Source organism: Chryseobacterium gossypii, assembly GCF_041361455.1.
GTDB classification, from domain to species: Bacteria; Bacteroidota; Bacteroidia; order Flavobacteriales; family Weeksellaceae; genus Chryseobacterium; species Chryseobacterium gossypii.
Genome location: NZ_JBGCUR010000021.1, coordinates 1 through 57,671, shown reverse-complemented (window position 1 = coordinate 57,671; position 57,671 = coordinate 1). Strand labels below are relative to the sequence as shown.

Annotated in this window: 54 protein-coding genes and 3 pseudogenes (1 of these 57 running past the window's edge); 29 read left to right on the top strand and 28 right to left on the bottom strand. The window is 38.1% G+C overall.

The window, feature by feature from the left end; all coding sequences use genetic code 11:
- The 11 genes from nrfD to ypfJ all read left to right on the top strand — a co-directional run.
- A protein-coding gene (gene nrfD / locus ABMQ40_RS12100) for an NrfD/PsrC family molybdoenzyme membrane anchor subunit (RefSeq protein ID WP_370899924.1) crosses the window boundary here: on the top strand, window positions 1-891 show its 3' portion. 507 nt of this gene lie to the left of the window's left edge; only the last 891 of its 1,398 coding nucleotides appear in the window; its start codon lies beyond the left edge, outside the window; the stop codon is at window positions 889-891.
- The gene (locus ABMQ40_RS12095) at window positions 878-1,399 is read left to right on the top strand and encodes a DUF3341 domain-containing protein (protein ID WP_050021928.1); all 522 of its coding nucleotides are present in this window, start codon (window positions 878-880) and stop codon (window positions 1,397-1,399) included. The genes nrfD and ABMQ40_RS12095 overlap by 14 nt, the downstream gene beginning before the upstream one ends.
- The gene (locus ABMQ40_RS12090; RefSeq protein WP_370899922.1) at window positions 1,392-2,078 is read left to right on the top strand and encodes a c-type cytochrome; all 687 of its coding nucleotides are present in this window, start codon (window positions 1,392-1,394) and stop codon (window positions 2,076-2,078) included. Before ABMQ40_RS12095 ends, ABMQ40_RS12090 begins: the two co-directional genes overlap by 8 nt.
- Window positions 2,079-2,086: 8 nt before the next feature.
- Window positions 2,087-3,418, top strand: a complete 1,332-nt coding sequence (locus ABMQ40_RS12085; protein ID WP_370899920.1) for a quinol:cytochrome C oxidoreductase — start codon at window positions 2,087-2,089, stop codon at window positions 3,416-3,418.
- 121 nt (window positions 3,419-3,539) lie between these two features.
- Complete coding sequence (locus tag ABMQ40_RS12080; RefSeq protein WP_370899918.1) at window positions 3,540-4,559, top strand: hypothetical protein; 1,020 nt, start codon at window positions 3,540-3,542, stop codon at window positions 4,557-4,559.
- A gap of 51 nt (window positions 4,560-4,610) precedes the next feature.
- Window positions 4,611-5,807 (top strand): hypothetical protein, encoded by a 1,197-nt coding sequence (locus tag ABMQ40_RS12075; protein WP_370899916.1) that lies wholly within the window; start codon window positions 4,611-4,613, stop codon window positions 5,805-5,807.
- Window positions 5,808-6,344 carry an adenine phosphoribosyltransferase gene (locus ABMQ40_RS12070; RefSeq protein WP_370899914.1) on the top strand — a complete coding sequence of 179 codons (537 nt, stop codon included), beginning with the start codon at window positions 5,808-5,810 and terminating at the stop codon, window positions 6,342-6,344.
- A gap of 171 nt (window positions 6,345-6,515) precedes the next feature.
- Window positions 6,516-7,223, top strand: coding sequence for a YfgM family protein (locus ABMQ40_RS12065; RefSeq protein ID WP_370899912.1), 708 nt, complete (start codon window positions 6,516-6,518; stop codon window positions 7,221-7,223).
- 4 nt (window positions 7,224-7,227) lie between these two features.
- Window positions 7,228-7,743: a 6,7-dimethyl-8-ribityllumazine synthase gene (ribH, locus tag ABMQ40_RS12060; RefSeq protein WP_370899910.1), complete on the top strand. Its 516-nt coding sequence runs from the start codon at window positions 7,228-7,230 to the stop codon at window positions 7,741-7,743.
- A gap of 173 nt (window positions 7,744-7,916) precedes the next feature.
- Window positions 7,917-9,995 carry an LTA synthase family protein gene (locus ABMQ40_RS12055; RefSeq protein WP_370899908.1) on the top strand — a complete coding sequence of 693 codons (2,079 nt, stop codon included), beginning with the start codon at window positions 7,917-7,919 and terminating at the stop codon, window positions 9,993-9,995.
- Between the two features lie 92 nt (window positions 9,996-10,087).
- Window positions 10,088-10,942 carry a KPN_02809 family neutral zinc metallopeptidase gene (ypfJ, locus tag ABMQ40_RS12050; RefSeq protein ID WP_370899906.1) on the top strand — a complete coding sequence of 285 codons (855 nt, stop codon included), beginning with the start codon at window positions 10,088-10,090 and terminating at the stop codon, window positions 10,940-10,942.
- Window positions 10,943-10,990: 48 nt separating this feature from the next.
- Here the strand turns inward: ypfJ and ABMQ40_RS12045 are convergent, their stop codons facing one another.
- Window positions 10,991-11,797: a GLPGLI family protein gene (locus ABMQ40_RS12045; protein ID WP_370899904.1), complete on the bottom strand. Its 807-nt coding sequence runs from the start codon at window positions 11,795-11,797 to the stop codon at window positions 10,991-10,993.
- Window positions 11,798-11,941: 144 nt separating this feature from the next.
- Here ABMQ40_RS12045 and ABMQ40_RS12040 point away from each other — a divergent pair, with 144 nt between their 5' ends.
- The 4 genes from ABMQ40_RS12040 to sufD all read left to right on the top strand — a co-directional run bounded on the left by ABMQ40_RS12040 (window position 11,942) and on the right by sufD (window position 16,100).
- Window positions 11,942-12,271, top strand: a complete 330-nt coding sequence (locus ABMQ40_RS12040; RefSeq protein WP_370899902.1) for a HesB/IscA family protein — start codon at window positions 11,942-11,944, stop codon at window positions 12,269-12,271.
- A 72-nt stretch (window positions 12,272-12,343) separates the two neighbouring features.
- The gene (gene sufB / locus ABMQ40_RS12035) at window positions 12,344-13,792 is read left to right on the top strand and encodes a Fe-S cluster assembly protein SufB (RefSeq protein ID WP_370899900.1); all 1,449 of its coding nucleotides are present in this window, start codon (window positions 12,344-12,346) and stop codon (window positions 13,790-13,792) included.
- Between the two features lie 140 nt (window positions 13,793-13,932).
- On the top strand, window positions 13,933-14,676 hold the full coding sequence (sufC, locus tag ABMQ40_RS12030; RefSeq protein WP_370899898.1) for a Fe-S cluster assembly ATPase SufC: 744 nt from the start codon (window positions 13,933-13,935) through the stop codon (window positions 14,674-14,676).
- A gap of 116 nt (window positions 14,677-14,792) precedes the next feature.
- Complete coding sequence (gene sufD, locus ABMQ40_RS12025) at window positions 14,793-16,100, top strand: Fe-S cluster assembly protein SufD (protein ID WP_370899939.1); 1,308 nt, start codon at window positions 14,793-14,795, stop codon at window positions 16,098-16,100.
- Between the two features lie 118 nt (window positions 16,101-16,218).
- Here the strand turns inward: sufD and ABMQ40_RS12020 are convergent, their stop codons facing one another.
- Window positions 16,219-17,139, bottom strand: a complete 921-nt coding sequence (locus ABMQ40_RS12020; protein ID WP_370899896.1) for a DUF3078 domain-containing protein — start codon at window positions 17,137-17,139, stop codon at window positions 16,219-16,221.
- Between the two features lie 187 nt (window positions 17,140-17,326).
- Window positions 17,327-18,244 (bottom strand): DUF3078 domain-containing protein, encoded by a 918-nt coding sequence (locus ABMQ40_RS12015; RefSeq protein WP_370899894.1) that lies wholly within the window; start codon window positions 18,242-18,244, stop codon window positions 17,327-17,329.
- A 254-nt stretch (window positions 18,245-18,498) separates the two neighbouring features.
- On the opposite strand from ABMQ40_RS12015, the gene ABMQ40_RS12010 reads away from it, so the two are divergent.
- The 4 genes from ABMQ40_RS12010 to ABMQ40_RS11995 all read left to right on the top strand — a co-directional run bounded on the left by ABMQ40_RS12010 (window position 18,499) and on the right by ABMQ40_RS11995 (window position 24,745).
- Window positions 18,499-19,266 carry a rhomboid family intramembrane serine protease gene (locus tag ABMQ40_RS12010; protein ID WP_370899892.1) on the top strand — a complete coding sequence of 256 codons (768 nt, stop codon included), beginning with the start codon at window positions 18,499-18,501 and terminating at the stop codon, window positions 19,264-19,266.
- 32 nt (window positions 19,267-19,298) lie between these two features.
- Window positions 19,299-20,408: a DNA-processing protein DprA gene (dprA, locus tag ABMQ40_RS12005; protein WP_370899890.1), complete on the top strand. Its 1,110-nt coding sequence runs from the start codon at window positions 19,299-19,301 to the stop codon at window positions 20,406-20,408.
- Between the two features lie 189 nt (window positions 20,409-20,597).
- Window positions 20,598-21,956 carry an NADP-specific glutamate dehydrogenase gene (gene gdhA / locus ABMQ40_RS12000; RefSeq protein WP_370899888.1) on the top strand — a complete coding sequence of 453 codons (1,359 nt, stop codon included), beginning with the start codon at window positions 20,598-20,600 and terminating at the stop codon, window positions 21,954-21,956.
- 1,025 nt (window positions 21,957-22,981) lie between these two features.
- On the top strand, window positions 22,982-24,745 hold the full coding sequence (locus ABMQ40_RS11995; RefSeq protein ID WP_370899886.1) for an alkaline phosphatase D family protein: 1,764 nt from the start codon (window positions 22,982-22,984) through the stop codon (window positions 24,743-24,745).
- Window positions 24,746-25,299: 554 nt separating this feature from the next.
- On the opposite strand, the gene ABMQ40_RS11990 is transcribed toward ABMQ40_RS11995, so the two are convergent.
- Window positions 25,300-28,260, bottom strand: a complete 2,961-nt coding sequence (locus ABMQ40_RS11990) for a Tn3 family transposase (RefSeq protein WP_370899884.1) — start codon at window positions 28,258-28,260, stop codon at window positions 25,300-25,302.
- Between the two features lie 124 nt (window positions 28,261-28,384).
- Between ABMQ40_RS11990 and ABMQ40_RS11985 the strand changes: the two genes are divergently transcribed.
- Window positions 28,385-28,990, top strand: a complete 606-nt coding sequence (locus ABMQ40_RS11985; protein ID WP_370899882.1) for a recombinase family protein — start codon at window positions 28,385-28,387, stop codon at window positions 28,988-28,990.
- A 258-nt stretch (window positions 28,991-29,248) separates the two neighbouring features.
- Here the strand turns inward: ABMQ40_RS11985 and ABMQ40_RS11980 are convergent, their stop codons facing one another.
- The 3 genes from ABMQ40_RS11980 to ABMQ40_RS11970 all read right to left on the bottom strand — a co-directional run bounded on the left by ABMQ40_RS11980 (window position 29,249) and on the right by ABMQ40_RS11970 (window position 33,570).
- A complete protein-coding gene (locus ABMQ40_RS11980) occupies window positions 29,249-30,034 on the bottom strand; it encodes a T9SS type A sorting domain-containing protein (protein ID WP_370899880.1) in 786 nt (261 codons plus the stop codon).
- 286 nt (window positions 30,035-30,320) lie between these two features.
- Window positions 30,321-33,032: a reprolysin-like metallopeptidase gene (locus ABMQ40_RS11975; RefSeq protein WP_370899878.1), complete on the bottom strand. Its 2,712-nt coding sequence runs from the start codon at window positions 33,030-33,032 to the stop codon at window positions 30,321-30,323.
- A 412-nt stretch (window positions 33,033-33,444) separates the two neighbouring features.
- The gene (locus ABMQ40_RS11970) at window positions 33,445-33,570 is read right to left on the bottom strand and encodes a hypothetical protein (protein WP_370899876.1); all 126 of its coding nucleotides are present in this window, start codon (window positions 33,568-33,570) and stop codon (window positions 33,445-33,447) included.
- Between the two features lie 541 nt (window positions 33,571-34,111).
- On the opposite strand from ABMQ40_RS11970, the gene ABMQ40_RS11965 reads away from it, so the two are divergent.
- Window positions 34,112-35,101 carry an LLM class flavin-dependent oxidoreductase gene (locus ABMQ40_RS11965; RefSeq protein ID WP_370899874.1) on the top strand — a complete coding sequence of 330 codons (990 nt, stop codon included), beginning with the start codon at window positions 34,112-34,114 and terminating at the stop codon, window positions 35,099-35,101.
- A gap of 252 nt (window positions 35,102-35,353) precedes the next feature.
- On the opposite strand, the gene ABMQ40_RS11960 is transcribed toward ABMQ40_RS11965, so the two are convergent.
- The 4 genes from ABMQ40_RS11960 to ABMQ40_RS11945 all read right to left on the bottom strand — a co-directional run bounded on the left by ABMQ40_RS11960 (window position 35,354) and on the right by ABMQ40_RS11945 (window position 37,680).
- A complete protein-coding gene (locus ABMQ40_RS11960) occupies window positions 35,354-35,605 on the bottom strand; it encodes a hypothetical protein (protein ID WP_370899872.1) in 252 nt (83 codons plus the stop codon).
- Between the two features lie 201 nt (window positions 35,606-35,806).
- Window positions 35,807-36,109 (bottom strand): hypothetical protein, encoded by a 303-nt coding sequence (locus tag ABMQ40_RS11955; protein WP_370899870.1) that lies wholly within the window; start codon window positions 36,107-36,109, stop codon window positions 35,807-35,809.
- Between the two features lie 113 nt (window positions 36,110-36,222).
- Window positions 36,223-36,711 (bottom strand): YkgJ family cysteine cluster protein, encoded by a 489-nt coding sequence (locus ABMQ40_RS11950; protein ID WP_370899868.1) that lies wholly within the window; start codon window positions 36,709-36,711, stop codon window positions 36,223-36,225.
- Entirely contained in the window at window positions 36,712-37,680 is a 969-nt protein-coding gene (locus ABMQ40_RS11945; protein WP_370899866.1) for an ion channel, read from the bottom strand.
- Between the two features lie 122 nt (window positions 37,681-37,802).
- Here ABMQ40_RS11945 and ABMQ40_RS11940 point away from each other — a divergent pair, with 122 nt between their 5' ends.
- Window positions 37,803-38,183: a group III truncated hemoglobin gene (locus tag ABMQ40_RS11940; RefSeq protein ID WP_370899864.1), complete on the top strand. Its 381-nt coding sequence runs from the start codon at window positions 37,803-37,805 to the stop codon at window positions 38,181-38,183.
- Here the strand turns inward: ABMQ40_RS11940 and ABMQ40_RS11935 are convergent, their stop codons facing one another.
- Genes ABMQ40_RS11935 through hflX form a run of 6 tightly spaced genes read right to left on the bottom strand, consistent with a single transcriptional unit; the run spans window position 38,184 to window position 43,503 of the window.
- Complete coding sequence (locus ABMQ40_RS11935; protein ID WP_370899862.1) at window positions 38,184-39,254, bottom strand: calcium:cation antiporter; 1,071 nt, start codon at window positions 39,252-39,254, stop codon at window positions 38,184-38,186. It abuts the gene before it with no gap.
- A gap of 55 nt (window positions 39,255-39,309) precedes the next feature.
- Entirely contained in the window at window positions 39,310-39,642 is a 333-nt protein-coding gene (locus ABMQ40_RS11930; RefSeq protein ID WP_370899860.1) for a DUF6122 family protein, read from the bottom strand.
- On the bottom strand, window positions 39,639-40,358 hold the full coding sequence (locus tag ABMQ40_RS11925) for a DNA alkylation repair protein (RefSeq protein ID WP_370899858.1): 720 nt from the start codon (window positions 40,356-40,358) through the stop codon (window positions 39,639-39,641). Before ABMQ40_RS11925 ends, ABMQ40_RS11930 begins: the two co-directional genes overlap by 4 nt.
- A 6-nt stretch (window positions 40,359-40,364) precedes the next feature.
- Window positions 40,365-41,639 carry a cation:proton antiporter gene (locus tag ABMQ40_RS11920; protein ID WP_370899856.1) on the bottom strand — a complete coding sequence of 425 codons (1,275 nt, stop codon included), beginning with the start codon at window positions 41,637-41,639 and terminating at the stop codon, window positions 40,365-40,367.
- 11 nt (window positions 41,640-41,650) lie between these two features.
- Window positions 41,651-42,280, bottom strand: a complete 630-nt coding sequence (locus tag ABMQ40_RS11915; RefSeq protein ID WP_370899854.1) for a DUF4919 domain-containing protein — start codon at window positions 42,278-42,280, stop codon at window positions 41,651-41,653.
- On the bottom strand, window positions 42,280-43,503 hold the full coding sequence (hflX, locus tag ABMQ40_RS11910) for a GTPase HflX (RefSeq protein WP_370899852.1): 1,224 nt from the start codon (window positions 43,501-43,503) through the stop codon (window positions 42,280-42,282). Before hflX ends, ABMQ40_RS11915 begins: the two co-directional genes overlap by 1 nt.
- 211 nt (window positions 43,504-43,714) lie before the next feature.
- On the opposite strand from hflX, the gene ABMQ40_RS11905 reads away from it, so the two are divergent.
- The 4 genes from ABMQ40_RS11905 to ABMQ40_RS11890 all read left to right on the top strand — a co-directional run bounded on the left by ABMQ40_RS11905 (window position 43,715) and on the right by ABMQ40_RS11890 (window position 48,002).
- Window positions 43,715-44,401, top strand: coding sequence for a LytR/AlgR family response regulator transcription factor (locus ABMQ40_RS11905; protein WP_370899850.1), 687 nt, complete (start codon window positions 43,715-43,717; stop codon window positions 44,399-44,401).
- Window positions 44,402-44,560: 159 nt separating this feature from the next.
- Entirely contained in the window at window positions 44,561-45,046 is a 486-nt protein-coding gene (locus ABMQ40_RS11900) for a T9SS type A sorting domain-containing protein (protein ID WP_370899848.1), read from the top strand.
- A 5-nt stretch (window positions 45,047-45,051) separates the two neighbouring features.
- Window positions 45,052-47,574 carry a beta strand repeat-containing protein gene (locus tag ABMQ40_RS11895; protein ID WP_370899846.1) on the top strand — a complete coding sequence of 841 codons (2,523 nt, stop codon included), beginning with the start codon at window positions 45,052-45,054 and terminating at the stop codon, window positions 47,572-47,574.
- 8 nt (window positions 47,575-47,582) lie between these two features.
- Entirely contained in the window at window positions 47,583-48,002 is a 420-nt protein-coding gene (locus tag ABMQ40_RS11890) for a hypothetical protein (protein ID WP_370899844.1), read from the top strand.
- Between the two features lie 73 nt (window positions 48,003-48,075).
- On the opposite strand, the gene ABMQ40_RS11885 is transcribed toward ABMQ40_RS11890, so the two are convergent.
- Complete coding sequence (locus tag ABMQ40_RS11885; protein ID WP_370899842.1) at window positions 48,076-48,567, bottom strand: META domain-containing protein; 492 nt, start codon at window positions 48,565-48,567, stop codon at window positions 48,076-48,078.
- A 19-nt stretch (window positions 48,568-48,586) separates the two neighbouring features.
- Here ABMQ40_RS11885 and ABMQ40_RS11880 point away from each other — a divergent pair, with 19 nt between their 5' ends.
- Window positions 48,587-50,794 (top strand): S46 family peptidase, encoded by a 2,208-nt coding sequence (locus tag ABMQ40_RS11880; protein WP_370899840.1) that lies wholly within the window; start codon window positions 48,587-48,589, stop codon window positions 50,792-50,794.
- A gap of 72 nt (window positions 50,795-50,866) precedes the next feature.
- Window positions 50,867-51,343, top strand: coding sequence for a DUF1905 domain-containing protein (locus ABMQ40_RS11875; RefSeq protein ID WP_370899838.1), 477 nt, complete (start codon window positions 50,867-50,869; stop codon window positions 51,341-51,343).
- Between the two features lie 249 nt (window positions 51,344-51,592).
- Here ABMQ40_RS11875 and ABMQ40_RS11870 read toward each other — a convergent pair whose 3' ends face one another.
- Both ABMQ40_RS11870 and ABMQ40_RS11865 read right to left on the bottom strand, forming a co-directional pair.
- Window positions 51,593-51,931, bottom strand: a complete 339-nt coding sequence (locus tag ABMQ40_RS11870; protein WP_370899836.1) for a hypothetical protein — start codon at window positions 51,929-51,931, stop codon at window positions 51,593-51,595.
- An 85-nt stretch (window positions 51,932-52,016) separates the two neighbouring features.
- Entirely contained in the window at window positions 52,017-52,766 is a 750-nt protein-coding gene (locus tag ABMQ40_RS11865; protein WP_370899834.1) for a hypothetical protein, read from the bottom strand.
- Here ABMQ40_RS11865 and ABMQ40_RS11860 point away from each other — a divergent pair.
- Window positions 52,705-53,124, top strand: a complete 420-nt coding sequence (locus ABMQ40_RS11860) for a hypothetical protein (RefSeq protein WP_370899832.1) — start codon at window positions 52,705-52,707, stop codon at window positions 53,122-53,124. The genes ABMQ40_RS11865 and ABMQ40_RS11860 overlap by 62 nt on opposite strands.
- Window positions 53,125-53,161: 37 nt before the next feature.
- On the opposite strand, the gene ABMQ40_RS11855 is transcribed toward ABMQ40_RS11860, so the two are convergent.
- From ABMQ40_RS11855 to ABMQ40_RS11820, 8 genes and pseudogenes are all read right to left on the bottom strand, one after another.
- Window positions 53,162-53,491, bottom strand: coding sequence for a hypothetical protein (locus ABMQ40_RS11855; protein WP_370899830.1), 330 nt, complete (start codon window positions 53,489-53,491; stop codon window positions 53,162-53,164).
- 490 nt (window positions 53,492-53,981) lie between these two features.
- Window positions 53,982-54,515, bottom strand: a pseudogene (locus ABMQ40_RS11850) (hypothetical protein); the annotation flags it as partial.
- 623 nt (window positions 54,516-55,138) lie between these two features.
- Window positions 55,139-55,570, bottom strand: coding sequence for a hypothetical protein (locus ABMQ40_RS11845; RefSeq protein ID WP_370899828.1), 432 nt, complete (start codon window positions 55,568-55,570; stop codon window positions 55,139-55,141).
- 2 nt (window positions 55,571-55,572) lie between these two features.
- Window positions 55,573-56,073: pseudogene (locus tag ABMQ40_RS11840) on the bottom strand (hypothetical protein); the annotation flags it as partial.
- A 49-nt stretch (window positions 56,074-56,122) separates the two neighbouring features.
- Window positions 56,123-56,413 carry an RHS repeat-associated core domain-containing protein gene (locus tag ABMQ40_RS11835; RefSeq protein ID WP_370899824.1) on the bottom strand — a complete coding sequence of 97 codons (291 nt, stop codon included), beginning with the start codon at window positions 56,411-56,413 and terminating at the stop codon, window positions 56,123-56,125.
- A pseudogene (locus tag ABMQ40_RS11830) lies at window positions 56,404-56,457 on the bottom strand (hypothetical protein); the annotation flags it as partial. The pseudogene ABMQ40_RS11830 and the gene ABMQ40_RS11835, both read right to left, overlap by 10 nt.
- A 112-nt stretch (window positions 56,458-56,569) precedes the next feature.
- Complete coding sequence (locus ABMQ40_RS11825) at window positions 56,570-56,986, bottom strand: hypothetical protein (RefSeq protein ID WP_370899822.1); 417 nt, start codon at window positions 56,984-56,986, stop codon at window positions 56,570-56,572.
- Window positions 56,987-56,988: 2 nt separating this feature from the next.
- The coding region (locus tag ABMQ40_RS11820) for a hypothetical protein (protein WP_370899820.1) at window positions 56,989-57,671 on the bottom strand (683 nt) is incomplete at its 5' end.

Genomic DNA, 57,671 nt, shown 5'->3' with positions numbered 1-57,671 from the left:
ACGTATTTCTCCGTATCTACAGTATTCTGGTTCATGGGACTGATCCCTGACTTTGCGATGATCAGAGACAGAGCTAAGACTCCTTGGACAAGAAAAATTTATACATTCCTTGCATTCGGTTGGGGTGGTAAGGCAAAACACTGGCAGAGATTTGAAGAATTATCTTTGGTTTTGGCAGGTTTGGCTACTCCGCTTGTATTCTCAGTACACACTACCGTATCCTTCGACTTCGCCACTTCGGTAATTAAAGGATGGCACTCTACCATCTACCCTCCTTACTTCGTTGCCGGTGCGATCTTCTCAGGATTCGCAATGGTACAGACCCTATTATTGGTTGCAAGAAAGGTGTGCCACCTTGAAGAATATATTACCATGTACCATATCGAGATCATGAACATCGTAATCATTGTGACCGGTGGTATGGTAACCGTAGCTTATGCAACAGAATATTTTATCGGATGGTATTCAGGTTCAAGATTTGAAGACTTTACATATCTTTCCCCTGGAGCTGCAGTAGGACCTTACTGGTGGGCATTCTGGTCACTGATCATCTGTAACCTTGTTGTTCCTGCATCATTCTGGTTCAAAAAGCTAAGAACAAATATTATCTGGACATTCATCGTTGCATTGATCATCAACATCGGTATGTGGTTTGAACGTTTCGATATCATCGTTATCAACCTTTCAAGAGACTACCTGCCTGGATCATGGACCATGTTTAAGCCAACGATCATTGATGTGGGGGTATATTTAGGAACTATCGGATTCTTCTCTGTATTATTCTTATTATACGCAAGAACATTCCCTGTAATTGCACAGGCCGAATTAAAATCGATTTTGAAAATCTCAGGTGAAACTTATAAAGCAAAAGAAGGAGATGAGCACCACTAAAATTGTATACGGACTCTATGCTGATGACGACGACTTAATGAACGGCGTTAAAGCATTCAACGATAAAGGAATTAAAATCAACGAGGTTTATACTCCATTCCCGGTTCACGGGCTGGATAAAGCCCTTGGCCTGAAGAAAACAAGAATTTCCGATGCCGCTTTTATCTATGCCTGTTATGGTGTTACCATCGGTGCCACTTTAACCTGGTACGTAATGAATCATGACTGGCCTCAAAATATCGGTGGTAAGCCCGCCTTCGACTGGGGACACAACATGCCTGCATTCGTGGTGCCAATGTTTGAATTAATGGTATTCTGTGCAGCTCACATGATGTCATTAACCTTCCTGGTAAGAAATAAAATGTATCCCGGAGCTCCGGCTCAAAATCCGGACCCAAGGACTACAGACGATAAATTTATGATGGAATTTGTAACTGATGATGTAGAATCTGTAAAACAGTTGCTAATTGAAACCGGAGTTGAAGAAATAACTGTTAAAGATGCTTAAAATGAAAAGAAATGTATTAAAAATTACAGCAATTTTAGGTTTAACAACAGTTTTACTTAATTCTTGCGGACCAAAAGAAAATACACCATTAGTATATTTCCCGGATATGTATTTCCCGGTAGCTTATGATCCATTGATGAAAGCTGAGGATGCATATTCAGATCATGAAAATGAAATTCCGGCTTTCGTTAAAAATAACGGAGCTACAGGCCTTACTCCTGTAGAAGGAACCGTCCCTCAAAACAAAGACGGGATCTTTGAAGAAGGCAAGCTACCAAAAAATGTGGATGAATACAATGCAGGATATGATGCGTCAAAAACTGTAACCACCTCTCCGCTGAATCCGGCTAATGCAGCTAAGGATATCGAAAGAGGAAAAATACTGTTTGACCGTACTTGTGCTGCATGCCACGGAACTGCCGGGGATGGACAAGGACCAATCGTACAAAGCGGAGCTTTCTCAGGTGTACCTAACTATGCCGATAGAGAAATCACTGTAGGATCTGTTCATTATGTATTAACAAACGGTAGAAACGCAATGGGTTCTTATGCGGGACAATTGAACGCAGGAGACAGATGGAGAGTTGCCATGTATGTAATGAGTGCATTCAAGAAGAATGCAGCAGCACCTGCAGCAGCTTCAGCAGCAAAAACAGATTCTACCGCAACTAAAAAATAAGAAAAGAAATGTATAGTTTTTCACCAAAATTAAAGTCAACTTCTATAATACTCCTTGTTGTAGGTTTAGTTCTATTTGGTATTGGTTTCTTTATGAATAAAGGGATCACTACAGAACAAATTGAACACATGATGGAGGCTGTTCATTCTTCAGGGCACAATGCTCCTACTCATTCCAGTGAATTGGTAGGTCCTCAGGACCATGAAGCTCATTTAGAACATGCTGCAATGCAGATCCACAATCAGCCTTTGGCAGCAATACATTTTGTAGCTGTATTTTTCTTTGGCGTTAGCTGCTGCGTATTATTCTTTTATTCTATTCAGCACGCTGCTCATGCCGGCTGGCCTATCATCATTACAAGAGTAATGGAAGCCATCGCTTCTTATATTCCATACGGAGGTGCTATCCTGATTATTATCATGATATTGAATATTAGCCATATTGGTCACTTATTCCACTGGATGGATCCAGCTCTTACCGACCCTTCAAACCCGAATTTTGACGTAATCCTGTTTGAAAAGAAAAAGTTCTTAAATATTCCTTTTTATGCATTCAGAACCATTCTTTATGTAGTGGGAGCTTCTTTCTTCGCATGGAAATTAAAATCGATGTCTAAGAAAGTGGATGAGACAAAATCGAGAGTAGATTATCAGATGCTTTACAGATGGTCGGTAGGATATATTGTATTCTTCGGATTCTGCTCTGCTGCATGGGCCTGGGACTGGTTGATGTCTATTGACCCTCACTGGTATTCCACCATGTATATCTGGTATTCAATGGTTAGCTGCCTGGCAAGCTGCATCGCTGTGATCATTCTTTTGAGTGTGTATCTTAAGAAAAATGGATTCTTACCTCAGTTCAACGATAATCACTTACATGATTTGGGGGTATTCCTCTTTGCGACAAGTATGCTTTGGACGTATACCTGGTTCGCTCAGTTCATGCTTTACTGGTATGCGAACGTTCCGGAAGAGGTGAACTATTTCTTCGGAAGATTCCAGCACTATGCACCAACCTTCTTACCGATGCTTATCATTAACTTCCTGTTACCACTTTTAGTATTGGTAAGCAGCAGCATCAAGAGAAATTACAAGGTTGTTACAACAATGGCAGTAATTATTCTTTTCGGTCATATCGTAGATTATTTCAATATGGTTATGCCGGGAACAGTAGGTCCATACTGGAGGACTCCTGAAGTACTTCTTTTAGTAGTAGGAGCTATCCTTTTTGTAGCCGGATTATTCATCTTTACTGTGATGACTGCCTTATCTAAGCTGAAGCTTATCCCTACAGGAAACCCTTACTTACACGAATCTGAAATTTACGAGTATCCTTTCTAAGGATTTGTAACAAAATAAAACTCTAAAAGACTGATTATGAAAAAATCAGTCTTTTTTTATGCACTCGTCCCAGATCTGACGTTGCGTTCTGATTTAATAGCTCCGTTAAAAACAAAATATTATGAGAAAAACCCATTTGCTACAATTTCTCCTTATTTTAATATTGAATTTCACGAACGCACAAACCATTACCTTTATTTCCGAAAAGAATAACAGGCCCTTACCAAAGGTCTCGGTGTTCGGAAAAGATGGGGACATTCTTGCCTATTCGGATATTGATGGTAAAATTGATAAAAGATTATTACCGCCATCTCAGGAGAAATTCCAGCTGGTCTATGATAATTTCCCGGTAGCCAGCTTATCCTATTCAGACCTTGATAAAGATGTTATAAAGATCGACGATAAGATCAAAGATATTGAAGCCGTTGTTATTAAAAATAACAAACCCGCCAAATATGTTTTTATAAAAGGGGCTTTTAATTCCTATGTTACCGTAAACGGCAGGCTGAATTGCTATGTTGACGGGGTCGTCACCTATATTTTCGACAATGAGACCAAAAAATTAAAAAGCTCAAACATAGATCAGTACAGGGTTTACAGGCTTGTAGATCCACAGGAAAAAAGAAAGCTGACAGCGACATGGGATTATGATTCCTTCCTGGAAACACCCAAATTAAAAAATGTAGGGAACATTGAAGAATACAAAAAGAAAAAAAACACAAAATTCACAGAATTGAAAGGTGACCGGAAAGATGAGATAGAGGTTACGGGTGAATATCTTCAGCAAAAAGAATTAGCGTTGTTCGGATTCAGATTGTTCGATTTAAAAGGAGTTGTTAACATTTCCTATGAAAAAGATTCGGAGAAAACATTAAGGGACCTTCTGGAATATAACGAGATCCTATTCGCGAAACTGAAACATAAAACCGAACCGGACTATAATCAGATAATAGTTTACAACAATTTTTACCCTAAAGAATTAGACTTTAGTAATGATAGTCATATTGAAAGGGTAAAACTGAACACAGATTACAGCAATTATAAAACACCCTACTGGAAAGATCCTTCTTTCCCCAATATGCAGAATATTTTCAGCTCATTCTTCAAAGATGATCTGAAGGAACAGCAAAATAAAAAATAAAAAAGGTCTATTAATAAAGGTTTTATTAAATTTGTAACAAACTCAATAAAAATGAAAAAGTTTTCTTTTCTACTGGTTTTCAGTTTATTATTTTTTACGGCATGTAAAAAAGACCATGTAGATGCCACAAATACAAAAACCTTACAGTCAAGTATCAATGATATGACCTCCAGTCTTCCGACCATTAAACAGATCAAGTTTAATGAGGCCCTCTACATTCTCAAAACATTTGGAGTGGATGCGGAAGGTGATATAAATGAACTTAAGGCCCTTGGTCAGCTCATCAATGGTAAAAAGGTACCCGAAATTATGGCAATGGCAGATGAAGTTGCGCAAAAGAATGGTATTGAATGGGCCAGTACAGCTCCACCATCATTGGGAGAAATGAACATTTTCGGTGATGAAAAAGCAAAGGAGAGTGATCCTAATGACGTTAAGGCAAGCTCATTGAGCATTATAACAAGACCTACCGGCGACAATGGCTCCGGGCCCACAGCATTACAGATCATCCCGAGATTGGTGGACAATGCCGGAAACCCTATATCCTTTACCGGAGCCGGACTTGAAACTACACTAGAAGTATTCAGCAACGGGGTAAAGCTTTCAACAGCCAAAAACCTTATGCAGGACAATAATTTTAAAGGCTTTAATTTAAAATTCTCCTCCATTGCAGCCTCAAAGGTCATAGATAATAAAATTGACATTACCGTATCAGTAAAAACTACGGCCAAAACCTTTAAAATGTCAAAAATAGGCATAGATGTTAATCCTACGGCCCTGAAAGTGCCTGCTCCTCCAAAAGTTGACTCAACAGCAGTAGTACAGGATCCGGCCATGATGGATCCCAATAACCCGGGAACTGTAGCTGCAAATCCTACGGATCCTAATGCTCCCGCAACCTCAACTCCGGCTGCCTCAAAACAACCATCTGCAGATCCGAAAACTACAGTGAGCAGATTCCTAAACAATGTGAGCTCTCAAAACCTTAAAGCGGCATTCGACGCATCCAATAATCCAAGCTGGGGAAGCTATGAATCTTTCTCCAACCCGACCTCAGGATTCGGATCCGTAAAAAATGTAACCGTTAAAAATATTACAACAAATGGCGTAAATACCAATAACGCCAGTGTTAATGCCACCTATGACGTAACTGATAAAAACGGAAAGACGACTTCATTAAAGGTAACTTTCGGTCTTAAAAATGTAAACGGAGACTGGAAAATTTCCAGCTATAAAATAAACCCATAAATGGCTGCACAGGAACTCATTAAAAAGCTTGAAGAAACGATAGAAAATATTCCTGACTTTCCCATTCCGGGAATACAGTTCAAAGATATTTCACCTATATTCCTCAACCCAAAACTATACGAGGAAGTTATTGAGGATCTAGTAGCGTTCAGCAGGGGAAAAGTGGATGCCGTGTGCGGGATCGAAAGCAGGGGATATTTATTTGGTATTGCCGTAGCCGTGGCTTTGGAAGTTCCGTTCATCCTGATCAGGAAGAAGGGCAAGCTCCCGCCGCCTGTCATTTCAGAAAAATATGATCTCGAATATGGCAGTGCCGAAATTGAAACCCGGGAAGGACAATTAAAAAAAGGACAAAGAGTTCTCATCCACGACGATTTACTGGCAACAGGCGGAACTACCGAAGCTGCGGCCAGATTAGTGGAAAAACAAGGAGCAAAAGTTGTACAATTCAGCTTTCTGATCGGCCTGAAAGAACTGAAAGGTGATGAGAAGCTGAAAAAATTCGATGGCGAGATCTATCACATTTTAGAATATTAATGAAAATCAATACATGCTGCTGAAGGGGATTTCAGCAGCATTTTCATTCAATTCACAGATAATATAAAGATGCTTTTAAAAGCTTTACTGCACTTTTATTAATAATACGTCCAAAGTATTTTGTAAATCATTCAGAAACAATTAAATTTGCAATTCAATTTTTAAGAATTTATGGCAAAACTTACAAAGAATGCTCAGAACGAGCAAGAAGGTAAAGAAACGGTGGAGTTTTTTAAAGATCTTGACAGAGAAGCTTTAAATACAGAAAGGTTTATTGAGAAATATTCAAAACCCTTAAGTATTGTATTTGGAGTTTTGGTTTTAGCGGTTTTAGGATTCTTTGCCTATAAGCAGTTCGTTGTTGCTCCTAAAAATACCGAAGCAATAAAAAGTTTCCTTGCTGCCCAGAAAAACCTTACTGAAGGCAAGGACAAAGAAGCTTTAGGTGGAAAATCAGCAGCAAATCCGGGCTTTTTGGGTACCTATAATGAGTATTCCTCTACAAATATCGGTAAGCTTTCTGCTTATAACGCCGGCCTGCTTAAATTTAAAGAAGGAAAATTTCAGGAAGCATATGATCTTTTAGATAAACTTTCATCTGACAATAAAACCATAATGGCCATGAAATATGGCGCCATGGCAGATGCAAAATCGGGGCTGAATAGAAATGATGAGGCTTTGCAGCTTCTAGATAAAGCGGCTTCAACGTCTGACGACCCTTACACTTCTTACTATTTCACGAGAAAAGCCGGAATTTTAGCCCTGGGATTGAAGAAAAATGCAGAAGCAAAAAAATATTTTTCTACTATTGAGGAGAAATATCAGGACTACGATAACGGAATGTCTGATTCTTATATTGAAATGACTAAATATTATTAAAAAAATGGCAACAGTTAATCTTTCCGATTACAAGCCACTCCATATATCCAATGCCGAAGAATTTTCTATCGGCATTGTTTTTTCTGAGTGGAATGATTTTGTAACCTATAATCTTCGTGACGCCGCTTTGGAGATCCTTGAAAAAGAAGGAGTAAAACATGAAAACATCAAACTTTTCCCTGTCCCCGGTGCATTTGAATTAAGCTATGCAAGCATGCAGCTTTGTAAAGAACGTAAATATGACGCTATTATCGCCATAGGATGTGTAATCCGTGGTGAAACACCCCATTTCGATTACGTATGCTCCGCAGTAGCACAGGGAATTAAAGATTGTAATATCCTAACAGACACCCCAACCATTTTCTGTGTCCTTACCGATGATACAAAAGAACAATCCATAGCAAGAAGCGGTGGAAACCTGGGAAATAAAGGTGTGGAAGCAGCCGTTACTGCATTAAGAATGATTGATTTTAAAAAAAGCTTAACTGCTAAAAAAGGAAGCATTGGTTTTGGAAATTAAACAGGCTGTTCAATAAAATAAAAGCAGAGAGATTAATGGAGTTTCTCTGCTTTTTCATTTTAGATTATTATTCATAAACATTCCGGAACTCAATAAAAAAAGCAAATTATTGAATAATCTATTAAACAAATCTGTACAAAAACTATCTTTGTGAAATTATATTTCATACCGAGATGATTTCAAAAAAAATAAAACCATTCCTGTATTTGGGAATTTTTTACCTCATTATTTCACTGATAGTAAGGATCATTTTCTTTTTCCATCCCATTACTACTGCAAATTTCGGATTCTTCGAAATATTGAAGATCCTCCTGATCGGTACGGCAAACGATGTCTTTGTCTTTATCCTGGCCAGCTCAATACTCGCACTTTATTTTTTATTCCTGTCGGATTCTAAATATAAGAAGCCCTATGGATATATTATTTTCGGAGTTATGCTGCTGATATTTCTATATATTTATGCCGTTCCGAATAATATTTTCAAACAATACGGCGGCTCTGTAACCAAAATAGCCTTGATTTTCGTAGGATTAAAAACATTCTTCTTTGGCTTGATGCTCTTTTTACCCGATAAAAGAATCAGGATACGCAATACCCTGTATTTTACCACATTATTTCTATACATCTTGCTCATCATTTTCAATGCCGTGAGTGAATATTTCTTTTACAATGAGTTTGGGGTGAGATACAATTTTATCGCTGTGGATTATCTCATCTACACCAATGAAGTAATCGGGAATATAATGGAAAGCTACCCTGTAGTTCCTTTATTTGCCGTAATCTTCATTGTTACTTTCATTGTTACATGGTTCGTCTATAAAAAGACAAAAAATGAGCTTTTAGATCTGCCGGATTTTAAACAAAAGCTGACATTGCTGGCGACATTCATCTTGTTAGCGGGTATCAGCCTGGTCACAATTCCGTTAATGATGCAGATAAGGTCCGCCAATGTTTTTGCTGATGAGATCGGTGCAAACGGATTGCCTAAATTCTACTGGGCCTTTACTCATAATGAACTGGATTATTTTCAATTTTATCCTCAGATAGATGAAAAGCAGGCTGAAAAGAATTTCCTGAGCCAATATCCCGAACCTTCCCTAATCAGAAATATCCTATCGGGGAAACCGGAGCTAAAGAAAAACGTTGTCCTGATTTCCATTGAAAGTTTATCAGCAGATTTTATGGAGCATTACGGAAACACACAAAAGATCACCCCGTTTCTGGATAGCCTCGCTGACCGGTCATTGATGCTTACCAATCTCTATGCAACCGGTAACAGAACTGTAAGGGGCTTGGAAGCGTTAACGCTCTGTATTCCTCCGACAGCAGGAGAAAGCATCATTAAACGGGAAAATAATAAAAACAAGTTTACCACTGGAGCTGTTTTCAGGGCTAAAGGCTATGATGTGAAGTTCCTTTACGGTGGATACAGCTATTTCGACAATATGCAGGACTTTTTTGAAGGAAATGGCTATGATATTATCGACAGGAATAATTTTAAGCCGGAAGAAATCACCTTTGCCAACGTCTGGGGAGTCGCTGATGAAGATATGGCTAAAAAGGCAATTCAGATTATGAATGCGGAGTCTAAGTCAGGAAAACCTTTTTTCAATCATTGGATGACTGTTTCCAACCACAGGCCGTTTACATATCCTGACGGAAGGATTGATATTCCGGGGAATGCCAAATCCCGTGAAGGAGGCGTAAAATATACCGATTACGCTCTCCGGAAATTCTTTGAAATGGCTAAAAAACAAGACTGGTATAAGAACACCGTTTTTGTGATTATTGCAGATCATTGTGCATCCAGCGCCGGAGACACCGAATTGCCTATGGATAAGTACAGGATCCCTGCCATGATTTTTTCAGAAGGATTTATAGAACCTCAGAAGTTTGACAGGCTCATGTCTCAGATTGATGTGATGCCTACCGTGTTTGGGTTATTGAATTTTAATTATAAATCTAAATTTCTGGGACAGGATGTTTTCAAAAAAGAATTCCAGCCCAAAGCCTATATTGCCACCTATCAGGATCTTGGATTTGTAAAAGACGGGTACCTGACCATAATCTCTCCGGTGAGAAAAATAAAGCAGTATACCCTGTTACCGAAGCCGGCTCAATCAGCCCCCGGGTTTAATATTTATTATGATGAGCAATTAAGGAAAAAACCGGACCTCAAATTGGTTAATGAAACCATTTCTGCCTATCAGGCAACATCATATTGGATAAAAACCAATCAGATTAACCGATGATTGGTCCAGGGACATAAAAAACGCAATGAAAGCGGTCTTTTAATATTGACATTAGCTTTAAATTTTTAAATTTACCAACAAAATTATATACTATGAGATGGACTGACGACAGAAGCGGCAATGTAGAGGACAGGCGGGGCTTAGGCGGTGGCGGAGCCGTTGTAGGAGGCGGGCTTGGCACCCTCATTATTGCAGCAATCATATTCTTTTTGGGAGGAGATCCTTCTTCCATCCTTTCTTCGGGAGGTGCTTCCGGCCCGGCCCGGACTGAGCAGAGAACATTAAATGCCAATGAGCTTAAGGTCCGGGAATTTGTACAGATGGTTACAGCCGAAAATGAGCAGACATGGGCGAAGGTTTTTGAAGATAACGGAATGAAATACAGCCCTGCCAGAGTTGTACTTTTTGAAAATACCACCCAGTCAGGCTGTGGTACAGCACAATCTGCAATGGGCCCCTTTTACTGTCCTGCAGATCAGACGGTCTATATGGATATGAGCTTCTTTAACGAATTACAGCAACAGTTTGGCGCACAGGTGACGGAATTTACCATTGCCTACGTTATGGCCCATGAAATGGGGCACCACGTTCAAACCCTTCTGGGAACAACCCAGAAAGTAGATGAATTAAGAAGAAGCGGAAGATATTCAGAAGCCGAGATGAACAGAGTTTCCGTAGCCACAGAACTACAGGCCGACTTCTATGCCGGGGTCTGGGCCAAACAAACAGATAACAGGGAACATATCCTGGAGCCCGGGGATATAGATGCCGCAATCAGTGCGGCAGAAGCCGTGGGTGATGACAATATCCAGAGAAGATCACAGGGATATGTGAACCAGGAAAGCTTTACACACGGATCATCCGCGCAACGTAAGGAATGGTTTATGAAAGGTTATAATACCGGAGACATCAGACAGGGTGACACCTTCAACCAGCTTTTAAGATAAATACCTGCAATAAAAAAAGTACCCCCGGAAGTTCCGGGGGTACTTTTTTTATTGCAATTCGATCGGATTACTGTTTTTCTTTGTCTCTTCTTTTACCCTTTCCTCCATTCTCTTTCTCATATCAGCACTGTTCGGGTTACCACCACGGGTCCGACCCTGGCTCATGAAAGCCATAGGATCGCTAATAAACTTCTGTTGTTGCTTTACAAAATCTGTTCTCTTTACTTTTATGGTGTTGCCGAATTGGCTCAGCGTCGGGAAATCGGCAATTCTGTAATTTTTCATTAAGTCGAACGAATAATCCCCGTTATTATCCTCTACTTTTATAATCAATCCCGGAAGCCCGCCGAATTTATATGGCCCGTCCTGGTAAGGAAGATCAGTGGTAAACCATGCCGTCCATTTTCTGCCTGCAAAATCCGTTTCGGCCTTTTGTACCTTATACTCTCCTATTTTTGTCGTTTCAGAGAAAATCTTCCAGTTTAATGGTCTGTCTTCTTCATAAGAATAATTATCCCGTCCTATTCTGTCTTTAAAATAAACTTTCTGATTGGTTTTATCCTTTTCAACGGAATAGGTGATATTAGATCTCAGAGATTCCATCTGATCCCGGTTTATACTTCCTCTTCCTCCGCCACCCTGAAAAGCTTTCTGTAAAATAGAATCCCTTTTCAATCTGTTTTCAGAATAAAAAAATGATTTTTCCGGTGAGATATCCAAATATGCATTTTCTGTTTTTATATCATTCTTGTCAGAGGCATCCGGCCTCATAGTAACCTGATACACAAATCTGTTGACCTGTGCCGCAATCCCCTGCACAAACAGCAATAAAACAATAATGCCTAACTTTTTCATTTTAAATAATTTGTTATTTGGATTTCAAAACTTTACCAAAGTTAAAGCCATCAATAATAAAAATCGATAAAATAAAAATGCCGATTTTTATTTACTGATTTTTGTTCGTATTTTTGCATTATTAAATCATTCTAAATAAATACAATGATAAAAGTATCAGATCAAGCAAAGGAAAAAGCCATTATGCTGATGACAGAAGATGGTTTTAACCCTGCTGAAGATTATATAAGAGTAGGGGTGAAAAGTGGAGGATGCTCTGGTTTAGAATATGTTTTGAAGTTTGACAATCAAAAAACAGATACAGACCAGGTTTTTGAAGACAATGACATTAAAATTATTGTAGATAAAAAATCCATCCTCTATTTAGCGGGTACAACTCTGGAGTATTCCGGAGGTTTAAATGGGAAAGGGTTTGTTTTTAATAACCCGAATGCGGCCAGAACATGTGGTTGCGGAGAAAGTTTTTCTTTATAGAAAAGACATTGGATACTGGGATATCAGAGAAGCTAAATCTACATCTGATGTGCCATCTGAAACAAAAAAATAATGAGCAAATATACTGAAGACGATTTAAGAGTCGATCTAGAAAATAAAAAATATGAATTCGGTTGGGAAACGAAAATTGATTACGAAGATTTCCCTACCGGTTTAAATGAGGATATCATCCGGGCTATCTCTGCTAAAAAGGAGGAGCCTGAATGGATGACGGAATGGCGTCTGGAATCTTTCAGGATCTGGCAAAAAATGGAAGAGCCGTCCTGGGCCAATATAAAATACGAGAAGCCTGATTTCCAGGCTATCCGTTACTATGCCGCACCCAAGAAAAAGCCTGAGCTGGCCAGTCTGGATGAGGTAGATCCTGAATTATTGAAAACCTTTGAAAAGTTGGGGATCAATATCGAGGAACAGAAAAGGCTTTCAGGGGTAGCTGTGGACATCGTTATGGACTCAGTTTCCGTAAAGACCACTTTCCAGGAAACATTGGCCGAAAAAGGCATCATCTTCTGTTCCATTTCCGAAGCCATCAGAAACCATCCTGATCTCGTAAGAAAATATCTCGGAAAAGTGGTTCCGAGAGGAGATAACTTCTATTCGGCACTGAATTCCGCAGTTTTTTCTGACGGAAGTTTCTGCTATATCCCTAAAGGAGTAAAATGTCCGATGGAACTTTCCACCTATTTCCGTATCAATCAGGCAGGAACAGGGCAGTTTGAACGGACACTGGTAATTGCAGATGAGGGAAGCTATGTCTCTTACCTTGAAGGGTGTACGGCACCGTCAAGAGATGAAAACCAGCTGCACGCTGCGGTTGTTGAGCTTATTGCTCTTGATAATGCGGAAATCAAATATTCAACGGTACAAAACTGGTATCCCGGTAATGAGGAAGGAAAAGGTGGAGTTTTCAATTTTGTTACCAAAAGAGGACTTTGCGAAAAGAATGCAAAAATTTCATGGACCCAGGTAGAAACAGGTTCTGCCGTAACGTGGAAATATCCGTCCTGTATCCTGAAAGGTGACGGGGCAATCGGCGAGTTCTACTCCATTGCTGTTACCAACAACCATCAGTATGCTGATACAGGTACAAAAATGATTCATATTGGCAGGAATACCAGGTCAACCATTATTTCCAAAGGAATCTCTGCCGGAAAATCAAATAATTCGTACCGCGGTCTGGTAAAGGTAATGCCCTCTGCAAAAGGAGCAAGAAACTTTTCACAGTGTGATTCTCTGCTGATGGGTAACGAATGTGGAGCACATACGTTCCCTTATATTGAGATCAAAGATCCTTCTGCCCAGCTGGAGCATGAGGCAACCACTTCAAAAATCGGGGAAGACCAGATCTTCTATTGCAATCAGAGAGGTATTGACACCGAAAAGGCAATCGCCCTGATTGTAAACGGCTTCAGTAAAGAAGTGTTAAACAAACTTCCGATGGAGTTTGCCATTGAAGCCCAGAAACTATTGGAGATCTCATTAGAGGGATCCGTCGGATAAGGATAGTAACGTTTTGGAAGATCTACTCATTGCAGACAAAAAGAGAAAGAGTACCCGTTGTGGACTTTAAATAAACATTCAGAAAAGGCGGTAATAAGTGATCATCATATTATCCTATTACCAGATATCATATTAAAACTATGTTAGAAATAAAAAACCTACACGCCAGAATTGAAGACGGCGCAGAAATTTTAAAAGGTATAAATCTTGAAATAAAACCAGGTGAAGTTCATGCGATCATGGGCCCGAACGGAGCAGGAAAATCTACCCTTTCTTCCGTAATTGCAGGAAAGGAGGATTATGAGGTTACCGAAGGGGAAATCCTTTTCGACGGAGAGAATATCAATGAAGATGCTCCTGAAGAAAGAGCACACAAAGGAATCTTTCTTTCCTTTCAATATCCGGTGGAAATTCCAGGGGTATCCGTGACGAATTTTATCAAAGCTGCATTAAACGAGAACAGAAAAGCAAACGGGTTGGAAGAAATGCCGGCAAAAGAGATGCTTGCCCTGATCCGCGAAAAATCTGAAAAACTGGGTATTAAGAAAGACTTCCTTTCAAGATCTTTAAATGAAGGATTTTCCGGAGGAGAAAAGAAAAGGAATGAGATATTCCAGATGATGATGCTTAATCCAAAGCTGGCTATCCTTGACGAAACGGATTCAGGTCTTGATATTGATGCCTTAAGAATTGTTGCAGACGGAGTAAATTATTTCAAAAACGAAGGGAATGCAGTGCTTTTGATCACTCACTATCAAAGGCTGCTTAACTATATCCAGCCTGATTTTGTACATGTCCTCGCAGACGGAAAGATCATCAAGACAGGTGATAAATCTCTGGCACTGGAGCTGGAAGAAAAAGGTTACGACTGGTTATTAAACTAATAACCGGCGAAAGGTCATCTGGATTCCAGAAATGACAATAACGGTGAAAACCGTATAATATTGAACAATTTTATGTTAATATATATAAATAAGGTGTGATGGCCGAAATATCAGTAATGGCTTTATACGAACAAATTACAGAAAACCATGATCAGTTCCTGGAGAGCCTTCGTCACAGATTTCTGGACGAAGACAGAAAAGCAGCTCTTCAGCGATTCATCAATCTCGGTTTCCCGAAGAAAAAAGATGAAGAATATAAATATACCAACCTTAAGGAGATTACCGAAAAGGCATATAGCTTTTTCCCGAAAGAAAACCATAATATCACCAAAGAACAGCTGGATCAGCTGCATTTAGGAGAAGAAAATTTCGATTGGATAGTATTTATAAACGGTAAGCTTCATAAAGAGCTGTCAAAAGTTTCCATTGAAAATGTGGAGTTTCTGTCATTCAACTATGCCCTGAATGATGAGAAACATAAAGAAGTTTTTGATACCTATTTCAATACCATTGCGTCCGAGGATTCCGCTTTCACTAATCTAAACCTTGCGTATTGCAAATATGGTTTCTTTTTGAAGGTTCCTAAAAACGTAGTGATTGAAAAGCCGATCCACATTTTTTACCTTTCCCAGAACCAGGAAGAAAATACCTTCTATAACACCCGGAATTTACTTATTGTGGAAGAAGGTGCAAAAGTGGAGGTTATTGAAAGTCATCATAACTTTGACAGCACCTACGTGTTTACCAACTCTGTGACAGAGATCTTTACCTATCCGAATGCAAAGGCAGACTGGCACAAGCTTCAGAACGATAATGACACTTCTTATCTGATTGATAATACTTTTGCAAAACAGGAAAAAGACAGCCTGACAACGGTGAATACATTCTCTTTCGGAGGTAAATTGGTAAGAAACAACCTTGATTTCATTCATAACGGGCAAAATATTAATTCATTTATGAACGGAATCACCATCATTGGAAAAGATCAGCTGGTAGATCACCATACAGCGGTGCACCACAATTACCCGAACTGTGAAAGCTACCAGAACTACAAAGGTATTTTTGACGGTAATGCCCATGGCGTTTTCAACGGAAAGGTTTTTGTAGACAAAATAGCCCAGAAAACAAATGCTTACCAGCAGAATAATAATGTTTTGCTGAGCGAGGGCGCTACCATTGATACGAAACCTCAGCTGGAGATTTTTGCGGATGACGTGAAATGTTCCCATGGATGTACCGTAGGACAGCTAAATGAAGATGCTCTATTTTATCTGAGAGCCAGAGGAATCTCTAAAAAAGAAGCTCAGGCCTTACTTTTATATGCATTCGCGAATGATGCAATGCAAAATATCGATATCGAGCCCCTTAAAGAAAAAGTTTCAAAATTGTTGGCTGAGAAATTAGAGGTAGATATAGAATTTTAATAATAATAAACATTATACATCGATCCGGAGAAATTCTCCGGATTTTTTTGTGTCTAAAGGCTAAAACAGCAGGCTGGCTCAAGAGGCAGCCTGCTTTCTTTCAGAATTTATATTATTCCTATTTCAGCCAGGACTGATTGTCTTTTTTATCCGATCTTTTTACCCCGTTGTCAAAATTATACGCGAAACCCACTCCTAAAGTTTGCTTCAGCTGCGTTCTTTTAATCTGATTATGATCATATAGTAGATCCAGGGTAATGTTGGAGGAAATATACTTGTTGATTTTCATATTTAAAATTCCGCTGTATGAAAGCACCAGTCTCTCAGGATGATCCAAATAATTGGAAAATACAGAAGCTGTATTGGTCAGGTTAATATTCTCCATGATTTTCACTTTGTAGATAGCCGTTCCCAGAAAACCGAACTGAAATAATGACGAGTCTCCGTCATGTTTGAGGCCATACGTTCCTGCATACTGAAGATCTTTATCCAGCACAAAGGTCCACCTTGCATTGGCCGGACGCAATGTCATGGTAAAATTATCGTTGGGGCGGTAGGTAACACCGGCTCCTACATTTACGTATCCAGGAGCCATAAAATTGGAGATTTTAGCCGCTTCAGGATTATTGCCGTCTTCATAGCCGGCTGCGAACTGAGTCTGTAAGCTGGCACCCGCAGAAAGATACCAGTTCCTGGCAAACTCACGCCCATAATTCGTGGAAAGATTAATTACATCCTGGGTTTTTCTTGTTCCTATACCTTTTGTGTTATTTTGGCCATAGCCCAGGATAATGATGTTTTCCCAAAGGTCCTTACCTTTCTCATAAGTAAGGTTATAGTTAACCCCTGCAAGCCAGCCCACGTTATTGGCTCCTCCACCCACCCAGTTTGAGAAGGCAGCCTGGTTAAGCATTAAAGTATTTTGTCCCTGAATAGACCAAGCTCTTATAGTATCCGGTGCCGGTGCTTCTGTCCTGGCCTCCTGGGCAAATACGCCTACCCCGAACGAGAGGGAAAGGAATAATAAATGTTTTTTCATAATTGAGAATTTTGCGCAAACAAAATAAATATAATTCATGTAAAAAACAAATCACCTGTGCCAGAAACACCAAACACGAACTTAATTCTTTCAGAATCAAAGCATTACAAGAAAAGATAAATAATTATGTCCTCTTATAACAGCCGATCAAGAAGCAGCTCCCGGTATCCGTTTTCATTCAATAATCTTACTTATTCCACCATTGGCTGTCCTTCCGGTCAGACCGCTTTACTCCGTTGTCCAGGGTATAGGCAAAACCGATCCCCAGGGTTTGTTTCAACTGGGTTTTCTGAAGCTGATTATGATCATATAGTACATCCAAAGTAATATTGGAAGAGATAAACTTATTTACTTTAAAATTCAGGATGGCACCATAGGCCAGCACCAGTCTTTCGGGATGATCAAGATAATTTGAAAAAACAGAAGCCGAATTGGTTAAATTCACATTTTCCATAATCTTCACCTTATACAGGGCAGTTCCTAAGAAACCAAACTGCAGTAAGGATGAATCCCCATCTTCTTTCAAGCCGTAATTGCCGGCCAGCTGCAGATCCTTATCCAGTACGAAAGCCCATCTCGCGTTGACAGGCCGTAAGGTAACATTGATATTGTCATTGGGCCTGTAGGTAATACCCATCCCGACGTTCAGGTATCCCGGCGCCATAAAGTTTGAAATCTTTTTGGCCTGTGGATTATTTCCATCTTCATACCCTGCAGAGAACTGGGTTTGTAAACCTGCGCCAAGAGAGAAATACCAGCTTTTAGAAAACTGCCTTCCATAGTTGGTTGAAATATTGATGACATCCTGGGTTTTTCTTGTTCCCAATCCTTTTGTATTGTTTTGCCCGTAATCAAGGATGATAATATTCTCCCACAGATCCTTTCCTTTTTCGTAAGTAATATTATAATTGATGCCGGCAAGCCATCCGATGTTATTGCCACCCCCTCCTACCCAGTTGGAGAAAGCTGCCTGATTGAGCATTAATGAATTTTTGCCTAACACAGACCAGTGTCTTATGGTATCTGTTACAACAGTGTCTTTTTCTACTTGCGCACTTGTAAAAATTCCTATAGAAAAGGAAAGAATCAATAAAAACTTCTTCATTATTCAAGATTTTCAATACAAAAATATCCCATATTTTGGGTTAAAGCAAACCATTATCAGATGAATATCCCCATATTATACTCCAACATTTTACAGCAGGGAAATGACCTTATTGATTTGAGATCAAATAATTATATACGATGGAAATTATCATCAAATCATTACTTTTTGTCTTAAAAATAATAAACCTTAGAAAAACTATCGTCAAATTTTCCGAAATTTAATGTTGGCTTTTGTTTTGACATAAAATCCTCATGGTTAGAAATGTAATTTCCAAAAGAGCCATTATAAGCCCATTGCTGATGTTAGCGGCAATGTGGTTCGGCTATTTTTTACAGACACTTGGCTTTTTTGAAAGTTGCTTTGGGGCAATTATCCCGCTGTTGCCGGAAGGCTTGCCGGGCATAGTTCTTTCCCCGCTTCTTCATGGGAATCTGGATCATATCATAGGAAATTCCATTCCTATTGTTGTGCTGATGTTTCTCTTATACCAGTTCTATCCTTTGGTTGCCAATAAGGTTTTCATTTTAGGCTGGCTGGCTACCGGGCTTTTGGTTTGGCTTTTGCCTCCAATCGACATCCTTACGGGAGACTATATGTATACCTGCACCATAGGGGCAAGCGGAGTAGTATATGTCCTGGCCTTTTTCCTCTTTTTCAGCGGAGTATTTAAGTGGAATATGAAACTTCTTACCATATCGCTGCTTGTGGTTTTATATTATGGAAGCCTGGTATGGGGAATGTTTCCGGAAGAGCTCTTCTACAGTCTTCAGGAACCCAGTAAAATATCATGGCAGGCTCACCTTTCCGGAGCGGTGGTCGGCAGCATCATAGCCTTTGCCTTTAAGAACATCGGTGAAAAAAAGAAAAAATATATCTGGGAATTCCCTAATTATTATAGCGAAAAAGATGACAAGCTCTGGCAGCAATATAAAGAAAACCATCCTGAAGATTTTTTGGAATTGCCATACAAGAAAAAAGATGACATTTGGGACCGCCTGGACGAGTTAAGGAAAAAATAAAACTTATTCGTTATCTTTGGAAAAAAGCACACATGATCTCCGAAGAACATCTTTATGCAATCGCATTACGCGAATGCAGCCTTATTGGTGATATTAATTTCAGTAAACTTATACGAACATTCGGTTCGGCTAAGGACGTTTGGGAAAAGGCAGGTAAAGAATTCAGCAAAATAGGCGGCATAGGACGTAAGATTGCTTCTGATATCGGCAACCCGGCCCATCTGAAGTTTGCAGAACAAGAGCTTAAGTTTTGTGAGGAAAACAATATTCAGATCCAGTTGAGGCATTGCAATGAAATTCCCTTTTTACTTAACGAATGTGATGATGCTCCGGCCATCCTCTATCAAAAAGGCAGGTTTGACGGTTCTCTAAAAACAATAAGCATTGTCGGAACAAGGAATATGACACCTTACGGCAAACAATTTATCTCAGACTTTTTTGCAGAGACAAAAGCGTATAAGTATGTTTCTGTTAGTGGTTTGGCTTTGGGGGTTGATAAAGAGGTCCATGAGCAGTCCATTCATCACCGGATTCCTACAATTGCTGTTCTGGCTCACGGCTTTCATACCCTATACCCTTCCAGGAATAAAAAACTGGCGGAGAGGATTTTGCAGGAGGGGGGCGCTTTGCTTACGGAGTTCAATTCCTCCCAGAAGCCGGACAGAGAAAATTTTATACAGAGAAACCGGATCATTGCAGGGCTTTCCCCGGCAGTCATTGTAGTAGAGACAGCGTTTGGCGGAGGTTCTATAAGCACAGCAGGTTTTGCCAACAGCTATAACAGGGATGTTTTCGCTCTTCCCGGGAAAATTACGGATCAGTACAGCCAGGGTTGTAACCAGCTTATTGTTCAGCATAAGGCATCAGCCATTTCAACCATTAAGGGCCTTATTGATTTCCTCGGGCTCAGACAGCCTGAAGGAAAAATTGAGGAATTATTCCCATCTTGCGAGTCAGATATAAAATTATCTGATAATCAGTCGCTAATATATAAATGTATTGCCGATCATCCACAGATCTCATTGGATGATCTGGCTGAAAAAATTGAGCTTCCCTCCTACAAAATTTTACCGGTAATTCTGGATTTGGAGCTTTTAGGGAAAGTGAAATCATTTTCCGGGAGGCAATTCACTGCAATCTAGAAATTAACAATTTCTTAATATTGCATTATTTCAGACATAACATTTAATTTTTAATAAAATTTCAATAAAAATTATCAATTTAACAATATTAAGTCATTATATTGTTAAATTTTCAACAATTAATAATTGAGGTGTTGTGAATCTTGAAAAAAAAATTAAATTTGTTGGCAATAATATTCAACCTTAATTATGGAACAATATAATATTGAGCAGAAAATTCAGGAGTTTATTGCAAAAATTGAGGCAAAAAACCCTAACGAACCGGAATTCTTACAGGCTGTAAAAGAAGTTGCAGTAACTGTGATTCCGTTTATTGCTACCAAGAAAGAATATAACGGAATGAAGCTTCTGGAAAGAATGGCTGAAGCGGAAAGGATCATTATATTCAGAGTTCCATGGGTTGATGACAAGGGAGAGATACAGGTAAACAGAGGATACAGGATTCAAATGAATTCAGCAATCGGCCCATACAAAGGAGGTATCCGTTTCCATCCTACCGTAAACCTTTCTGTTTTGAAGTTTTTAGCTTTTGAACAGGTATTTAAGAACTCTTTGACCACTTTGCCAATGGGAGGTGGAAAAGGTGGTTCGGATTTTGACCCACAAGGGAAATCTGATATGGAAGTAATGCGTTTCTGCCAGGCTTTCATGACAGAAATGTGCAAGCATATTGGCCCTGAAACAGACGTTCCGGCAGGAGACATCGGAGTAGGAGCAAGAGAAATCGGATATCTATTCGGACAATATAAAAAGATCCGAAACGAATTTACCGGAGTACTTACCGGAAAAGGCCTTGCCTACGGAGGATCATTGATCCGTCCTGAAGCTACCGGATACGGGGTTGTTTATTTTGCTGAGCAGATGCTTAAAACCATCAACCAGGATTTTAAAGGCAAGATAGTAACGGTTTCAGGTTTTGGAAATGTAGCCTGGGGAGTTATAAAAAAAGCTACAGAACTGGGAGCTAAGGTAGTGACGATTTCCGGCCCGGATGGCTATATCTATGATAAAGACGGAATCAGCGGAGAAAAAATCGATTATTTATTAGAGCTCAGAGCTTCCGGCAATAACAGGGCTGAGGATTATGCGAAGAAGTATCCTTCTGCTGAGTTTCATGCAGGTAAGCGTCCTTGGGAAGTGAAATGTGATGTTGCCATCCCATCCGCAACTCAAAATGAACTTGATCTGGAAGACGCTAAAAAGCTGGTTGAAAACGGATGCGTTTGCGTTACAGAAGCAGCTAACATGCCTTCAACATTAGATGCGATCAACTATTTCCTAGACAATAAAGTGTTATTCTCACCTGGTAAGGCTTCTAATGCCGGTGGTGTAGCAACTTCAGGATTAGAAATGACCCAGAACTCTATTCGTTTGAACTGGACATCCGAAGAAGTTGATGCAAGATTAAAGGAGATCATGATCGGAATCCACAAAGCTTGCAGAGACTACGGAAAAGAAGAGGACGGATATGTAAATTACGTAAAAGGGGCAAATATCGCTGGCTTTGTAAAAGTTGCAGAAGCAATGTTAGCTCAGGGAGTAGTATAAAAATAAAAAAGGTTGGGAAAAATTCCCAACCTTTTTAAATATAGCCTGTTCCCGGGAAAATGGGATAAAAGTAAAAAGTGAAAGAAGAAAGGAGGTGTCTAAAAGGCATCTCCTTTTGTTTTTTCAGGCTTTGTACATTCTGATTTTTTAAGAGGCTATTTTTATGCCGTCATTCAGTCATTTTTTCCTGTTGGATTTCAATAGGCAGATTATTGTATTTAGTCTGTTCCTTTGGATATGGCTTGTTGGTATTAATCTTTTTTGGACCATTTTATGAGATTACACCCTTATAAGATCCTTTGTATCGTCAACAAGTGGTAAAACATCTGTTACACTAATGCCTGTCTTGCAAGGGTAAACACTTTAAACGGCTATCTATTAATATTCCCCTATCCCAGATATTTATCAAAAGCAATTAACTCCACTACCCTGAGCCGGAAGGCGGACACCGGGAAGAATATTTTGTAGTCGGTTCTGACAACCGACTTATTATTAGGCTCGGTAGTTAGTACAGCAAAATTTTTTTTATAGTGGTTCTACACAATTATTCACATTTTTAAACAGACAAGGAAGTCAAGCGCCTGTCATTTCAATATTAAGATAGTCAAAGCTTATTCCGGCGAATATAAAACCGTATCAGTAAGGTTAGATGCGTGTAGAATTTACGTAGAAGCAAAAAATAGCAATAGATACTGCCCTTAAAATCAGAACAATTTTATAGCCGACTAAGTTTTTAATCTGAATTGCAGAGAATTTGGGAAAGCAAATCATCTAATATTAATAATCCGTAACATAAGGAATTGTATGGTCTATGTCGCCTATACCAACTTCCTATCCATAGATATAATTATGATTTTTGCCGAAAAACATTCATATTAACTTTTGAACAAAGAGATCAATCAGAATGATCTGAAACTCTTTGTTCATTTTTAAAATTCAAATGATAAATAGACAGGCTTATATCTGAGTTCATTCTTTTTCTCATCATATACGGAAATTCTAAAAACATCATTATAAAAATCAACATGAAAGATTATCAACATTTTACCCGCCGAAGATTTATTAAAAATTCCCTGTTGGCTACAGGAGGAATGTTTATCGCTCCTTTATTTATAAGCTGTAACAATGACTGGATTGATGATGGATCAACTCCTCAGGGTCTGCAGAATAACGGTTTTAATTTAGGTGTAGCCAGTTTTGATCCCACAGAGTCCAGTATTATTATCTGGACAAGATATACCAAGGAAACAGAAGCTGAGATTACCTGGGAAATAAGTTTAAAAGCCGATTTTTCAGAAGTACTGAGAAGGGAAAAGGTGTATGCGTCAAGTATCAATGACTTTACTGTTTCTATTGACGTACAGAACATTCCTTCTAACAGCAAATTCTATTACAGGTTTTATAATAATGAAACAAAGGAAACAAGCATCACAGGCGAAACCATCACCCTACCCTCTAAAACCGACAATGTGCAGGAAGCCAAAATGGCAGTTGTTTCCTGCTCTAATTTTGCATCCGGTCTTTTTAACGTATATAATGCTGTTGCAAAATCAGAGGCCGATGTAGTCCTACATCTCGGAGATTATATATATGAACATGCTCCGGGTCAATATGGCACTAATTCATATACCAACCAATTAAACAGGGCCCATAAGCCTGCTAAGGAAATCATTACCCTAAGTGACTACCGCGAAAGATACCGGCAATATAGAAGCGATAAGGATCTTCAGCTTCTGCATCAAAAAAAGCCATTTATATGCGTATGGGATGACCACGAAATAGCTGATGATGCTTATAAATCAGGAGCATTAAACCATCAACCACAGGAAGGAAGCTTCGAGGCCAGAAAAATGGCCGCATTCCAGGCATACTGTGAGTATATCCCACTTAAAACAGGCAAAGACTTTAAGATTTACAGAAGCTTTGAATTTGGTAATATTCTTTCGCTTTATATGCTGGATACCCGTCTGATTGCAAGGGATAAGCAATTAGATTATTCTGATTATATAGCTGACAGCCTCTTTGATATGAGTTTTGATTTCGATAAGTTTAATAATGATCTTACGAATCCCGACAGAAAAATGATTGGCGACGAACAAATGGCCTGGCTCAGATCCGAGATCAATTCAACTTCCACAGCATGGAAAGTTATCGGCCAGCAGGTTCTGATGACTAAAATGATGCTTCCTTCTGAATGCATGATATTATTGAGTAAAATTATGAAAATAGTAAAGGATGGAATGTCTTATAAAAATGATCCGGCAAGTGCTGAAATGGTGGAAAGGCTCCAAAATAAAATCTCAGAGCTATCTGAAATTAAAAAAAGGTCTGAACAGAATTATTCCATCAATACCCATGAAAAACAGAGGCTTGCTTCAAAGCTGCCTTTTAATCTTGACGCATGGGACGGATATTTTGCTGAAAGAGAAAAGCTCTATTCAGTACTTTCAGGTAAAAAAGTTATCGTGTTGGCAGGGGATACCCATTCGGCATGGTGCGGGAAACTTACCGATGAACAAGGCAATTTTATCGGAACGGAACTGGCAACCAGCTCTGTAACATCACAGGGAGATTTTGATTATTTGGGGTTAGACTCGCAAATATTACATACTTTATCAGCATTTTTTCCATTACTGGTAGATGACTTAAAATACGCCAATCTCTCTCACAAGGGCTATCTGTATGTAAAGTTTACTCCGGCAAGTGTACAGCCCCAATGGAGATTTGTTGATAATATCATCTCTGAAACGTATACTGTTTTTACCGAAAATTCAATTGTTATACAATAGTTTGTTTTTTTCATAAGGATTATCTTTATCCTTAATTAGCATCTGTATTCCATAGAGCTTAAAACCGGCAAACCCGATTCTCAGCATTTTTGCTGGAATTTCAGGGTTTGCTTTTTTATTTATATACCTGTCACAATTTATGGGGCAACAAGTCTCCGGAAAATAATAAACAAGAAGAGTCCGGAATACCGGACTCTTCCACCACAAAAGGTACCATGAAAACTTTTACTATTACTCAAGACAGACCAATTCAACTGTCTTTTCCAGTAAGTTTCCCTTTTTTATTCTTTAATCAGCTTTTATTTTAGTTATTTAAAAATTTCCTTGATTCTTTTTTATCTGAGTAGTTGATAATGTACATTCCTTTTGGAAGCGGCTGATTGATCTGAACTTCATCGGATTTGGAATCTCCTTTTTGAAGAATTTTCCACTTGCATCATAGATCTCGTAATTTCCAAATGTGTTATTCTGGGGTCAGTCGACGAAAAGTAAAAAAAACCGGGTTAAGGATAAAATCTATTAATATTTAAAATTTAAATAGACGGACTAAATGATTACGCTTTTCTTAGTGATCTAAACTCTCCCTTTTTAAGTTTTATCCGATCTTCCCAAACATAGTCTCCGGTAAGGTGAATATGCTCCCATCCTAATGGAGAAAGATACTGAAGAAATTCTTCATTAATTTCTTCGCCCTGTTCTTTCAAATATTCCACTGCTTTTTCAATATAAACCGTATTCCATAAAACAATAGCAGCGGTTACCAAATTAAGCCCGCTTGCCTTATATCGTTGATTTTCAAAGCTCCGTTCTCTGACTTCTCCAAACCTGTTAAAATATACGGCTCTTGCCAAAGCGTTTCTGGCTTCCCCTTTATTAAGTCCTGCAGTAACTCTGCGCCTAAGTTCCGGACTCATGTACCAGTCGAGCATAAATAAGGTTCTTTCAATTTTACCCAATTCCCGTAGTGCTACTGCCAGTCCGTTTTGCCTTGGATAACTTCCTATCTTCTTTACAATCAGTGAAGCCGTAACAGTTCCATTTTTTATGGAAGCCGCCAATCTTAGGATTTCATCCCAATTTTGAATAATCTTTTTACTGTTGATGGTTCCTCCTATATGTTCTGAAAGCGCAGAATAGCCCGTAGATGCTTCAGGAATAAATAGCTTCTTATCATTCAAATCTCTGATTCTTGGAGCAAATTTAAATCCCAATAACTGCATCAAAGCAAACACATGATCGGTAAATCCTGCTGTATCCGTATAATGTTCTTCTATCTGTAAATCAGATTCATGATAGAGAAGCCCATCCAAAACATAGGTTGCATCCCTTACTCCTACATTGATAACCTTAGTATGAAAAGGTGCGTATTGATCAGAGATATGAGTATAAAACTGAATTCCGGGACTGCTTCCATATTTCGGATTAATATTTCCGGTTCTCTGCGCATAACTGCCTGTTGCAAACCTTTGACCGTCCGAAGAAGATGTTTTTCCTTCTCCCCAGTAAAAAGAAAATGGATGTGCAGATTGAACATTTATAATTTCCGCTAAAGCTGAAAAATACGTTTCATCCCGGATATGCCACGCCTGAAGCCATGAGAGTTTTGCATAGGAAGTTCCCGGAGAAGCTTCCGACATTTTTCTTAAACCCAAATTGATGGCATCTGACAGTATTACAGTAAGTAATAGGTTTTTGTCATCAGCTTTATTTCCGGATTTTAGATGAATAAACTGATCTGTAAAGCCCGTCCACTGATCTACTTCTCTCAAAAGATCTGTGATTTTAATAAGAGGAAGCAGACTGTATATTTTTTTTCCTAAAACTTCAGCTTCTTCAGGAACTGTATTTTCAAAAGGTTTAATTTTTATTCTGTCATTAATAATAGAAGAGTCTGGAAGTTCATTATTTTCAATAAGTTTACAAACGATTTGCATTTTATTTGAAAGAAGCTCTATCCGCTCCGAAAGAAACTCTTCTACATTCAACGCTACATCCAGAGGAACTTGATTCTGATCTTTCATTTCAGTAAATCTGTCTGAAGGAATAAGATAATCTTCAAAATCTTTGTACTGTCTTGAACCCTGTACCCAAAGATCTCCGGAACGGAGATGGTTTTTCAGTTCAGAAAAGATACACAGCTCATAAAATTTTCTATCAGTGCCATTCTCCGTAAATATCAGTTCTTCCCATCTTTTTCTTATAAAACTTGATGGAAGCTTTTCCGGCAGTCTTTTTATTTTTCCTTCATATAGATCTATCAGGATACCCACCGCCTTTAAAATATCTTCTGCTACAGGGGCAGAACGAAGCTCTAACTCTTTCAAAAATTCTCCACCATATTTTTTTATCGTAAAATATTTATCGGATATAAAATAAAGGGAATCAAAATTTTGTTTAGCGGTTAAGTTCTTGGCTTCCGAAATACTTTGAGCCAGAGCTTCCCATGAAATAACGGACTCTACGGCATCGAAAGGATCTTCTCCTGTTTCTCTGGCTTCAAGAAGGACACTGCCAATTTTATAAAATATACCCAGCTGTTCTCCCATAGATTTTCCTGATTCCTGAATTTTTTGGGTTTGTGTATTCTTGGCATATCTGAACAAAGAACCGATGATCTTATCATTCATTTCTATAATTTCATCGATAATAGAAGCTTTGGTTTCCAGAAGTATTGCTACCAATGTTGCGTATCTGCGGGATTCTTCAAAATCCCTTAGATGCTGTGGTGTCATCTGTCTGCCTTCTCTGGCTATTTTTAGTAATCGGTTTTGATGAATATCTTTGCCAATATCTTTAGGGAGATTAATATCTTTAATTGTTTTCAGTCTCTTGATCTGCATCAGTAAAAATTTGGAATTAATCGCCTGTGGGGATTGCTTTAACCAATTTAATTGACTGATGCTGCCTTTTTCCTGTAAGTTGAGAAGAGCATCTAATGACTGTTTTTGATGATTAGATAATGAAGAACTGAGGGTGTCATAAATTTGCTTTTCTGCATTAATAATGGCTTCTGAGCATATTTTCTGTACAACAGATATTTTAGGAATCAATATTTTGTAATCTCTCAAAAACTGTATTAACTGCTGTGCAATTAATATTCCTTTATCCGTTTGTAATGCAAATTTTTTTAAATAGAATAGAGAATTAGTATAGTAGGTTGAAGAAAAACTTTCATATCCATAATTTTTTCTCAAAATATTGATATGATCTTGTCGAGTTTCAGCTAGATCATCATAACCTTTCCAGTGGCTTTTATCTATTTCTAGCTGATTACATAATAGATCCAATATTCTTTCATCCGGAATAAATCCCGTAGGAATAATAATACCGGGAAATCTCATGTAGCTTAGCAATATTGATACTCTAATGTGATTGGTTTTTCCTCTGCATGATGCCTTAATGAAAATTATATCATCATCTGAAAGAGAATAGATTCTTATAAGTTCTTCTCCAGACTGAGGAATATTTATTAATGAAGTAAATTCTTGTTCTGTTATAGATTTTCTTAAAGCCATAAAATAGTATTGTAAAAATGACCGTTTTCAATAAAGTTACAATTAAATAAAAATACATATTTTTATTATACATTTTTATATAGAATAATAAAGTATTTATACCTTTACTTTTAAAATAGCTTTTATGTCAAAGAACGTAGCTTATCTAAGGGTATCAACAGCTGACCAGGATCTTGAAAAAAATAAAGCAGAAATTTTATTTTTAGCGAATGGCAAATCTTTAGGTAAAGTAGATTTTGTAGAAGAAAAAATCTCCGGAAAGATTCATTGGAGAAAACGAAAAATTGGGGATATTATTGAAAGCCTACAGAAAGGAGATACTATCCTTTTAAACGAATTTTCCAGATTGGGGCGCAGTATGCTTGAATGTATGGAAATAATTTCTATTGCTACAGATAAAGGCATTAATATTTACACTGTCAAAGGAAACTGGCAACTTGATAATACCATACAGAGCAAAGTGATGGCAATGGTATTTTCTATGGTATCAGAAATTGAAAGAGATTTGATTTCCAAAAGAACAAAAGAAGCGTTGCAGACAAAAAAAGCAAACGGAGTTAAATTAGGTAGACCAAAAGGACCAGGAAAAAGTAAACTTGATGCTCACAAATTGGAAATAGAGGCTTTACTTAAAAATGGTTCTACCAAAAAATTTATAGCAAAACGCTATAATTCCACTCCAGCAAACCTTCATAACTGGATCAAGAAAAATAAAATACAGGATTTGTAAATACTTTATAATTTATCTATCAAAATTTAATTTTTGATAGGTTTTATCCTTAACCTTGTTTTTTATTGTTCTTCGACCAATCCTAAGTGAATAATAATATTAATCATGAACTGGAAGAAAAGAACTATAGAAAGAAACAACTATCTATTAAAAAAAATGGTTTAATGGTCAAAAATAATTGGTAAAATTCTTTGCTTTGTATCACTGATTACTAAAAAAAATAAAAGCGGCTCGCCTGAACCGCTTTTGTTTTTAGATTTACTTTTTTATAATCTTATGACTCTTTTCTGAGTTCTCATCTTTTATCCTTACAATATAACTTCCGGTTCTCAGTTCGGTTAAATTAATTTTAGCATTTTCTGAATTTATTTTTTCCTGCTTTTGCAGTCTTCCTGACATGTCGTAGATATTAATTTCAGACATTTTATTTTTACTGTCAATATTTAATATATCAATAACTGGATTTGGATACATGGATACGGTTTTCTGTTTTGCCTCAGACACTCCAAGCATACTGCCTGATATTTCAAAGTCGTCTATTCCAATAAACCAAATATCTTCTGTTGAAGAATAAAAAGCAATGTATATAGTTTGTCCAACATATGGGGTCAGATCATAGGTATACTGAGTCCATGTGGTTGGAGGACTCACTGCACTGGCAAGTGTATTTGTTAAACCAGCGACAGTAGGTGTTGTTGTTGATATTTTAATATCAAACTCTTCTGCAAGCCCACTTCCTCCATTCTTACTCCAAAAGGTTAATTTATCAGATACCCCTGCGCTAACTACTATTGCTGGGCTTACTGCATAATCATCGTGAGCACTTGAACCATATTCCAATCCCAAATAATGAGATCCTGAATGAGGATCAATAGTAGTATATGCGTCATAAGTAGTCCATGTTTCCCATGTTCCCGGATCTCCTCCGTTAATTATGGTCCAATCTGCTGGCATTGTAGCCGAATCAAAACTTTGTGTGTATTGCCCAAAAATGGCTGCGGGCAATAACCCCAACATAATTACTAATCGATAAATTTGTTTCATATTTATTTTTTCTTAAAAATACAAAATTTAAAGATATAACACATCTTTCATAATCCCCCTGTGAGATGAAGATTTTTGTAATAATAAAGTAATGTTAAAACCAGAAGAGTTGAGACCATTAAGATTGAATAATTTATAATAACTATTAAAATCATATTCTCAATAGATTTTATCCTTAACCCTGTTTTTTTACTTTTCGTCGGCTGACCCCGCAATATAAATTAAATTTATATAAAAAAAGGGCCAGTTTTCACTAGCCCTTTTTATTGAGAAATTATTAATCCTGTTATTTAATGACAAGTTTAGTATTGTATACCCCTTTTGAAGAATTTATGCTGATAACATAAACTCCTTTAGGCACATTTACATTAAACTCTTTTGTACTGTCACTGTCACTTTCACTTTGATAAGCAGATGAAAATACTAATCTTCCGCTAGCATCAAACATTCCTACTTTTATTTCTCCTTTTAAGTTTCTTGATTTAATAAAGAAATTACCATCACTTGGATTAGGATAAATTTTGATATCATCTGCCAATGGAGAAGTGGTATCATGAGTTCCTAAATTTTGAGTTTCTCTTGTACATACCTCCAGAGACCATCCCGTAATAGTCCCTGCATTTCCAGCTATATTGTCTGAAGCAAATAATTTCCATAGTCCTTGTGCTGTGTGTCCTTTAAAGATACTCAGAGATTCATTTGATTTTGTTTCTCCTTGAATAGGTGACGCGCAAACTACAGCATTTCCAGCATCACTGAATGAAGCTGTAATACCTGAGGCATTATTACATGCACGATTCCATATAATAGCAGAGCTTCCCACAGGACTTTCTATTCCAATTGACAGATGCCTTACATTAGGATGTGTAATGGATGGAATAACTTTAATTTTAGTAATCGTACCAGTATTATTTACCACTAATGGTGCTATCACTTTTGGTGATGATATATTATCTACAGTTGGTCCGCCTCCTGGACCATCGGTAATTGCTACCGGGGCACCGCTGTAAGTATAAGTAGCACAAGTTTCTCCTGTAACATTATAATCGATCACAAAACTAGGACTCACGGCGTAATATACATTTCCAACAGCCTCTATCATAATGTAAGCATTGGATGAAGTAGAGCCAGCAGGAATATTCACCTGCTGACTACCGTCATTAGGTGTGTTGGCTGCTATAACGGTAAATGTCTGACCTCCATTTGTAGATAATTTAATATTCACATTGGCCGTATTTATAGGAGCCTGATTGGTACCTGCAACATCCCAAGTTACATTAATGGCGCTTCCAGAGGCTAATGACTGTCCAAATGCGGGTGCTGTCACTTGAAAAGGACCAGCTGCTGCATTAACAGTTAATTTTACATCATCTTTATTAGTCTGAGGTGCTAATGGATCATTATTTCTTACGGTAGCCGTAAAATTAAGTTCTCTTGCAATACTGGAAACCGACTCCCATCGTGTCGACAAAACACCTCCTAAGACTTTATTAAAGTCAGGAAAATACCTTGTTGGTGTAGTTACGGGAGATAAAGATCTAAATGTAGGGCCCGTCGGCTTTGTTGGATAAGCAGCTGAAATATTATTAGCTCCAAGTTGAGCCGCAGCAGCCTGGTCTGCTTGCTCCCATGTGTAGGTATACGAAGCAATATTGCCATCTGTTGTAGTTGCTGTTAATACAAATGGAGTAGATATGGGAATTGTATAATCTGCTCCTGCACTTATATTTGGAGCAGGATTTGCAAAAGGAGTATTGATACCACAGACAATACTGTTTATTTTATTTTTTATTTGGGTAATACTATTGGTATGATAGTAATCACCAACATTAAACTGAACATCGTTACTTCCTCCCGTTATTCCTGCATATGACATAATAGTAGAACCACTTCCAGGCTCAACTTTCTGGTCGGTTTGAGAAGCATACATCGTATAAGTATGACCAGCACCCATCTGATGCCCCATCTCATGGGCAACATAGTCTATATCAAATGTGCTTCCTTCTGGGAAATTGGATGCAGTATAGCCTGCTGCTTTTATATTTCCACATATTACACCTAAACTAGCTACTCCAGTACCATCTCTTCTGTCTACCAAATGACCCATGTCATAATCACCCAATTGGATTCGGTTTGCTATGCCATAGTATGCCCCTTCATTGTCGAAATCATTAGTAGTATCGGCATCTGTATCATCATAAGGATCCGTTGCAGGATCTAAGAAAATAACAACATCATTATTAGCAATCAGATTAAAATGTAATGATAAATCTTTTTCAAAAACACCATTCATTCTAGTTAAAGAAGTATTCATTGCAGCCAAAATTACTGCTTTTTTTTGAGTATCTGTGGCTGTAGCAGGAGTACCAGCAGCTGCTAAATGATATTGTGCATATTCTCCAGTACATGATAAAGCAAGCCTGAAAACATTAAAACCAGCTGCTTTCTTATTTACACTTTCGCTTTTTTTTTCTGCAGTTCTTTCTGCAATATCCTTAACAGAGCATTCAAAAGGTTCTTTATCCTGTCCTCTTTTTGCGTTGGAATCAAAAACAGCATATACACTGCTGTCTTCAGTATAAGGTTCAATAAACTCTGATATTCCAGATCGGGTAATCATTGACGAAAATCCTACTGGAGAAAGGCTAAATCTTAAATAAACAGAAGGGTCTTCCAATCCTCTTCCTACATAAGATTTAATATCTGGAAACTTAGCCTGTAGCTCCGGAGCCATATTTGAGTATTCCCAAACCTGAAATCTTTCCAATTTCCCATTAGCTGCAGGAAGTGAAATCACAACTCCCTTTTCGCTCGAAAAACGGGCAGGAGCTTTTTGTAAACTTTGTCTGAGCTGATCAGCATTTAATGAATATAGTCCAGTATATTCTAATTTTTCTTGAGATTTTTTTACTTTTTGAGATCTCAACTCTGTTCTTGTCCACTGTGAAAATCCAAAAAAAGGAATCATCAGGGCAAAAATAAAGATATTACGCTTCATATTTTTAATTTATTATATCAAATGTAAGATTATAAATCTAAATTAACTTAATGTATTTTATTATGTTAAGTTTTTGATTTTCATATATCTGAATATTTTTGTAACCAATATTTATTTAATATCCACTATAATAAAAAAAACAAAAATTCCCCAATCAATATAGAATGTAACTTATAAAATTAATACCCAAATATTAATGTAAGTGAAGATAATCGTACTAGTCAAGAATGAATAATTTAAGATAACAATCGAAATTATATAGTTTGATAGATTTTATCCTTAACCCGGTTTTTTTTACTTTTCGTGAGCTGACCCCTATTCTTACCACCAACCAATTTCAATTTATTTTCAGACTTTATATAAACCATTTTAGTTTCCGAGCTATTTTTCACCTCAGATGTTCCTAATACATCTAAAATCTTACTGCATAATCCTCCATCTGTCCGTACTGTAATTGAGAGCATGGTCCCAGATCAGGAAGAGTAGTTCCATTGTATATTGCCGCATCTACAGCATGCCTAGCCTGTGTAAAGCCCATTCCTTCTTTTTTCTAATCGGGATATTTAGCATTCATTTTCTCATAACAGCATCAAAACCACAATATGCTGCCGTGTCCTGAGAAAATGCATTAACAAAAGAGATTAATGCAAATCATAATTATTTTCTTCATATTCATTTTTTTAACAAAGCTATTATTATCGCGTTATAAATTAAAAAAAACACATCCTACTCCGACCCTTCATCAATTTAATTTACTGATAATCTGCCTATTAAAGACAAATGCATAATAATATCCAATTCATTATCAGTCCTCTGGCAGAAACATTTTCTATTCTTCCCATTCCTTTAACAGTATATCTTAAGGGAACATTCCAACATTAGTTCTTACCGTTATATGACTAAAAAGTCCCCTTGTAATGCCACGCAGCTAATTCTGATGTTTATTATAAAGGATCTTGATAAGCCTGTACATTTTAAGAAAGTTACATTAACGAAAAGGCCAAATTATTTTCTTTTGAATGGGCATATAACTAACAAATAATTAAAATTTATATCTTTAAAAAATTAATAATACACAAATGCATTATTCCATTTTTTCGGTACAAGATCATTATCCCACTTTACAAAGAAGCCTTCCTGAGTTTTACCATCAACTTATGGAGCAGGGTGTTTTAGCAGATCAATTAGGCTATGATGCTTTTTTTGTTGCTGAACATCATTTTCACGAATACGGAGTGATCCCTAATCCTGCCGTTTTTCTTTCTGCCTTATCCCAAAGAACAAAGAACATAAAGCTGGGCCCTGCCATCTCCATCCTTCCCTTTCATCATCCACTGAATATTGCTGAAAATTATACAATGCTTGATATAATTTCTTCAGGGCGGCTGATATTAGGAGTGGGCTCAGGGTATTTGAAACATGAATTTGAAGGCTATGATATTTCATTGGAAGAGAAAAGAGCACGTTTTGATGAAAATTTAGCAATATTAGATCGCGCCTTAAAAGGTGAAGCCTGTGATTCTAACAAATTTCATTCGATCCGTAACGTAAAGATCAATATTTTACCGGTACAAAGAGAGGTTCCTTTATATATTGCCGCTTTGCGGAAAGAGGCTGCCTATTTTATAGGAAAACAAGGCTATAATATGATCTGTATTCCTTATGCCTCTGTAGATCATTTTTCGGAAATACAATCTATTACTAATCAACATAAGCAGGGAGCATCAGATGGTGATAAAAAACCTCTCTCAGCAATATTTGCCTTTCATACCCATATTGCGGATACGGATGATCAGGCAAAAGAAAATGCTGAAGAAGCTTTTAATCTTTATGTAAAGACCCGGCTTTATGCGAAGCAACAAACCTATGATGATATTATCAAAACCGGGCTTTCTCTTTTTGGCTCACCCGAAACAGTATCTGACAAAATCGTTGAATTACATCAGATGGGTATTGATCATCTCATGTTGCTACATAACTTCGGTATGCTGTGTCCGGAATTGGTTCAGTCATCCATGAAAAAATTTATGACTGAAGTAAAACCTTTAGTAGATCAAAAAATATATTAAGGATTTATTAAAACTTATTGTTGTATAGGCCGTGTAAAGGATGAGGTTGTGCTTATATATTATTGGGCTCTTTTGTTGTTGCACCTTAGATTACAAAATATAAAAGACAATAAAAATCCCCGAATACATCATCCGGGGATCTTTTAAAAGCACTTTTATACTGATCTTCTTATTTGTAAACAGCAGTACCCTTTCGGCCATAAAAAAATCCCGGAATGAATCATTCCGGGACTCTCTTTTCTACTTCTTTATTTACTTCATTTTCTTCTTTGTCTTTTTATCTTCTTTTATTGCATCTCTTTTATTCCCGGTCCTGTTAGTATCCGCCATAGACCTGTCCTGATCAGCGTTCATATTATCTTTTTTCATTCTTGCATCATCATTTCTTTGTTGCTGTTGACTATCAGTCCGGGTGGTATCTGTTCTGTTTTGCGGAGTTACCTGAGCCGAAGCTGTGATCATACCTGCTAGTGCAAACGTTAATGTTAAAAATAACTTTTTCATAATGTAATATTTTGGTGGTTTGTTTTTTTAAAACATCAATTTTTATACTAAAACAGCACAAATTGTATTGTTTAACGTATTTTATAATTTTTTAAGATGTTTTATATTATAACCCTGGCTATCTGCACTTTATACCAAGCCACAAAGAAGAAGCCCTGAAATATCTGCTATTTCAGGACTTCGTTCGATTTTGACTAATACTTATTTAGACTTCCTCTTCTTTTCCTTTCTTTCTTCTTTTGTCGCTTCAGCAGTTTTAGTGTTTCCTGCTGCACTGGTATCAGCTGTCACCGTAGTATCAGCCGTAGCAGTAGTTGTTGTATTTTGATTTTGGGCAGCTGCTGTATTGGTATTCCAATCAGTTGTAGCCTGTGTATTCTGTTGTTGGGTTTGAGTAGTCGTTTGGTTATTAGAGTTTTCAACCGGTTTTTGGGTTTCCGTTTGAGCCGATACAGCGATTACTCCGACTAATGTAAACGCAGCAGTTAAAAATAACTTTTTCATAATATAATATTTGTTGGTTTGTTTACACTAAACGGCCTATTATATTTAAAATTATCTCTAAAGTGCTTATTTAACGTACTTTATAACTCTTTAAGACGATTTGGGATTATACATCATTTTCCTAAATTTCTCATAATTTTTTCCACAAACTCGTAAGCTGCGGGGCAAATCACCGTGTTTTTCATCATAATGCTGTTGATCTGATAGATCTTCTTACGGTCAGTATGCGGATATTCACGGCATGCTTTGGGCCTCACATCATAAATTGAGCAGGTATTGTCCTCATTCAGGAAGAAACAGGGAAGGCTCTGCAAAACTTTATCCTGATCCTCATCTATCCTAAGGAATCTGGATTCAAAATCAGCGGGTTTCATACGAAGGTGCTTGGCAATACGTTCAATGTCTTTTTCCGTGTATAATGGTCCGGTGGTTTTGCAACAGTTGGCACATTGCAGGCAATTGATATTCTCAAACACTTCATCATGGCTTTCCTGGACGACATAGTCAAGATTTTTGGGCGGCTTTTTCTTTAATCCGTCTAAAAATTTTTTATGATCTTTCTGCTTTTGCAGGGCTTGTTTTTTATATAATTCCAAATCCATTTATTCTTCAGGTACTAACGTGGAAATTTCGGCTGTCTTGTAATCATTGATCTTATCCAGGTCCAGAATCGTTGATGTATTATCCTTGGCAGGATAATACATTGGGGCGAACCTGGCCCCATAAATTATTTCTTCGGATACGTATGACGTACGCTGTACCACCGTATTGGAAAAAACCTCATCAAAAGCACGCACATGAACAATGATCTCTATATCCGTATTTTTGAAATCTTCTTTTGTAAAGCCGTAAAACGGCGAATCCTCATCTATTTTGTGTACAACCGTCCAATTTAAAGCTAAGGTATTGATATGACTCAGCTGGGTTTTTAAAGTATAAAAATTACTTTTGGTGTCACCGTTCTCATTTACCTCAATTGCGGCGGAAACCACTACTTCGGCACTCGTTAAAGCATTGTTTTTATAAGGTGCAAGCCTGAACATTAAAGCGGAGGCCTCATGAAATGGGGCGATCAATGCGATATCAGAAAATTTAAGGTATGCTCTGGGTCTTGAAAACCTTCCGTAAAACAAACCTGTTGCTATGGCAAAAGTAAGCAGTCCAAGAAAGGCCTCAAAAGTTGCCACCAGACTCGCCATGAATCCTACCGGAGCTATTCTTCCGTATCCCACTGTTGTAAAAGTCTGGGAACTGAAGAAAAAGACATCAATAAACTCATTCAGAGGATCGCTTTTATCAATCCCGGTGAGATGCTCGACTCCTATCAGATAATATATAAGGGCAAAAACCAGATTAACCAGAATATAAGCAATTACCAGATAGGAAAGGAACCGGAATGTAGACAGATTCAGCATGGTATGATACCAGCTGTAGCGATTGAAGATATTCACTCCTTTACGTTCAACATTCGGAAGGCCGTCCTTTTTAATGAACCTTCCTGAAGCATTATCTCCGAAACCGCTGTTCTCGGTATTCTTTTGAAGAATCTTTTTTCTAAACCCTGTTGCCATTCCTTTGGTCATTTTATGTATATCTTCCGCCAAAATAATGCACAAAGATAAAATATTGTTTTCATGAAATTTATCAAGTGAGTGATTGAATTTTTAAATTGATTTTAAACTAACTTTGATCTATGAAAAAACTGGAATCAAGAGAAGATATAGAGCTGCTTGTCAATTCGTTTTATGCAAAGGTAACCCGGGATGAGACGATTGGATTTTTCTTTAATGATATCGCCAAGGTAGACTGGGATAAGCATCTTCCGAAAATGTATTCTTTTTGGGAATCCATCCTTTTCGGGCAGATGACGTATAAGGGAAATCCTATGGGAGCCCATTTTCCTATCAATGAGATCCGGGCTATGGAGAAAAAGCATTTCGACAGGTGGCTGGAGCTATGGACAAGCACGGTAGAAGAAAATTTTGCCGGCGAAAATGCTGATATGGCAATTTATAAAGCTGAAAATATCGCCAGACTGATGGCGTTTAAAATGGAACTGGCCAGAAGGCTGTGATCAGGGTACAATAACGGTAAAGATATAAGCCGCCAGATTAACCAGCAGAACTGTTCCGTAAAGGATATTTGTCTTTCCCCGGCTCAGTGAAAGCATAACGATAAATACGGAAAGAGACAGCAGGATAATATCTTTCTTATCCAGGCCCAGAACCAAAGGTATGTCATACATAATGCAAACCATGGAGACTGCGGGAATGGTGAGGCCAATACTTGCCAAAGCTGATCCCAGAGCCAGATTCAGGCTTGATTGTATCTGATTGCTCCTCGCCGCCCTGATGGCTGCCATCCCTTCCGGAAGAAGAACCACCGCAGCAATGATAACTCCCACCAAAGATTTCGGAGCACCTAAACTCTGAACCATGTTTTCAATGGTTCCGGAAAGCCCTTTGGCCATCAGGACCACTATTCCTAAGCAGATGATCAGGAAAACGAAGCTTACCAGAGTTTTAGTCAGAGAAGGAATATAATGTTCTCCCGGGTGCTCTTCAGGAACAATAAAATAGCTCCTATGCCTTACAGTCTGCACCATCAGGAAGACCCCGTAAATGACCAGACATGCAATGGAGACAAAAGTCAGCTGGGCCTCATTATAAAAAGGCCCATTCACACTTGAGGTGAAATTAGGGAGCACAAGGGTTAAAACCAGAATGGAGACAATACTTACCAGGTAGGTTGTTGCCGAGGTCCTTGCAAAAAACTGCTCATAGTATTTCACCCCGCCTACCAGGATACAGATTCCTAAAATTCCGTTCAGAATAAGCATTACGGCTGCAAAAACCGTATCTCTGGCCAGTGTGATGGCCTGGTCTCCCCCTGCCACCATCAGGGAAATAATCAGTGCCACTTCAATGATTGTAATACAAAGCGCCAAAATAATAGTCCCGAAAGGTTCTCCCACTTTATGGGCGACAACTTCTGCATGGTGAACGGCAGATAATACGCTGCCGGTAAGCAACAGACCCGCAATTACATCACAGGCAATACCATTTCCTATCAGTCCGGAAAAGTAATATATTACCGCCAGGACAGGAAAAATAAAAGTATAATGTAAGAGTTCTCTTATTCTCATAAACCGTCTACAAAATACAAAAAATCTATGACTTTATAAATATTAAAAGAAAATATTAATGACACCAGAAATGAAAATCCTGAAAATCAGTTATCATATGAAATAAAAGCCCTATGCCGATAATCCTGATATTTCCTTTAAAGAAAAGCATCAAAAAATACACCGCAATGGCAAAATATGAATGTAAAATATGAAAGCCGACGCTATTCCTTGAAGGATCGAAAACCGGATCGGCAAACAGATGATCCGCATCCACAAGCATGGTGGCCAACAAGATCAGATATACTTTTTTCCAGTTTGCCCGATAAAAGATCAATGCAATGAAAACCGGAAAAACCAGATGCAAAAAATAATGGGCGAATGCTTTCCAGAAGAAACAATCCGTCATATCCTTCCTTTCAGATAATCCTGCCTCACCTCCTCATCCAGCTTTTCAATGGCATATCTCAGACAGGTTCTCGGCATTTCCTTATAGTATGTGTTCAGATACCGGATCAATTCTTCCTCATTTTTCTGCCCCATTTCTCTTAAAAGCCATCCATTGGCCTTATGCATCAAATCGTGGGTATGTTTCAGGTTTCTGGTAACCAATTCTTTAGTTAAGGCAAAGGAACCTTTTTTCACATAATGCATGGTCCCGACCACGGCAATCCTTTTGTGCCACATTTCTTCGGAATCCGAAAGCTTTCTCAATAAGCCTTCTTTCTGATTTTCAAAGGCATACCGGCCCAATATCTTATAGCAGCTGGAATCTACCAGGTCCCAATTGTTGATGTACGGCAGATGATCCAGGTAAAATGTTATAATGCTTTCCCTCGTCTCCGGGTCCTTGGCTTTCTCAAACTTACTGACCAGCATAAATATAGCGGTAAGCCTGTGTTCATGATATTTTGAGGAGAGCAGCCTGCTTAATTCTTCCAAAGATATTTTTGAATAATATTCCCTGGCCACAGATCTCTGGTCAGGAACTTTCACCCCTAAAAACAAATCCCCTTCTCCATACTCCCCTTTTCCTGTTTTAAAAAACTTCGGGAAAAACTCCGCTTTTTCGGGAATGGACAGCACTGCCAGCGCCTCCTGTATTTCTTTTACTATATCTGCCATAGCTCTTTACGAAATTGTTGTGCTCTGTTCCTGCTCTTCCTTAGCGATCTTCTTAGGATTGGCAACCTTTCCGATAGTAAGCCCCTGAACTATGATCGAAAAAACAACCACACAATATGTGATGCTCAGAATAATGGTGCTGTATTCACTTTTAGGGACAGACAGGGCCAGTGCGATGGAAACGCCTCCCCGGATCCCTCCCCATACAAGCACTTTTACCGTTTGCGGGTTGAATCTTGTCCTTAAAGACATAAATTTTGTAGGCCCCCAGATTGAAATGAACCGTGCCAGCAAAACCACCACAATGGCTACCAGTCCCGGGATCATAAAATGCCTCAGATCTTTTATCATCAGAAGTTCAAAGCCTATGAATAAGAAAAGTACGGCATTCAGAATCTCATCTATCAGTTCCCAGAATTTAATCAGATAGTCCTGGGTTACGGATTTCATTTTAAATTTCATATTGAAATTCCCCATAAACAATCCTGCCGCAACCATCGTTAAAGGCCCTGAAATATGCATCTGCCTTGCAATAAGATATCCTCCCATCACCACAGAAAGCGTTACCAGGACGGAGATAATATAATCATCCACTTCACGCATCAGCCTGGAGGTGATCCAGCCTAAAACCACTCCCAGCAACAGACCGCCTCCGGCTTCTTTCAGCAATAATAAAACGATACTCTCAAGCCCAAGATCCACTTCCTTGCCAATGGCCAGCTGCAAGACTACAGTGAAAACCACTACGGCCATACCATCATTAAAAAGAGATTCTCCGGCAACTTTCGTTTCCAGGGATTTAGACACTTTGGCCTGCTTTAGAATACTTAAAACAGCAACAGGGTCGGTAGGGGAAATTAGAGCTCCAAAGACCAGACAATAAATGAACGGAAGCTGGAGCCCTACCAATGGCAGTAAATAATAGGTCCCGAAACCGACTACAAATGTGGAGATCACAACACCGGCCGTTGAAAAGATGACCACTGGCCGGAACTGCTCTTTAAGATCATCTATATTAATGTGGATCCCTCCGGCAAAAAGAAGAAAGTTGAGCATAGCACCCATCAGAACTTCTGTGAAATCAATGCTGTTCATCAGATTGTTGAGATGGCCGAAAGTTCTTGGCAGCACGGTCTCACCGAACAAAACCAGGAATATGGAAACGGCAATGGCAATTACCATAATCCCGATGGTACTTGGCAACTTTAAAAATCTGTAATTAAGGTATGCGAATATCGATGCTAAAACAATCAATGCTGAAAATGAATAATATAACTCCACTATGCTGTTTTTTATAGGTCTAAATAAAGTATTTTGATATATATTTTGTCGTTACCTTTTTCCCAGATATCGATTATTCCGTCTTTAGCCGCTTTTGAGCCCCGGGTATACCCTTCGCCAATGTTCAGGACGTTCAGCAAAATATATTCATCCCCTACAGAGTTCACCATATAGGCGGTCTTTTCGGTTTTTCCGTCTCCGGAACTTTTTATCGCTTCGGCCAGGGTCCTGAACTGATTCAAATGATAAACGAAGTTGTCCTCATCCTTTTTTGAGTCATAAGCCCGAAGCATAATGAGCAAAATATCCAGATTGGTGGGATCTTTATCATACAGTACCTTTCCTTGCCTGATGCATTCATCAAAGTCTTTATTTTTAAAAGCTTCCGCAAGCTTTTTAAAACCTTCGTTTGATATTGAAACATTATCACTCCTGAAATTCCTGCCGTAATAAAGATACTGGCCTTCAATACTGTCCAGGGATTTCGAATAGCCTTTGTATTTAAATATCAGCTTGTCATAATTGTAGGGTGACTGAGGGTTATTAAGGTTCTTCTCAATGCTTTTAAAATCAACCTTTGGTTTCTGGCAGAACCCGAAAGCTGAGGCAAAAAGCAGCAGTAGGAAAAAAGGATATTTCATCAATTGTTATTTTCTTCGTCGTCATTGTCAAAATATTCGAAAAGAAAATCATTGTAAGGAAATCTTGAAATATGGATCTTCATTACCTCATCATAGATCAGTCTTTTCATCTCAGGGAAATTCTCTTTCGTCAGGGCAGAAATGAAAACAGTAGGATATTTCGATTTAGCCATCCAGGTTTTCTTCCATTCTTCCAAAGAAATATTTTTCCTGGTTGCCGGTGTAAGATCATCTTCATCTTTCTTCTCATAGCTAAAGTCATCGATCTTATTGAAAACCATGATCATCGGCTTTCTGTGTGCATCGATCTCCTGCAGGATCTGATTGACCGAAGCAATATGATCTTCAAAGCTCTCGTGGGAGATATCCACTACATGAATCAGCAGATCTGCTTCTCTCACCTCATCAAGGGTAGACTTGAAGGATTCAACAAGCTGTGTCGGCAATTTTCTGATAAAGCCTACCGTATCCGTCAATAAAAACGGAAGATTCCCGATCACTACCTTTCTTACAGTGGTATCAAGAGTAGCAAACAATTTATTCTCAGCGAAAACCTCGGATTTTGAAAGCGAGTTCATCAGGGTGGATTTTCCAACGTTGGTATATCCTACCAAAGCCACCCGCACCATTTTCCCCCTGTTGTTCCTTTGAGTGGCCATCTGTCTATCAATGGTTTTCAGCTTATCCTTTAGTAATGAGATCCTGTCACGGATGATACGGCGGTCTGTCTCAATTTCTGTTTCTCCGGGACCTCTCATCCCGATTCCCCCCCTCTGACGTTCCAGGTGGGTCCACATTCTTGTCAGCCTGGGTAAGAGATATTCGTATTGAGCCAGCTCCACCTGCGTTCTTGCATAGGATGTCTGTGCTCTTTGCGCAAAAATATCAAGAATAAGATTGGTCCTGTCCAGAATTTTCACTTCAAGCTCTTTTTCAAGATTTTTGAGCTGTGAAGGAGAGAGCTCATCATCAAAAATTACGGTTCCTATTTCGTTTTCCTTTACATAATCTTTTATTTCCTGTGCCTTGCCGCTCCCTACAAAAGTTCTTGAATCCGGTTGCGACAGCTTTTGAGTAAACCTCCTTTCAACCGTAGCTCCCGCCGTATAGGCGAGAAATTCCAACTCATCCATGTATTCCTGCAGCTTTTCCTCATCCTGGTCCTTGGTAATCAATCCTACCAAAACCGCTTTCTCATAATTATGTTCTTTCTTTTCTAGCATTAAATTCTGTCTATATTGTGAGATTTACAAGATAACATTTTCAGAAGAAAAAACAAAATCATTTTTCCAGATGTTACTTTTAAATGTTAAATAATCCATATCATACTGTTGATTTATAGAATTTTACTAACTTTATATTACTTTTTAAGTTGTATGCTTAAAATGTATAAAAACTAATATCCAGAGTATCATGATTCCCAATATAAGATGCATGATTATTGATAATGATGAGCTGGACAGGCTGGTTCTTCACCATTATCTGAGGCGATATGAAAATATAGAAATCGTTGCATCCTTTGATTCAGCTGAAAAGGCAATCCCCTATCTTGAACTTCCTGTTGATCTTTTATTCATCGAAACAAAGTTAAAGGGAATGGATGGCCTGGAATTCAGAAAACTGGCCCATAAGATCCCTGCATGCATCTTTATCAGCTCTCATGCTGAATTTGCCATTGACGCTTTCGAACTGGACTCTTTGGATTTTATCATAAAACCTTTAAAGCCGGAACGCTTTTGTATCTCGATGCAAAAACTCTTCGCTTTTTTTGAGATGAAGGAAAAATGTGATTGTTTTGATACCTTACTCGGTGAGAACAGTCTCAGGATAAAAGAAGGCAGTCATATTTTCCAGATTAAAATAACCGATATCCTGTACCTGGAAGCTTTAAAGGATTACACCAGGATTGTAACTCCTGAAAAAAAACATTGCATTTTAGATTCTCTCGGCAATCTGCTGCATAAAACCTTCTTTGATTCTTTCGTGAGGATACACCGCAGCTATGCCGTACCAAGACACCTCATCAGAAGTAAAACCAACCATGAGGTAGAGCTCATACATCAGATCAAACTTCCCATTGGAAGAGCTTATAAAGATAACCTGTCTTTTTTCAACCCTTAAACCAGGGTTTCTTCGGCTTTTAATTTTCCTGCTCATACCCCGCTTGCCATTCGTCGATTTTTTTTGTCGTTCATCTATTTTCCCCATACCGGTCTCTGATATATGGTAATTTAGTATTCCCAAATTATTCAACCCTTAGTAACCCAAAAAATATTTTATATGAAAAGAACATCTATTCACTGCTTCTTCCTTATACTTTTTACCATTTCCGTCAGTTTGCTGAAAGCGCAGTCTGCCGTTTTGGCCACAGGCGCAAATGCTACAGGAGGTAACGGTTCGGTCTCTTACAGCATAGGCCAGGCTGCCTATATGACCAAGGGGAGCAACAATAATATAATGGAAGGTGTACAACAGGCCTATGAAATCACTACACTCGCCACTGAAGAAACCTCATCATTATCTGAAAAAGGCATTTTACTTTATCCTAATCCGTTCAAAGATTATTTATATCTGGATTTTAAGGCTAACAGCTATAAAAATTCAGATTACGAATTGTTTGACGCTCAGGGAAAATTAATAAAAAAGGATAAGATCACCCGGTCAAAGTCTGAATTAGACTTTTCTTCCCTCCCGTCAGCAATGTATATGATCAGGATAAATCAGGAAGGTAAGAACATCAAAACATTTAAAATCATTAAAAAATAACTGCCATGAAAAAAATATTATTATTTATGGGGATCCTGTCCGGAATCTTTTTGGCTTCCGCGCAAGTGCCTGAAAAAATGAGCTATCAGGCTATTGTCAGGAACAATTCGGGACAAATCCTTACCAATCAAAGCATTGGAATCAGAGCAAGCATTCTGCAAGGCTCTCCGGCAGGAGCTGCCGTTTACTCCGAAAGGCTCACAGGAAATACCAACATAAACGGGCTTATCACTATGGAGCTGGGAACAGGAACAGTACTTTCGGGAAATTTTTCAACCATTGACTGGTCAACAGGGAATTATTACCTGAAAACAGAAACAGATCCCACGGGAGGAACAACCTATACCATCACAGGAACAAGCCAGCTGTTAAGCGTTCCGTATGCCATGTATGCGAAAACTGCGGGTGGAGGCGGCGGAGGCGGATTTGTCATTCCTTATTCCAACACGGTAAATAATGCCGGAAATCTGTTTTCTTTAACCAATGATGGCGACGGGACCTCCCTGGAAGGGGTAAATAACACTACAACTTCAAGTATTGCTGCCGTAAGGGGTATTGTAAACAGTACTTCACCCGGAGGTTTTGCTTCAGGAATCCGGGGAATAAATAACGGTACAGGAGGCCTTGGCGTCGGAGTCTGGGGAAGCCAGAACGGTAGCGGATGGGGCGTTTACGGCGTTACTCCGAACGGGCTGGGCGTTTACGGTAATTCCAGCGCCTCCGGATATGGAGTTTATGCGAACAGCAATTCAGGAACAGGCCTTAACGCAACAAGCGCCAATGGTATCCCCGCCACCATTGCTATTTTTAATAACGCAAATAATAATAACGTTCTTAACGCAAATACCGTAGGAAACGGAACAGTCATCAATGTTTCCACTACCGGGAACGGTGCAGGTGTGGAAAGCTCCACAGGAGCGGGTTTCGCATTGCACGGAGCGACCAACAGCCAGTCTTCTGCCGGTGTCGTAGGGGATAACAATGGCAACGGAGAAGCCGTAGTAGGCAGGAATACGAGTGATATTGCAGGTGCTGTGGTCGGCAGGAATGATGGCGGCGGATATGGAGTAAGAGGGTTCATAGCCACCAACACTTCAGGTACCGGTATCGGAGTTTACGGACAAATCGGCCTCAGTAACAGTACCGGGCGTGCAGGACGGTTTGAAAATACCAACCAGACCAATGATAAAAATGCTTTTGAAGTAGAGACCAACGGAAACGGGAATATTCCTGACAATACCCAGGGCAATGCCGCATCCTTCCTTGTGAATAACACCAATAGTGTAGCCGCTGCAGTAAGAGGGGAAGTTAAAACCATATTCGGGAACTTTGGTGCGGCGGGTATTTTTGGGGTCTCGTCAGGTACCGGAGGATATGCCGGATTATTCCATGCCTCCAACGTTTCAGGCAACGGTCCCGCATTAGTAGCCATTACAGATGGAAACGGAAATGCGATCACCGCTAATGCAAGTAAAGACGGGAATGGTGTTGAGGCCAATATTGACGGGGCCGGAAATGCCCTGTATGCCTGGGTTCCCTCATTCGCTACCGGACGGGCGGGACGGTTCAATATCTTCAATGAATCCAATACCAGCGATGTAATCACCGTAACTACCGTAGGAAACGGTATTGCAGGAAACTTCAAGGTAGACAAGGTTACCGGGACAAAAGCAGCCGTAAGAGGAGAGGTGAATTCTCAGTTTGCCAACTTCGGAACGGCAGGTATCTATGGAGTATCTTCAGGTACCGGAGGATACGCCGGATTATTCCACGCCAGTAACCCCGCAGGAAACGGCCCCGCACTGATCGCCATCGCAGACGGGAATGGAAACGGAATTACAGCCAATGCCTCGAACGGCGGAGACGGAGTAGAAACAACTGCCGACGGTACAGGAAATGCCATTTATGCCTGGACACCATCATTTGGTACAGGCCGGGCAGCCAGGTTTGTCAACTATAACGAATCCAATACCAACCCTGTGCTTACTGTTGAAACCCATAGCAATGGCTCAATAGCTGTTTTCAAATCCGGAAACCCGGGAACAGTAAATGTTGCCCGTATCAATTCCGCGGGGAGAGGTTTCTTTAACGGCGGCACCCAGAATAGCGGAGCCGATGTCGCAGAAATTTTTGATGTTGAAGGAAGCATTTCCGAATACGAAGCCGGAGATATCCTAATTATTTCAACAGATTCCGACAGAACCGTAGAAAAATCTTCAGAGCCCTATTCAAGCCTTGTAGCGGGAGTATATGCAACACACCCGGGGGTATTACTTACCGAAGAACACATTGATACCGATCTTTCCGGTAAAGTGCCGATGGGTGTTATCGGGGTGATTCCTACCAAGGTTTGCCTGGAAGGCGGAAAGATCAAAAGAGGAGACTTTCTTGTAACCTCATCCAGATCCGGAGTTGCCATGAAAGCAGATCCCGAAAGGGTAAAAGTAGGCCAGATCATTGGAAAGGCTCTGCAGGACTATGCGGGGGACGGGGTCGGAAAAATTAAAGTACTCGTAAGCATCAAATAATAACTATCATGAAATCACTATATATCATCGCTTTATTTACCCTGAGCATATCTGTTCATGCTCAAAGCAAAATAACTCCTGAATCTAATGACCAGGATCAGACATCAGTTTTAAGGCAGGCTAAAGAGTTCGAAGCCAGAATGCTAAAAGAAGCCCGGGAAAAAGCGGCCAAAAAAGTTCCCTCAACCGGATTGGTCTCCGACCATGGCATCGAAGCAAAACAGCAGGAGGCAAAGCCTCAGCCTTCCCGCGCCAGCTCCGGAAAACTATTACCCAATACAGCTACGCTGAAAGAAATACTGGCTACCATTCCCAACAGGCAAAACTCACGAAAAGCAAGCAATTCTAAAAACACAAGCAATCCTGTTGCCGGGTTACCCAATACCGCAACATTGGAAGAGATCAAAAAGACTATTCCTAAAAATTAATAACCAATCAGATTTTTCAGCTAATGAGGCCCGTGCTCTACCTGTACGGGCTTTTCATTTCCTGTGGTTCCAATCAGTCCCAATCCGCGGCAATAAATTTCATTGCATTCCCCTGTCCATCATGAAGAGTAAGAAAATGGCCTTCCACGGAATACCTTTTCATTTTGCCAGCTTTTTTTAGAAAAGACGTTTCCAGATCCATATTCTTACAGGCCATTGCGCTACTTTTCACTCCGGAAATTTTAACTTTCCCGTTGTTTTTAAATTCTGATGTGATCAATATTTTATTACACCCCATAAAAGCCGTTCCGGTAATATTCCCGTTTTCCGCTTTTGCTGTCAGATTGACCTCTGCTTTATTTTTTATCAGCTCATCTTTGGTGTAGTTTTCAAAAGAAATCAGCATCCATTCCCTCTTAAGGTACGGATTTCTGATCTGTACAGAAGAGCAGCCCCAAATGATTCCTGAAAACAAAAATAGAAATACCGCCTTTTTCATGGAGGGGATTCTTCCAATTTCATACCACGAAGGACGAAATACCATAAAAATTAGTAAATTAGCCACACAAAAATTATTTTATAAAATGAAAAGGATATTTCTACTATTCACTTTCTTGTTGAGTTTTGCTCAGATGAGAGCGGACGAAGGGATGTGGCTTTTAATGCTCATCAAAAGACTTAATGGTGTTGACATGCAAAAAGAGGGCTTGCATTTAACTCCTGAAGAAATTTATTCAGTTAATAATTCCAGCCTAAAAGATGCTATTGTAAGCTTTGGAGGTTTTTGTACCGGAGAAATCGTTTCTGACCAGGGACTGATCTTCACTAACCACCATTGCGGATACGGAGCTGTTGCAGCCGCCTCTACCCCGGAAAAAGACTATCTGAAGAATGGCTTCTGGGCAATGAAGCAAAAAGATGAGTTTCACGCAAAAGATCTTTATGTAAGGTTTTTAGTGAGAATGGATGATGCCACGCAGAGAATCAATTCCAAACTAAACAACAAAATGACCGCGGAAGAGAGAAAAGCCGTAATTGATGCCGAAACAAAGGCAATTCAGGCAGAGAACTCTGAAAACGGGAAATATACAGTAGTAGTAAAAGACTTTTTCAACGGTAATGAATTTTATTATTTTGTTTACCAGGATTATAAAGACATCAGATTAGTAGGAGCCCCGCCTTCCTCATTAGGGAAGTTCGGTGGTGATACGGATAACTGGGAATGGCCGAGACATACTGCAGACTTTACGGTTTTCAGAGTATATGCTGATGCAGCAGGAAATCCGGCTGAATATTCTCCAAAAAATGTTCCTTTAAAGCCTAAACATTTCCTTCCGGTTTCCCTTAAAGGAATCAAGCCGGGAGATTTCGCCATGATCCTTGGTTATCCCGGAAGAACCAACCGATACCTTACTTCTTACGGAATCCAGCAAATGGTTAATAAAGATTATCCGGCATGGGTTGAGGCTTCCAAACTGGCAATGGATGTGATGAAGAAGTATATGGACAAAGATAAAGCCACCCAGCTTAATTATGCTTCTCAATATGCCTCTGTAGCTAACTACTGGAAAAACAGACAGGGAACCATTGATGCCGTAGTTAAAAACGGAACTATCTCAGACAAACAGAAAATAGAAACCATATACAGACAATGGTCTGTACAACCGGGAAACACTGAATATGACGGTGTTTTGGAAGATATAGAGGCTTATTATAAGCAAGTTTCAAACAGAAATGTCGAAAGAAACTATATGGCCCAGCTTTCAAGAAATGCCAAATATTTTACGCTTGCCTTACAGGTAGGTTCCGTACTTAATAGCTATGCAGGACAGGATATGCAGGGAAGACTGGCGATGAAGCCAAAAGTGGAAGCTGCAATAAAATCAGCTTATGAAAACTTCAATACCAACCTGGAAGGAGAAATGCTGAATTCCATGGTAAGCCTGTATCAGACCAAAGTAAATCGGGATGTAGCCTCTCCTACCATTATGGGATTGGATGCCAAAAATCTTTCCAATGTGGCCTATTCTTCCATTTTTGCCAACAAAACGTCCGCTACCAATTTCCTTTTAAATCCGGACCGCTTAAAGCTTGATGCAGATCCGCTCTGGAAAATTGCCAAAGGACTTGTTGAAGACCAAAGGGTTTCTACAGAAAGATTCTCTAAAATAGACGATAACTTTGCTAAAAACAGCCGTTTATTCCTTGCAGGTCTGATGAAGGCCATGCCTGATAAAAAGTTCTATCCGGATGCCAACTCTACCATGAGACTGACCTACGGAACCGTAGACAGATTGCCTGTAAGAACAGACAGAAATTACTTCGGGGTTACAGACAATTATTATACAGATATGACCGGCCTTGTAGGTAAGTATAAGAAAGGTGACGAAGAATTTGATCTTCCGCAAAGAGTGATCGATCTTTACAACATGAAAGATTTCGGCCAATACGCAGATGCTGCCGGATACATGCCGGTGAACTTCCTTTCCAATAATGACATCACCGGTGGTAATTCCGGATCTCCGGTAATTGACGGAGACGGAAACCTTATCGGTATCGCATTCGATGGAAACAGCGAGGCATTGAGCGGAGATATCGTTTTCGAGCCTGAATGGCAAAAAACGATCAACGTAGATATCCGTTTTGTTCTTTGGGTAATAGACAAGTATGCCGGTGCAAGAAGGCTGATCGATGAGCTTCAACTGGTAAGAGGAGAAAATACGCCTGCTGATACTAAAACCCGTGCTGCCAAGCCTGAGCACTTAAAGAATACAGGCAAAAAAAGAAAATAATCTTAACTGATATATTGGAAACCGTGAATTTTGATTCACGGTTTTTTTTATTTTTGAACTTAAAATGATACAATGAACGGTACCCCTATAAAATTTAAAGCCATTATCCGGCAGAACGGGAACATGAATGCCGCATTTGTCGAATTTCCGTTTTCTACCGAAGAATTGTTCGGTAAGAAAGGGCAGGTAAAAATCAAGGCTATCTTTGACGGCAAAGCAGACTACCGGGGAAGCCTTGCCAGGATGGGATCTGACTGCCATATTCTGGGCCTGACCCAGGAAGTTCGGAAAAAACTGGGAAAGACTTTTGGAGATGAGGTTTCCGTAAGCCTTATCGAAGACAAGGAGGAAAGAGTAGTAGAAATAGCAGATGATATTGCTTCCACCTTTGATGAAAACCCTCAGGCAAAGGAGCTATTTGAAAAAATGAGCTATACCCATAAAAAAGAATATATCCGGTGGATCGAAGAAGCCAAAAAGCCCGAAACACGCGAAAACAGAAAAATAAAAATGATCCGGATGATCCTGGATGGAAAAAAAGGGGTTTAGACAGCCAGCTCCTTTTTATTGCCAAAACCTTTTTGCAGTTAAGTTAATTTATAGGATTTAGCTTTGTCAGGTTTTAATTCTCTTTTATATATAAGAAAGTAAAAAACAAACGCTTCACGACCTTATTGATACTTATATCCGAGATTACAAAACCCGTAAAATTCTTTAAAACAAAAACCACTGCTCTCACAGTGGTTTTTTATTTACATCCAAAGGGTTACAAACTTTAAGGAGCGATATTTATTTATATTAATTATCATAAAAAATCATCCCTAGAATTATATTATAATCTTCGCTACTAAAAATAGAACAACTTTTTTTCTCTCCATCAATAACCGATAATCTTACATTTTCTAAATCTGAATACTTCATTCGTTTTACCACTTCGGGTAAACCTTCATAATATTCTCCAGAATGAATGCTAAAATCAAATCTGTCATGATAAATTTCATATAAATGCTGCCTTGTCTGTGTAAAAGATATATTAAAAACATCTTTTTGATCTTTAATCTTATTAACATAATCTCTGACCAAATCTAAATAATTTCTTATTTCAAATAATTCGTTTATTATTTTGTCGTAGTTCATAATTGTTAGCTTTATTTTATATATGGAGTCCATGTACCAGTTCCTCAAGGTCTAATAAGTTGAGCTCCAAAAACAGGACCGTAGACTAGTACTTCCTGTTCACCAGCATGTCTATTAAAAAAAGAAAGTCTTGATATTGAAATTGATTGCTTAAAATGATACCTCCAGGACCTCTTCTAGATGCGAAATAATTTGCTACATCAATACTTGTACTCCAAGATGTATACATACTATTATTATCGCCAAAGTTATGTTCTTTTGCGGTTGCTGATCCTCCCATAGGAATAGCCATACCATTATAAGCGCTTGCTAAAGCTGGATGTTTTGCATGAACCCCTCTAAATAGTGTCATTTTTTGCTCTCTTCTTGAGGTGTCACCTTCTAATATCAAAGGTAGAGACCAAAGACCAGCTCTTAATGATCCTGCTAACAATCCTCTAATTGCAGCCCAACTTCCTACTGATGCTCCACTACTCCCTGTAGGTAGAGACATTGCTCCAGCAATTCCCATTGCGGTATTGGTTCCCCATTTATTCAGTTCACCCACGTAAGAATTAAACTGGCTTTGTATTTGGCTTCCCCATCCTGAACTGCTCCCTTTTAAAACTCCTTCAGGAATATTAATATAACCATCCAATGTTGTATTTAAGCTTAAATAACTTCCATCATAACCTAAGGAAATATTATCTCCATTTTCAAAGCCATATCCGGTATTGTACCAATTGCCTCCTAGCGCAAAACATTTATATTTGTAGATCCAAATATAAAAACTTATGAAAAATTTTACTGCAATAATATTATTCTTCTTTATAATAAGTTGTAATTTTAATAGCATTAATAAGAACAGAGAGGAAGATAAAAAAGATGCTGAAAAAATTACTCATCAGTTTTATGATTTGATTAAAGAAAATAATAAAGAAGAAGCAACTAAATTGGTTAGTACTAATTTATTTAAAGTTACTCCAAAAGATAAGTTTAATCAAATTCTTGATATATCATCTGTTGAATGTGGTGTTATCAAAAAATATTCTTTAATCCATTGGGAAACCATTGTCATAAAAGGTAATAATCCTAGAAGTGAGTACATATTGGTTTATAGTGTAAAAAGAACTAATAAAAACACCAAAGAAAAATTTACATTAAGAAAAGAAAATGATTCTATTAAAATATTAGGTTATAATATTGAATTTTAATAAAAATACCCTTCAATTAAATTGAAGGGTATTTTTACTATTTGTCAATGTTATAATTTTTGTAAAAATTATACTTTCCTGAAGTGCTTTTTCTATAAACATTATAACTTTTCGAATTAGCTTCTTTTGATATAGAATCTCCTACTTTTAATTTGATGCTGTCTAATATTGTAATATCAATTTTTAAACCATTTTCTAATTTATATTCTACTGTTCTTCTCTGCCAATTATTACTATCAACAATTTTACAATTTATTTTATTATTATAAAATTTGTTGTTATTATTTTTCCCGCTAAAATAAAAGTATAAAAATATTCCAATTAAAATTATAAAAGGATACGATCTCCAAATATTTTTAATTCTCATTACCTAAATTTAAAAATAGATTTAACAATAGGTGTGTATTGATAATTTCCCTGAAGGTTAATAACAGAAACAGGACTACCTTCAATACCTACTCCAATTTGCACTGAGAAGTTTATAAAACCTCCTTCACTACCAAAGGGGTTATTTAGATTCACAGGGGCATACGAAGCTCCGGCTGAGCCATCTAATATAAAGCCTAATCCTCCTGAAGCGCCAAAAGTATGACCTTGTAGACTGCCTCCAGCCGTAGTTCAGATTGTCATTGCTTTGCAGCTCTTTTCGGTTACAATACTTTTTTATTTTAATTTAAAATTAGGATGTTGAGAAATCAACACCCTAATTGTTTTAACATTTTTACTCCATTAAAAGAGTATAATACACCTTAACTTTTTGTCTTAAAAAAGATAGTAACTGTATATGCATGAAGAAGTGAAAAAGGAAAAAATAAAAAGTAAAACTATTAAAAATAGGGTTGTATTCTTCATATTAGTTATTTATTAAATATTTTAATTAATAATTGAAAATTATTGTTAACATAGTTTATTATATTTCCCATACTATTTCCGGTATAGCTCCCTATCCTTCCGCCAAAAGCTCTGTGCTCGAAGAAGTTTCCTACATCTCCATACGTGGCACTCAAACCTGTACTATCGTACTTCACCATTCTTTTTACATCATCCCCCCAATGGGCTGTTTCATGAGCAACAACACTTGACATATAAAGTAAGTTTGTTAAGCCCTTAACAGTGTTAGTATTTTTATCTGCCTTTTCAAACCATTGTGCTAATGGGGTATCAATTGCTGCGGTATTTCTTGTACTATTTTCCGTAACACCCCCAAATAGATATTCAGCATCCCCTAAAGTCAAATCCATGACTTTTAATTCCATTCCTTCTCCATACTGAAATATTTTTGATAATTCTTCTACAGAAAAACCACTTGCAGAACTCAAAGCTTTCATAAAATTACTGTCTCCTACCATTTTCGGCAGAACATTCTTCACAAAATCATAAAAGGCAGGATAGTTTTTCTGATAAAACTCTTCTGTCCCTTTCGGAAACTGAAAAGTGGGACTTCCTCCGCCATCTACAAAACCTACTCAACTTTTTGCAAAGTTCCTACTTCATTTTTCCCTCGCGCGAGCTTTACACTGTGAACGCCTGCTCTTGCCTGCTTTTCAAAGGTATAAGTTTCAGTTGAAAAAAATAAGCAAGGATTGCACACATTTTTGATTCGTGTAACGTGATGAACCATTTTTGTCAAAAACTTAAATTTATGGAACTTATTATTTGTTTTGTAGTATCAATGATTGTTTTAATCATCGTTTCTAATAACGTAGGTAAAGGATTAATTTTGCATCGGTGTTGCTGTTGTTGTAAATGTTAAAATGTGGGTAAAATAGCAGTTGGCTTTGCTTCGCTTACCGTATCTATTAAGATCTTCTGAAAAAGTTTGAAGCCATACAGGAAATGAGCGAAGAAGATAAAGCTTTGGTGACAAGGCTTCTTGATCTTACCATCAGGAATTTAATGCTAGAAAAGTGTATAAGTAAATGATAAACCCCACCGCAATGCGGTGGGGTTTATTTTATCTCTCGACACGGGCTACAAGCTCGCGTCAGCGGAGAATTAACGTTTCTGAAACATTTTATCTTGTAGTTCTTTCTAACGCTTCAATTAAATACCATTTTTGGTTTTTTTTACCTTTATTTAGAAAAAACCAAAGTGCTCTATTTTTTCCATATTCCCAAATAACAACAAAAGCCAAATCTTCATTTATGGTATATTGTTGAATACTGTAATCAATAAAATCATTTTTATCTGTGACAATGTTTATTGTTGGATCTTCAATATCATTTTTAAAAGTCAACGATTTATCAGTTACTAATTTTTTTGAATCTAAAATATTTATTTGATTTCCTGTTACAAATTTTTTTAAATTGTAAATGACAGACGGATTACTGAAGAATTGACTCTCAAAAGAACTATTTTCATTATTGTCAGTTTTAGTTTTAACACTTTGACATGATAAAACACTTAAATTTATGATTATTAATAAAAATGCAATTTTATTTCTCATGATTAATGATTAAATATTTTAGATAGTGTATTAAAATGTATTTTAATATATTGAGTAAGATTGTAAGAGGTTGCACCTATTTGCCCCATTTGTAAATGTCCTTTCGCTGGCTCAACTCCTTTAAAATCATTTTTAAAGACCCTATATTCAAAAGCTTCACCATGTTCTCCATTAAAATTATTTATAAAGTTATTCATTGCCTCTCCTGGACCTTTTATATTATGTCCCCAATGTGCTCCTTCATGACCAATCAATCCACTCATTAGAAATAAATTTGTAATTCCTTCAACCGATTTTGGGTCTTTATTTGCTTTTTCAAACCAAGTTAGTACCGTATTACTAATTGAAATACTATTTAAATCATCTTTATGATGTGACATAGTATAATCGTATTGTCCATTGGAAAATTCAACGTCCCAATCATGAAGAGTTGGACCTTGTCCATAAGTAAATGCTTTTGTTACTTCCTCTTGACTCATCCCGGTTATATCCATAAATGCCTTTAAAAAGTTGGGTCCTTAACATATTAGGCAACTGGTTTTTCACAAAATCCTAGAAAGCAAGATTGTTTTTCTGATAAAACTCTTCTGTTCCCTTCGGAAATTGGAAGGTAGGTGAACTTCCTCCACCACCATCAACACTAAAATTTCCTTCCTTTTCACTATCCCTTCCACCATTTGCTTTAGCCTGTGCAATAAGCATGGCTCCTAAAGAAACAGCTGCAGCATCAGTGAAAGTTACATCCCTTCCATCAGGATCAATAAACATAATAGGGTTGTTAACGGCATAGTTATAGGGAGACCATCTTCTGTATTTTTCAGCCATCGGATCTACTACACCCATCTCCCGATATCTGCCATATACATTCTGGCTCCATAATCATTCCATCCGGTTTCCTGCTGTAATTCTTTCCCGTTGTATTGGTATTTATATGTGTTATATTATAGTAATCTCTGAACATTCCTTTATTAGTAATGAAATGATTTTCATAATAATAATTTAATTCATTGATCCTTTAAAAATACTTAATAAAAACCACCATTTATCATCTTTATTATCTCTTTTAGAGGTATAAACTATATATTTTTTTTTCTCTGAATTAGCAAAAGATATAACAGATAAATTATCATTAATTATATAATCTGTCACGATTAAATAATTATTATTGTTGGGGATTGAATGAACAATTTTAATACACTTAGTTGAAGTATCTGAAGTGTAACTAAATTCTAAATCTGTCGCTGAAATTTTTTTGTCTTTATCATAAATTATGATACTATCTTCCTTAATAAAATCTCCTAAAGAATGAAAAGCGGTATAACTATTGAAAAAATAGTCGTTAAAATTTAAATCTTGTGCTTTTAATCCACTAATATTTAGAATTATTATAAGTAATATTAAAATATTTTTTTTCATAATTATTTATTAAAAATTTTGAATAATGTATTATAATTTTGTTTAATATAAGAATTGAAAGAGTCTGATGGTACACCTGGATCGCCAATTCTTTGTCGACTATTCATCAATTTCCTTTCAAAATAGTCACCAGGATCACCACCTAAATTTTTTGCCTTAAAAGAGGAATTAGTTCCGGCAGACACTCCCCAATGATTAATTTCATGGCCGATAAATCCTATCATTTGAACAACATTTGTGATTCCTTCAAGTGTTTTTGTATCTCTATTAGCTGCTTTAAACCAATTTAATGTATCAATATTTACTCTTACTAAATTAATAGGATAGGATTCAGGATTTTCACCAAAAGGATAATCGGCAACAGAAGCACCAATTTTATTATATCCCATTAATGCAAAATCTGTGTCACTTTTAAACATTTTCGTAAGTTCTTCTATAGAAAATCCTGAAGTATCACTTAGAATGCTCATAAAGTTTTTATCATTAACTATTTTTGGTAAAACATCCATCACAAAATCATAAAATTCAGGATAATTTTCTTTATAAAATTTTTCTGAATTTTTATCAAACTGAAAATTAGGACTCATAGTACCAATTAAATCTCCAACTGTGAGACTTCCTCCGCCTCCACCATTACCACTTAGAGCCCTGCTTATAAAATTATAGCCGGAATAATTGATAGGAT

Bases quoted from the DNA above. Each gene is read 5' to 3' on its own strand.
- ABMQ40_RS11980 (WP_370899880.1), bottom strand. From the start codon at position 30,034: ATGAAACAAATTTATCGATTAGTAATTATGTTGGGGTTATTGCCCGCA.
- ABMQ40_RS12085 (WP_370899920.1), top strand. From the start codon at position 2,087: ATGTATAGTTTTTCACCAAAATTAAAGTCAACTTCTATAATACTCCTT.
- ABMQ40_RS11940 (WP_370899864.1), top strand. From the start codon at position 37,803: ATGAAAAAACTGGAATCAAGAGAAGATATAGAGCTGCTTGTCAATTCG.
- ABMQ40_RS11905 (WP_370899850.1), top strand. From the start codon at position 43,715: ATGATTATTGATAATGATGAGCTGGACAGGCTGGTTCTTCACCATTAT.
- ABMQ40_RS12055 (WP_370899908.1), top strand. From the start codon at position 7,917: ATGATTTCAAAAAAAATAAAACCATTCCTGTATTTGGGAATTTTTTAC.
- ABMQ40_RS11880 (WP_370899840.1), top strand. From the start codon at position 48,587: ATGAAAAGGATATTTCTACTATTCACTTTCTTGTTGAGTTTTGCTCAG.
- ABMQ40_RS12015 (WP_370899894.1), bottom strand. From the start codon at position 18,244: ATGAAGAAGTTTTTATTGATTCTTTCCTTTTCTATAGGAATTTTTACA.
- ABMQ40_RS12095 (WP_050021928.1), top strand. From the start codon at position 878: ATGAGCACCACTAAAATTGTATACGGACTCTATGCTGATGACGACGAC.
- ypfJ (WP_370899906.1), top strand. From the start codon at position 10,088: ATGAGATGGACTGACGACAGAAGCGGCAATGTAGAGGACAGGCGGGGC.
- ABMQ40_RS11860 (WP_370899832.1), top strand. From the start codon at position 52,705: ATGAAAAATTTTACTGCAATAATATTATTCTTCTTTATAATAAGTTGT.
- ribH (WP_370899910.1), top strand. From the start codon at position 7,228: ATGGCAACAGTTAATCTTTCCGATTACAAGCCACTCCATATATCCAAT.
- ABMQ40_RS11985 (WP_370899882.1), top strand. From the start codon at position 28,385: ATGTCAAAGAACGTAGCTTATCTAAGGGTATCAACAGCTGACCAGGAT.
- ABMQ40_RS11900 (WP_370899848.1), top strand. From the start codon at position 44,561: ATGAAAAGAACATCTATTCACTGCTTCTTCCTTATACTTTTTACCATT.
- ABMQ40_RS11845 (WP_370899828.1), bottom strand. From the start codon at position 55,570: ATGAGAAATAAAATTGCATTTTTATTAATAATCATAAATTTAAGTGTT.
- ABMQ40_RS11930 (WP_370899860.1), bottom strand. From the start codon at position 39,642: ATGACGGATTGTTTCTTCTGGAAAGCATTCGCCCATTATTTTTTGCAT.
- ABMQ40_RS11835 (WP_370899824.1), bottom strand. From the start codon at position 56,413: ATGGGTGTAGTAGATCCGATGGCTGAAAAATACAGAAGATGGTCTCCC.
- ABMQ40_RS11990 (WP_370899884.1), bottom strand. From the start codon at position 28,260: ATGGCTTTAAGAAAATCTATAACAGAACAAGAATTTACTTCATTAATA.
- dprA (WP_370899890.1), top strand. From the start codon at position 19,299: ATGATCTCCGAAGAACATCTTTATGCAATCGCATTACGCGAATGCAGC.
- sufC (WP_370899898.1), top strand. From the start codon at position 13,933: ATGTTAGAAATAAAAAACCTACACGCCAGAATTGAAGACGGCGCAGAA.
- ABMQ40_RS12065 (WP_370899912.1), top strand. From the start codon at position 6,516: ATGGCAAAACTTACAAAGAATGCTCAGAACGAGCAAGAAGGTAAAGAA.
- ABMQ40_RS12040 (WP_370899902.1), top strand. From the start codon at position 11,942: ATGATAAAAGTATCAGATCAAGCAAAGGAAAAAGCCATTATGCTGATG.
- ABMQ40_RS11870 (WP_370899836.1), bottom strand. From the start codon at position 51,931: ATGAACTACGACAAAATAATAAACGAATTATTTGAAATAAGAAATTAT.
- ABMQ40_RS11875 (WP_370899838.1), top strand. From the start codon at position 50,867: ATGAACGGTACCCCTATAAAATTTAAAGCCATTATCCGGCAGAACGGG.
- ABMQ40_RS11925 (WP_370899858.1), bottom strand. From the start codon at position 40,358: ATGGCAGATATAGTAAAAGAAATACAGGAGGCGCTGGCAGTGCTGTCC.
- ABMQ40_RS12075 (WP_370899916.1), top strand. From the start codon at position 4,611: ATGAAAAAGTTTTCTTTTCTACTGGTTTTCAGTTTATTATTTTTTACG.
- ABMQ40_RS12020 (WP_370899896.1), bottom strand. From the start codon at position 17,139: ATGAAAAAACATTTATTATTCCTTTCCCTCTCGTTCGGGGTAGGCGTA.
- ABMQ40_RS11950 (WP_370899868.1), bottom strand. From the start codon at position 36,711: ATGGATTTGGAATTATATAAAAAACAAGCCCTGCAAAAGCAGAAAGAT.
- ABMQ40_RS11970 (WP_370899876.1), bottom strand. From the start codon at position 33,570: ATGGGCTTTACACAGGCTAGGCATGCTGTAGATGCGGCAATATACAAT.
- ABMQ40_RS12010 (WP_370899892.1), top strand. From the start codon at position 18,499: ATGGTTAGAAATGTAATTTCCAAAAGAGCCATTATAAGCCCATTGCTG.
- ABMQ40_RS11960 (WP_370899872.1), bottom strand. From the start codon at position 35,605: ATGAAAAAGTTATTTTTAACATTAACGTTTGCACTAGCAGGTATGATC.
- ABMQ40_RS11855 (WP_370899830.1), bottom strand. From the start codon at position 53,491: ATGAGAATTAAAAATATTTGGAGATCGTATCCTTTTATAATTTTAATT.
- ABMQ40_RS11890 (WP_370899844.1), top strand. From the start codon at position 47,583: ATGAAATCACTATATATCATCGCTTTATTTACCCTGAGCATATCTGTT.
- ABMQ40_RS11935 (WP_370899862.1), bottom strand. From the start codon at position 39,254: ATGAGAATAAGAGAACTCTTACATTATACTTTTATTTTTCCTGTCCTG.
- ABMQ40_RS11995 (WP_370899886.1), top strand. From the start codon at position 22,982: ATGAAAGATTATCAACATTTTACCCGCCGAAGATTTATTAAAAATTCC.
- ABMQ40_RS12090 (WP_370899922.1), top strand. From the start codon at position 1,392: ATGCTTAAAATGAAAAGAAATGTATTAAAAATTACAGCAATTTTAGGT.
- sufB (WP_370899900.1), top strand. From the start codon at position 12,344: ATGAGCAAATATACTGAAGACGATTTAAGAGTCGATCTAGAAAATAAA.
- sufD (WP_370899939.1), top strand. From the start codon at position 14,793: ATGGCTTTATACGAACAAATTACAGAAAACCATGATCAGTTCCTGGAG.
- ABMQ40_RS11915 (WP_370899854.1), bottom strand. From the start codon at position 42,280: ATGAAATATCCTTTTTTCCTACTGCTGCTTTTTGCCTCAGCTTTCGGG.
- ABMQ40_RS12080 (WP_370899918.1), top strand. From the start codon at position 3,540: ATGAGAAAAACCCATTTGCTACAATTTCTCCTTATTTTAATATTGAAT.
- ABMQ40_RS11865 (WP_370899834.1), bottom strand. From the start codon at position 52,766: ATGCTATTAAAATTACAACTTATTATAAAGAAGAATAATATTATTGCA.
- ABMQ40_RS11955 (WP_370899870.1), bottom strand. From the start codon at position 36,109: ATGAAAAAGTTATTTTTAACTGCTGCGTTTACATTAGTCGGAGTAATC.
- ABMQ40_RS11895 (WP_370899846.1), top strand. From the start codon at position 45,052: ATGAAAAAAATATTATTATTTATGGGGATCCTGTCCGGAATCTTTTTG.
- ABMQ40_RS12070 (WP_370899914.1), top strand. From the start codon at position 5,808: ATGGCTGCACAGGAACTCATTAAAAAGCTTGAAGAAACGATAGAAAAT.
- ABMQ40_RS11965 (WP_370899874.1), top strand. From the start codon at position 34,112: ATGCATTATTCCATTTTTTCGGTACAAGATCATTATCCCACTTTACAA.
- ABMQ40_RS11945 (WP_370899866.1), bottom strand. From the start codon at position 37,680: ATGGCAACAGGGTTTAGAAAAAAGATTCTTCAAAAGAATACCGAGAAC.
- ABMQ40_RS11825 (WP_370899822.1), bottom strand. From the start codon at position 56,986: ATGAAAAAAAATATTTTAATATTACTTATAATAATTCTAAATATTAGT.
- hflX (WP_370899852.1), bottom strand. From the start codon at position 43,503: ATGCTAGAAAAGAAAGAACATAATTATGAGAAAGCGGTTTTGGTAGGA.
- ABMQ40_RS12045 (WP_370899904.1), bottom strand. From the start codon at position 11,797: ATGAAAAAGTTAGGCATTATTGTTTTATTGCTGTTTGTGCAGGGGATT.
- ABMQ40_RS11975 (WP_370899878.1), bottom strand. From the start codon at position 33,032: ATGAAGCGTAATATCTTTATTTTTGCCCTGATGATTCCTTTTTTTGGA.
- gdhA (WP_370899888.1), top strand. From the start codon at position 20,598: ATGGAACAATATAATATTGAGCAGAAAATTCAGGAGTTTATTGCAAAA.